Source organism: Streptomyces sp. NPDC004435, assembly GCF_042873895.1.
Classification (GTDB): Bacteria; Actinomycetota; Actinomycetes; order Streptomycetales; family Streptomycetaceae; genus Streptomyces.
The window spans coordinates 1-57,298 of the sequence record NZ_JBIAMB010000023.1; the positions used below are offsets into that span (position 1 = coordinate 1).

The window sequence follows — 57,298 nt, forward strand, 5'->3', positions numbered from 1 at the left end:
TACCGCCCTGGGTTAAGTTCTAGGCCCCCCGGGGGCCCGGGCCCCCCCCCCGGGGGGCGGGCCCCCCCCCCCCCCCCCCCCGGGGCCCGCGGCCCCCCCCCCCGCGCCCCCGCTGCGTTGTCGGTGGCACCCGATAGCCTGCACAAACAGACTTGCGACCGGGCGACGACAGGCCGGTCGACGACAGGGAGGGGCGGCGTGCGCGTACTGGGGGTGGACCCGGGACTCACCCGGTGCGGTGTCGGCGTCGTCGAGGGCGTCGCCGGACGACCGCTCACCATGCTCGGCGTCGGAGTGGTCCGCACCCCCGCCGACGCCGACATCGGCCCCCGGCTCGTCGGCATCGAGCGCGGCATCGAGGAGTGGATCGACCGCTTCCAGCCCGAACTCGTCGCGGTGGAGCGGGTGTTCAGCCAGCACAACGTGCGCACCGTGATGGGCACCGCCCAGGCCAGCGCCGTCGCCATGCTCTGCGCCTCCCGGCGCGGCATCCCCGTCGCCCTGCACACCCCCAGTGAGGTCAAGGCCGCCGTCACCGGCTCCGGCCGCGCTGACAAGGCCCAGGTCGCCGCCATGGTCACCCGGCTGCTCCGGCTCGCCGCCCCGCCCAAGCCGGCCGACGCCGCCGACGCCCTCGCCCTCGCCATCTGCCACATCTGGCGCGCCCCCGCCCAGAACCGCCTCCAGCAGGCCGTCGCCCTGCACGCCTCGAAAGGCCGCACGTCATGATCGCCTTCGTCAGCGGCCCGGTGGCCGCCCTCGCCCCCACCACCGCCGTCGTCGAGGTCGGCGGCGTCGGCATGGCCGTCCAGTGCACCCCGAACACCCTCGCCACCCTCCGCGTCGGCGAGCAGGCCAGGCTCGCCACCTCCCTCGTCGTCCGCGAGGACTCGCTCACGCTGTACGGCTTCGCCGACGACGACGAGCGCCAGGTTTTCGAGCTGCTCCAGACCGCCAGCGGCGTCGGACCCCGCCTCGCCCAGGCCATGCTCGGCGTGCACAGCCCCGACGCGCTCCGCCTCGCCGTCTCCACCGGCGACGAGAAGGCGCTCACCGCCGTCCCCGGCATCGGCAAGAAGGGCGCCCAGAAGCTCCTCCTGGAGCTGAAGGACAAGCTCGGCCAGCCCCTCGGCAGCAGCGGACTCGTCGGTCAGCAGCGCGCCGTCGCCGCCGGCCCCGCCCCCTGGACCGAGCAGCTGGCAGCCGCCCTCGTCGGCCTCGGCTACGCGAGCCGCGAGGCCGAGGAGGCCGTCGCCGCCGTCACCCCGCAGGCCGAGGCGGCACTCGCCGAGACCGGCTCCGCGCCCGTGCCCCAGCTGCTGCGCGCCGCCCTGCAGACGCTCAACCGCGCCCGCTGACCGCCCGCAGACCCTCCCGTACGAAGGAAGACACCACCGTGAACTGGGACGACGAGACGGCATCCGCCCCCGAGGAGCGGATCGTCGGCGCCGCCGCCGAAGGCGACGACCAGGCCGTCGAGGCCGCCCTGCGCCCCAAGGACCTCGGCGAGTTCATCGGCCAGGAGAAGGTCCGCCAGCAGCTCGACCTCGTCCTCAAAGCCGCTCGCCAGCGCGGCGCCACCGCCGACCACGTGCTGCTCTCCGGCGCCCCCGGCCTCGGCAAGACCACCCTGTCGATGATCATCGCCGCGGAGATGAACGCGCCGATCAGGATCACCTCCGGCCCCGCCATCCAGCACGCCGGCGACCTCGCCGCGATCCTCTCCTCCCTCCAGGAGGGCGAGATCCTCTTCCTCGACGAGATCCACCGCATGTCCCGGCCCGCCGAGGAGATGCTCTACATGGCGATGGAGGACTTCCGCGTCGACGTCATCGTCGGCAAGGGCCCCGGCGCCACCGCCATCCCGCTCGACCTCCCGCCCTTCACCCTGGTCGGCGCCACCACCCGGGCCGGACTGCTGCCGCCCCCGCTCCGCGACCGCTTCGGCTTCACCGCCCACATGGAGTTCTACGAGCCGCACGAGCTGGAGCGGGTCGTGACCCGCTCCGCCGGACTCCTCGACGTGACGATCGACCCCGCGGGCGCGGCCGAGATCGCCGGCCGCTCGCGCGGCACCCCCCGGATCGCCAACCGGCTGCTGCGCCGGGTCCGCGACTACGCCCAGGTGAGGGCCGACGGAGTGATCACCCGCGAGATCGCCGGCGCCGCCCTCGGCGTGTACGAGGTGGACAGCCGCGGCCTCGACCGCCTCGACCGGGCCGTTCTGGAGGCCCTGCTCAAGCTCTTCGGCGGCGGCCCCGTCGGCCTCTCGACCCTCGCCGTAGCCGTGGGGGAGGAGCGCGAGACCGTCGAGGAGGTCGCCGAGCCCTTCCTCGTACGGGAGGGACTCCTGGCCCGCACTCCCCGTGGCCGCGTCGCCACGCCCGCCGCGTGGAACCACCTCGGACTGGTCCCGCCGCAGGCGACGGGGGCGGCCGGGGCCGGAAACGGAGGCGGACCGGGACAACAGGGGCTGTTCGGCACCTGAGGCCGCTGTGACGGGTGGGTGACGGCGCGGAGTCTCGCGCGAGCAGGAACCACGGTGCCATGCTGGGCGTTGTTCCATCGATGCGGACTCGCCTAGACTCCGCCGATGCCGCCCTTTCTGGTCGGCGTACCCACCCCCGAAGATCAGGCCGCGGGTTCTCCGTGACCGTGCGAAGGATTTCCGTCCCGTGAATAACATCGGCATGCTCCTCCCGTTCATCGTGCTCATCGGGGCGATGTTCCTGATGACCCGTTCCGCCAAGAAGAAGCAGCAGCAGGCGGCGGAGATGCGCAACCAGATGCAGCCCGGCACCGGCGTACGCACGATCGGGGGAATGTACGCCACCGTCAAGGAGATCCAGGACGAGACCGTCCTGCTGGAGGTCGCGCCCGGCGTCCACGCCGTGTTCGCGAAGAACTCGATCGGTGCCGTCCTCGACGACGCCGAGTACAACCGGATCGTCCACGGCGACACCGAGGAGGACGCCCCGGCCGACTCCGACGCCGTCGTCCCGGACGACGCCTCCTCCCTGACCGACGCGGCCGACCAGGCCGACGAGGCCCCCAAGGCCGATCTGACGAAGAAGTCGGACACGGCCGAGGCCGGCGTCGAGAAGGACGGCAAGGCCGACGGCGACACCGGCGCGAAGTAAGTCGCACCCGGCACCGCGGCCCTCGCGAACCGGCGGGGTCGCGGCCGGGAACGGTTCGTCGTCTGCGGGGGAAGGTCCCCACACACACTTCGTGGCCTCCGTGCGCCCACCCGGCGCCCGGACGGTTTGGACAGGGAGAAACGACAGGTGGCAGCACCGAAGAAGGGCCGAGGGCCGGCGGGGGGACAGAGCCGGCCTGGGCGCGCCCTGGCATTCATTCTGATCGCCATGGTCGCGCTCACCGGCGGCATGTTCTGGTCGGGACACACCACCCCGCGCCTGGGCATCGACCTCGCCGGCGGCACGTCGATCACGCTCAAGGCCAAGGCGGAGCCCGGCCAGGAGTCCGCGGTCAACGAGACCAACATGAACACGGCGGTCGGCATCATCGAGCGCCGTGTCAACGGTCTCGGCGTCTCCGAGGCCGAGGTCCAGACGCAGGGCCGCGAGAACATCATCGTGAACATCCCCAAGGGGACGAACGAGAAGCAGGCCCGTGAGCAGGTCGGCACCACCGCCCAGCTCTACTTCCGGCCCGTGATCACCGTCGCGCCCGCCGCACCCGAGGCCGCGCCCTCCGCGAACCCCTCGGGCACGGCCACGCCGAAGCCCTCCGCGTCCTCCTCCGTCGGCGAGAAGAAGTCGGCCACGCCGACCGCCTCCGCCTCGACGCAGGGCCGCGCGCTCTCCGAGGCCCTCAAGGCCCCCAACGCCACCGGGACGCCCACCCCGACCGGCAGCGCCTCCGAAACGCCGAAGGCCACCGGCACCCCGAAGCCGACGCCGACGCCCTCCGCCGACGCCGCCACCGCCGCGCTCCAGCAGAAGTTCACCACCCTGAACTGCCTGGACCCGAAGCAGCGCACCGCCGCCGCCGCGGGCACCAAGCCCGGCGACACCATCGTCGCCTGCGGGAAGAACGCGATCGGCCAGTGGGAGAAGTACCTCCTCGGCCCCGCCGAGGTCGAGGGCCGTGACGTCGACGACGCCAAGGCCGCCATCGACCAGCAGTCCGGCCAGTGGATCGTCGACATGGCGTTCACCGACGCCGGCTCCAAGAAGTTCCAGTCGATCACCAGCAAGCTCTCGCAGCAGACCGAGCCGCAGAACCAGTTCGCGATCGTCCTCGACGGCGAGGTCGTCTCGGCGCCCCGCGTCCAGACCACGCTGAGCGCCAACGCGCAGATCTCCGGCAGCTTCAACCAGCAGTCCGCCCAGGACCTCGGCAACATCCTCGCCTACGGTGCCCTGCCGCTCTCCTTCGACACCCAGAGCGTCGACACCGTCACCGCCGCCCTCGGCGGCGAGCAGCTGGAGGCCGGCCTCATCGCCGGCGCCATCGGCCTCGCGCTGGTCATCCTCTACCTGGTGATCTACTACCGCGGCCTGTCGTTCATCGCGATCCTCAGCCTCGGCGTCTCCGCCCTGCTCACCTACGTGATCATGGCCCTGCTCGGCCCGGCCATCGGCTTCGCGCTGAACCTGCCGGCCGTCTGCGGCGCCATCGTCGCCATCGGCATCACCGCCGACTCCTTCATCGTCTACTTCGAGCGCATCCGGGACGAGCTCCGCGAGGGCCGCACCCTCCGCCCGGCCGTCGAGCGCGCCTGGCCGCGCGCCCGCCGCACCATCATGGTCTCCGACTTCGTGTCGTTCCTGGCCGCGGCCGTGCTCTTCATCGTCACCGTCGGCAAGGTCCAGGGCTTCGCGTTCACGCTCGGCCTGACCACCCTGCTCGACATCGTCGTGGTGTTCCTCTTCACCAAGCCGCTGATGACGCTGCTCGCCCGCACCAAGTTCTTCGGCGACGGCCACCCGCTCTCCGGCCTGGACCCGAAGCGCCTGGGCGCCAAGCCGCCGCTGCGCAGCGCCCGCCGTACCGCCACCGCTCCCGGCTCCGCCGGCACCGTCGAACCGAAGGAGGCGTGAGATGTCGAAGCTCGGCGATCTCGGCGCCCGGCTCCACCGCGGTGAGGTCGGCTACGACTTCATCAAGAACCGCAAGATCTGGTACGGCCTCTCCGTCCTGATCACCATCACCGCCATCGTCGCCCTGGCCGTCCGCGGCCTCAACATGGGCATCGAGTTCCAGGGCGGCGCGGTCTTCACCACCCCGAAGACGGACGTCACCGTCAGCCAGGCGCAGGAGTACGCCGAGGAGGCCTCCGGCCACGACGCGATCGTCCAGCAGCTGGGCAACGGCTCCCTGCGCATCCAGGTCGGCGGTCTCGACACCGAGCAGTCCGACCAGGTCCGCACCGAGCTGGCCAAGGACCTGAACGTCGCCGAGGACAAGATCGCCGCCGAGCTGGTCGGCCCCAGCTGGGGCGAGCAGATCGCCACCAAGGCGTGGACCGGTCTCGGCGTCTTCATGATCCTCGTGGTGATCTATCTGGCGATCGCCTTCGAGTGGAGAATGGCCGTCGCGGCGCTGATCGCGCTGATCCACGACCTCACGATCACCGTGGGCATCTACTCGCTCGTCGGCTTCGAGGTCACGGTCGGCACGGTGATCGGTCTGCTGACCATTCTCGGATATTCGTTGTACGACACAGTCGTCGTCTTCGACTCCCTCAAGGAGCAGACGAAGGACATCACGAAGCAGACCCGCTTCACCTACAGCGAGATGGCCAACCGCTCGATCAACGGCACCCTGGTCCGCTCCATCAACACCACGGTCGTGGCGCTGCTGCCCGTCGCGGGCCTGCTCTTCATCGGCGGCGGCGTCCTCGGCGCCGGCATGCTCAACGACATCTCGCTGTCGCTCTTCGTGGGTCTGGCCGCCGGTGCCTACTCCTCGATCTTCATCGCCACCCCGCTCGTCGCCGACCTCAAGGAGCGCGAGCCGGCCATCAAGGCGCTGAAGAAGCGGGTCCTGGCCAAGCGCGCCTCCGCCGCCGCCCGCGGCGAGGACGGCCCGGACGACGACGGCACGGAGGCCGGCGAGGCCGCGGTCGTCGGCCCGCGCGCCGCGGCCCGCCGGGGCCGCGCCCAGGAGCGCCGCGGATGACCGCCGAGGCCCGGGGCGTGACCGACCTGCTGCTCAGCCGGATCCGTGACGTCCCCGACTACCCGAAGCCGGGCGTGCTGTTCAAGGACATCACCCCGCTGCTCGCGGACCCGGAGGCGTTCACGGCCCTCACCGACGAGCTCGCCGCCCTCTGCTCCGCGCAGGGCGCGACGAAGATCGTCGGCCTGGAGGCCCGGGGCTTCATCCTCGCGGCGCCGGTCGCCGTCCGCGCGGGCCTCGGCTTCGTCCCGGTCCGCAAGGCCGGCAAGCTGCCCGGGGCCACGCTCCGGCAGGCGTACGAGCTGGAGTACGGCACCGCAGAGATCGAGGTGCACGCCGAGGACCTCGCCGCGGGCGACCGCGTCATGGTCATCGACGACGTCCTCGCCACCGGCGGCACCGCCGAGGCCTCGCTGGAGCTGATCCGCCGCGCGGGCGCCGAGGTCGCGGGCGTCGCGGTCCTCATGGAGCTCGGCTTCCTCCCGGGCCGCGCCCGGCTGGAGCCCGCCCTCGGCGGCGCTCCGCTCACCGCGCTGATCACCGTCTGAGGCGGTCCGGAAGGAATCCATCGGATTCCAGTCAGGGGCGCCCCGGGAATTCCCGGGGCGCCCCTGGCGTTTGCCCCGGTACGTCCCCACCGGGGACACGTTGCCCCCACCGACGGCGGCCCCTCCGCCCCCGTCCGTCCCCCGGGCGCGTGAGCACGGGGCGTCATGGCTCGATACGATGGCCTTTCCGGGCCTGACCGGGGGACCCGGACCTCCCCCAGACTCCGTCCGGGGGGACCCCAGAGGAGCGCTCTTTGCCAGACGAGGCCCAGTCACTCTCCGCCGCGCAGCCCGACCCCAAGGCCGACAAGGCCGCGCAGGGGACCGGCGCGCCCCAGAACAAGCCCGCGGAGAACAGGCCGAAGCCTGCTGCGCCCGCTCCCGCACCGGCCCCCGCGCCCTCCCGTTCCGGAGGCTCCTCCAACCGGGTGCGCGCCCGCCTGGCCCGGCTCGGTGTGCAGCGCTCGTCGCCGTACAACCCGGTCCTCGAACCCCTGCTCCGGATCGTCCGCTCCAACGACCCCAAGATCGAAACGGCCACTTTGCGCCAGATCGAGCGGGCCTACCAGGTCGCGGAGCGCTGGCACCGCGGCCAGAAGCGCAAGAGCGGCGACCCGTACATCACCCACCCGCTCGCCGTCACCACCATCCTCGCCGAGCTGGGCATGGACCCGGCGACCCTGATGGCCGGGCTCCTCCACGACACCGTCGAGGACACCGAGTACGGCCTGGAGGACCTGCGCCGCGACTTCGGCGACCAGGTCACGCTCCTCGTCGACGGCGTCACCAAGCTCGACAAGGTCCGCTTCGGCGAGGCCGCGCAGGCCGAGACCGTCCGCAAGATGGTCGTCGCCATGGCCAAGGACCCCCGGGTCCTTGTCATCAAACTCGCCGACCGCCTGCACAACATGCGCACCATGCGCTACCTCAAGCGGGAGAAGCAGGAGAAGAAGGCCCGCGAGACGCTGGAGATCTACGCCCCGCTGGCGCACCGGCTGGGCATGAACACCATCAAGTGGGAGCTGGAGGACCTCGCCTTCGCGATCCTCTACCCCAAGATGTACGACGAGATCGTCCGGCTCGTCGCCGAGCGCGCCCCCAAGCGGGACGAGTACCTCGCCATAGTGACCGACGAGGTCCAGACCGACCTGCGCGCCGCCCGCATCAAGGCGACCGTCACCGGCCGCCCCAAGCACTACTACAGCGTCTACCAGAAGATGATCGTCCGCGGCCGGGACTTCGCGGAGATCTACGACCTGGTCGGCATCCGCGTCCTCGTGGACACCGTCCGCGACTGCTACGCGGCCCTCGGCACCGTCCACGCGCGATGGAACCCGGTCCCCGGCCGGTTCAAGGACTACATCGCGATGCCGAAGTTCAACATGTACCAGTCGCTCCACACGACGGTCATCGGCCCCAACGGCAAGCCGGTCGAGCTGCAGATCCGCACCTTCGACATGCACCGCCGCGCCGAGTACGGCATCGCCGCGCACTGGAAGTACAAGCAGGAGGCCGTCGCCGGCGCCTCCAAGGTGCGCACCGACGTGCCCAAGAACACCGGCAAGGACGACCACCTCAACGACATGGCGTGGCTCCGCCAGCTGCTCGACTGGCAGAAGGAGACCGAGGACCCGGGCGAGTTCCTGGACTCCCTCCGCTTCGACCTCTCCCGCAACGAGGTCTTCGTCTTCACGCCCAAGGGCGACGTCATCGCGCTCCCCGCCGGCGCCACCCCGGTCGACTTCTCCTACGCCGTCCACACCGAGGTCGGCCACCGCACCATAGGAGCCAGGGTGAACGGGCGGCTCGTGCCGCTCGAATCCACCCTCGACAACGGCGACCTGGTGGAGGTCTTCACCTCCAAGGCGGCCGGCGCCGGACCCTCCCGCGACTGGCTGGGCTTCGTCAAGTCCCCGCGCGCCCGCAACAAGATCCGCGCCTGGTTCTCCAAGGAGCGCCGCGACGAGGCCATCGAGCAGGGCAAGGACGCCATCGCGCGGGCCATGCGCAAGCAGAACCTGCCGATCCAGCGGATCCTCACCGGCGACTCCCTCGTCACCCTCGCCCACGAGATGCGGTACAACGACATCTCCTCGCTGTACGCGGCGATCGGCGAGGGCCATGTCACCGCCCAGTCCATCGTGCAGAAGCTGGTGCAGGCGCTCGGCGGCGAGGAGGCGGCCACCGAGGACATCGAGGAGGCGGCCCCGCCGACCCGTGGCCGCTCCAAGCGCCGCTCCAACGCCGACCCCGGTGTCGTCGTCAAGGGCGTCGACGACGTCTGGGTCAAGCTCGCCCGCTGCTGCACCCCGGTCCCCGGCGACCCGATCATCGGCTTCGTCACCCGCGGCAGCGGCGTCTCCGTCCACCGCAGCGACTGCGTCAACGTCGACTCGCTGTCCCGGGAGCCCGAGCGGATCCTGGAGGTCGAGTGGGCCCCCACCCAGTCCTCGGTCTTCCTGGTCGCCATCCAGGTCGAGGCCCTGGACCGCTCCCGGCTCCTCTCGGACGTCACCCGGGTGCTCTCGGACCAGCACGTCAACATCCTCTCGGCGGCCGTCCAGACCTCCCGGGACCGGGTGGCCACCTCCCGCTTCACCTTCGAGATGGGCGACCCCAAGCACCTGGGGCACGTCCTGAAGGCCGTCCGGGGCGTCGAGGGCGTGTACGACGTCTACCGCGTGACCAGCGCGCGCCGGCCGTAGCCGTACGCACGAGGAAGGGCCCCCGGCGCGTGCCGGGGGCCCTTCCTCGTACCGCGGGTTCGGCGGACAGCATCCGCCGAACCCCGCTGTGGCGGGATCAGCCGCCGAACTCCTGGAGACCCTTCAGCGCCTGGTCGAGCAGGGCCTGGCGGCCCTCCAGCTCCCGGGCGAGCTTGTCGGCCTTGGCGTCGTTGCCCGCCGCCCGGGCCGCGTCGATCTGCTTGCGCAGCTTCTCCACGGCGTCCTGGAGCTGACCGGTCAGACCCGCGGCACGCGCGCGTGCCTCCGGGTTGGTCCGGCGCCACTCGGCCTCCTCGGCCTCCTGGATGGCCCGCTCCACCGTCTGCATCCGGCCCTCCACCTTCGGGCGGGCGTCGCGCGGCACGTGGCCGATGGCCTCCCAGCGCTCGTTGAGCGTACGGAAGGCGGCACGGGCGGCCTTCAGGTCCGTCACCGGGAGCAGCTTCTCGGCCTCGCCGGCGAGCTCCTCCTTCAGCTTGAGGTTCTCGGTCTGCTCGGCGTCCCGCTCGGCGAAGACCTCGGAGCGGGCGGCGAAGAAGACGTCCTGAGCGCCGCGGAAGCGGTTCCACAGGTCGTCCTCGTGCTCGCGCTGCGCCCGGCCGGCGGCCTTCCAGTCGGCCATCAGCTCGCGGTAGCGGGCCGCGGTCGCGCCCCAGTCGCTGGAGTTCTGCAGCGCCTCTGCCTCGGCGACCAGACGCTCCTTCGCCTTGCGGGCGTCCTCGCGCTGCGCGTCGAGCTGGGCGAAGTGACCCTTGCGGCGCTTGGAGAAGGCCGAGCGGGCGTGCGAGAAGCGGTGCCACAGCTCGTCGTCGGACTTGCGGTCGAGCCGGGGCAGACCCTTCCAGATGTCCACCAGGGCCCGCAGCCGCTCGCCGGCCGCCCGCCACTGCTCGCTCTGCGCCAGCTCCTCGGCCTCGGTGACCAGCGCCTCCTTGGCGGAACGCGCCTCGTCGGCCTGCTTCGCCTTCTGCGCCTTGCGCTCCTCGCGACGCGACTCCACCGACTCCGCGAGCTTGTCCAGACGGGCCGACAGCGCGGCCAGGTCGCCGACGACGTGGTGCTCGTCGACCTGGTGCCGGATGTGATCGATCGCCGTCTGGGCGTCCTTCGCCGAGAGGTCGGTGGTCTTCACCCGCTTCTCGAGGAGGCCGATCTCGACAACCAGGCCCTCGTACTTGCGCTCGAAGTAGGCCAGCGCCTCCTCGGGAGTGCCCGCCTGCCAGGATCCGACGACCTCCTCACCCTCGGCCGTCCGCACGTACACGGTGCCCGTCTCGTCGACGCGGCCCCACGGGTCGCTGCTCACAGCGCCTCCTCACCATGATGCCCATGTCGGGTGGTGACCCCGGGCATCGTCCACAGTTCCTGGGCGGGCCTCGCCCGCCTTCCGCCGCGCGGCCGACGGATCGGACCGCGCTGCACAACGCCAATCTAGGCGAACGGCGGCCCGGCTGTCCGCACTCAGCGCGACCGAAATTCCACGGTCACGTGCGTGCGGACCTCCGGGCCGCCGTCCCGCGGAGCGCCCCGCCTCACTTCGCGGAGACGGTCGCCTTCTCGATGGTCACCGGCTTCTTGGGGGCGCCGTCGCCCCCGCCGCCCTCGACCCCGGCCGCGCCGACCTTCTGCACCGTCTTGAGACCGGCGGCGTCGATCGTGCCGAAGGGCGTGTACTGCGGCGGCAGCGGCGAGTCCTTGTAGACGAGGAAGAACTGCGAGCCGCCGGTGCTCGGCTGCCCGGTGTTGGCCATGGCGACCGTGCCCGCCTTGTACACGACCTTGCCGTCGGCGCCCGGCTTGCCCAGGGCGTCGAGGTTCTCGTCCGGGATGTTGTAGCCGGGGCCGCCCATGCCGGTGCCCTCGGGGTCGCCGCACTGGAGCACGAAGATCCCGGAGGTGGTGAGCCGGTGGCACTTCGAACCGTCGAAGTACTTCTTGTCGGCGAGGTGCTTGAAGGAGTTCACCGTCCGCGGGGTCTTCGCCGCGTCCATCTCGACGGTGACGTCGCCCTCGTTCGTCTTCAGGGCGAAGGCGTACGTGCCCTTGGCCTCGATGCCCATCTTCGGCTCGCCGGGCAGCGTCTCCGCCTCGGTGTTCTTGGAGTCGTTCCCCAGGAACTGCACCGAGGCGTACACCGCCCCGCCGGCGGCGAGCACCACCGCGAGGGAGGCGGCGATCACGGTGTTGCGGCGCTTGGTCTTGCGCTGCGCCTCCGCCCGTCGCTGCTGCTGGCGCGCGTACTTGTCCCTGGCGAGCTGCCGCCGCCGCTGATCGCTGGTGACCACCGGGTCCGCTCCCTCTCGTTCGTGTGTTCCTGTCCTGGCCGGATGTGCCCGTACCGTATACGGGTTGGCTGTGGAATACGCACCGCCGGTAGGCTCTGATCTGCTGCATTCCGCAAGGCCGCAGCCCACTGCCGGACGACACTGAAGGACGATCGTGCTGATTGCCGGGTTCCCCGCCGGGGCCTGGGGCACCAACTGCTACCTGGTCGCCCCCGCCGCAGGCGAGGAGTGCGTCATCATCGACCCGGGCCACCAGGCCGCCCAGGGAGTCGAGGAGACGCTGAAGAAGCATCGGCTCAAGCCCGTCGCGGTGGTCCTCACCCATGGCCACATCGACCACGTCGCCTCCGTCGTCCCGGTCTGCGGCGCCCACGACGTACCCGCGTGGATCCACCCCGCCGACCGGTACATGATGAGCGACCCGGAGAAGGCCCTCGGCCGCTCCATCGGGATGCCGCTCATGGGCGAGCTGACCGTGGGCGAGCCCGACGACGTGCACGAACTCACCGACGGCGTCGCGCTGAGCCTCGCCGGCATGGAGTTCTCCGTCGCGCACGCGCCCGGGCATACCAAGGGGTCGGTGACCTTCCGGACGCCGGAGACCACGGAGGTCCCCTCCGTGTTCTTCTCCGGCGACCTGCTCTTCGCCGGCTCCATCGGACGCACCGACCTGCCCGGCGGTGACATGGCCGAGATGCTCGACTCGCTGACCCGCGTGGTCCTGCCGCTCGACAACTCGACCGTCGTCCTGTCCGGCCACGGTCCCCAGACGACCATCGGCCAGGAGCGCGCCACCAACCCGTATCTGCGGCAGGTGGCCTCCGGCCTCGGGAGTGACCAGGCTCCCCGACGAGGAATGTGACGAGACTCTCGTGAGCACCTTTCAGGCCCCCAAGGGCACGTACGACCTGATCCCGCCCCGCTCCGCCGTCTTCCTGGCGGTCCGGGACGCCATCTCCACCCAGGCGAGGAACGCCGGCTACGGCTACGTCGAGACCCCCGGCTTCGAGGACGTGAACCTCTTCGCCCGCGGCGTCGGCGAGTCCACCGACATCGTCACCAAGGAGATGTACACCCTCACCACGAAGGGCGGCGACCAGCTCGCCCTCCGCCCCGAGGGCACCGCCTCCGTGCTCCGCGCCGCCCTCCAGGCCAACCTGCACAAGCAGGGCAACCTGCCGGTCAAGCTCTGGTACTCCGGCTCGTACTACCGTTACGAGCGCGCCCAGGCGGGCCGCTACCGCCACTTCTCCCAGGTCGGCGCCGAGGCGATCGGCGCCGAGGACCCGGCGCTCGACGCCGAGCTGATCATCCTGGCCGACCAGGCCTACCGCTCCCTCGGCCTGCGCCAGTACCGCATCCTGCTGAACTCGCTCGGCGACAAGGAGTGCCGCCCCGTCTACCGCGAGGCGCTGCAGTCCTTCCTGCGCGGCCTCGACCTCGACGAGGAGACCCTGCGCCGCGCCGAGATCAACCCGCTGCGGGTCCTCGACGACAAGCGGGCCGACGTGCAGAAGCAGCTCGTCGACGCGCCGCTGCTCCGCGACCACCTGTGCGACGCCTGCAAGGCGTACCACGAGCAGGTCCGCGAGCTGATCACCGCCGCCGGCGTGGTCTTCGAGGACGACCTCAAGCTGGTCCGCGGCCTCGACTACTACACCCGGACCACCTTCGAGTTCGTCCACGACGGCCTCGGCGCCCAGTCCGCGGTGGGCGGCGGCGGCCGCTACGACGGCCTCTCCGAGATGATCGGCGGCCCCGCGCTGCCGTCCGTCGGCTGGGCCCTCGGCGTCGACCGCACCGTCCTGGCCCTGGAGGCCGAGGGCGTGACCCTCGACCTGCCCGCCCCCACCAGCGTCTTCGCCGTGGCCATCGGCGAGGAGGCGCGCCGCCTCCTCTTCGGCAAGGTCACCGAGCTGCGCCGGGCCGGGATCGCCGCCGACTTCTCCTTCGGCGGCAAGGGCCTCAAGGGCTCGATGAAGGACGCCAACCGCTCCGGCGCCCGCCTCGCCCTGGTCGCGGGGGAGCGGGACCTCGCCGAGGGCGTCGTCCAGCTCAAGGACATGCAGTCCGGGGAGCAGCGCTCGGTCGCCCTGGACGGGGTCCTGGACGCCGTCCGCGGTCTGCTCGGCTGACACCCGGCTCCCGAAGGGCCCGGTCCGCACCCGCGGCCGGGCCCTTCCTTATGCTCCGCGAACGGCCGACGGCGTACGCCTTGTTGCAGAATGGCCGGGGCCACCGGGCCACGAGCGAGGGAAGAGGACAGGCAGGCATGACGAACGCCGGTACGCAGACGACGGAGCGGACGGGGACCGTCGGCGCGGGCAGGGGCCTCGCCTGGCTCCTGGTGATCACCGGAGCGGCCGGGCTGCTCGCCGCCTGGGTCATCACCCTCGACAAGTTCAAGCTCCTGGAGGACCCGAACTTCGTCCCCGGGTGCAGCCTCAACCCGATCGTCTCCTGCGGCAACATCATGAAGAGCGAGCAGGCGTCGGTCTTCGGCTTCCCCAACCCCATGCTCGGCCTGGTCACCTACGGCATGGTGATCGCCATCGGCGCCGGCCTCCTCGCCGGCGCCCGCTACCGCCGCTGGTTCTGGCTCGGCCTCAACGCCGGCACGCTCTTCGGCGTCGGCTTCTGCACCTGGCTCATGCAGCAGTCCCTGTACGAGATCAACTCGCTCTGCCTGTGGTGCTGCCTCGCCTGGGCCGCCACCATCGTCATGTTCTGGTACGTGACCTCGCACAACGTCCGCTCCGGAGCGATCCCCGCCCCGGCCGGCCTGCGGACCTTCTTCGCCGAGTTCACCTGGGTCCTGCCCGTCCTGCACCTCGGGATCATCGGCATGCTGATCCTCACCCGGTGGTGGGACTTCTGGACGAGCTGACCGCTCCCGCCCGGCTTGTCGGTGGCGTGACCTAGGCTTCATGGACGTGGAGCCCGACCTTTTCACCGCAGCCGCCGAAGAACGCCAGGAGAAGGACCCGTCCAGCAGCCCGCTGGCGGTCCGGATGCGCCCCCGCACCCTCGACGAGGTGGTGGGCCAGAGCCATCTGCTCAAGCCCGGGTCACCGCTGCGACGGCTCGTCGGCGAGGGGAACGGCCCGGCGGGCGCCTCCTCGGTGATCCTCTGGGGCCCGCCCGGCATCGGCAAGACCACCCTCGCGTACGTGGTCTCCAAGGCCACCGACAAGCGCTTCGTCGAGCTTTCCGCGATCACCGCCGGCGTCAAGGAGGTCCGGGCCGTCATCGAGGGCGCCCGCCGCGCCTCCGGCGGCTACGGCAAGGAGACCGTCCTCTTCCTCGACGAGATCCACCGCTTCTCCAAGGCCCAGCAGGACTCCCTGCTGCCCGCCGTCGAGAACCGCTGGGTCACCCTCATCGCCGCCACCACCGAGAACCCCTACTTCTCGGTGATCTCCCCGCTCCTCTCCCGCTCCCTGCTCCTCACCCTGGAGCCGCTCACCGACGCGGACCTCAGCGGCCTCATGGACCGGGCCGTCACCGAGGAGCGCGGCCTCGGCGGCGCCGTCGAGCTCGGCGACGACGCCCGCGCCCATCTGCTCCGGATCGCCGGCGGCGACGCCCGGCGCGCCCTGACCGCCCTGGAGGCCGCCGCGGGCGGCGCCCTCGCCAAGAGCGAGCGGGAGATCACCCTCCAGACCGTCGAGGAGGCCGTCGACCGGGCGGCCGTGACGTACGACCGGGACGGCGACCAGCACTACGACGTCGCCAGCGCGCTCATCAAGTCCATCCGCGGCTCCGACGTCGACGCGGCCCTGCACTACCTCGCCCGCATGATCGAGGCCGGGGAGGACCCCCGCTTCATCGCCCGCCGGCTGATGATCTCCGCCAGCGAGGACATCGGCCTCGCCGACCCGCAGGCCCTGCCGCTCGCCGTCGCCGCCGCCCAGGCCGTCGCCATGATCGGCTTCCCCGAGGCCGCCCTCACCCTCAGCCACGCCACCATCGCCCTCGCCCTGGCCCCCAAGTCCAACACGGCGACCCTCGCGATCTCCGCCGCCCGCGAGGACGTGCGCAACGGCCTCGCGGGCCCCGTCCCGGCCCACCTCCGCGACGGCCACTACAAGGGCGCCGCCAAGCTGGGCCACGCCCAGGGGTACGTCTACCCGCACGACGTGCCCGGCGGGATCGCCGCCCAGCAGTACGCCCCCGACGCCCTCCACGGCAGGCGCTACTACGAGCCCACCCGCTATGGCGCCGAGGCCCGCTACGCGGACGTGGTCGAGCGGGTCCGCGAGCGGCTGAAGGGCGACGGAGGCTGACGGGCGGAGCGGCCGGCCGCCCCCTACCCTCGGACCATGATCCGGTTCCGTACGGCGGGCCTCCTCGCGCTCGGGACGCTCGCCCTCACCGGCTGCGCCGGCGGCGGGCCCGCGCCGGCCCCGTCCGCCCCGGCGCGCCCGGCCGTCGCACCGCTGCTCTCCGCCGGCTTCCCGCCCGCCGCCGACCGGGCCCGGGCCCAGCTCGCCGGGCTGAAGGTGGCCTGGGGCGAGCACTGGCGGACGTACGACCGGAAGAAGTTCGGCGACGGGTGGTCCGACGCGACCGACGCGCCCGGCGGACGCAACGGCTGCGACACCCGCGACGACGTCCTCCGCCGCGACCTCCGAGAGCTCCGCGTCGGCGACCGCAACCCCTGCGTCGTCCTGTCCGGAGTGCTCCACGACCCGTACACCGGGAAGAGACTGCCCTACAGCTACCGCAAGGCATCCCGGATCCAGACCGACCACGTCGTCGCCCTCGGCGCCGCCTGGCGGGCCGGAGCCTGGGCCTGGACGCCAGGCCGCCGGCTCGCCTACGCCAACGACCTCGACGTGCTGCTCGCCACCGACAAGGACGCCAACTTCGAGAAGAGCAGCAGGACGCCCGACACGTGGCTGCCGCCCCGCGCCGCCTACCGGTGCGAGTACGGCCGCCGCTGGACCGGCATCAAGGCCAAGTACGCCCTCACCGTCTCCCCGCCGGAGAAGAAGGCACTGGAGAAGCTGCTCGCCGGCTGCCGCTGAGCCCGGGCGGCCACCCCGGGCCGCGGCGCTCCGGGGAGCCGGTACACTGGTCGGGATCGCTGCGTCCCGTGTCCGGCCCAGGCCGGCGCCACCAGAGCGGGACAGTCAGCAGGAGACCCGGCCCCCGGGCAGGGTTTCCAGGAGCGTCGCGCACCTCGAAGGTGTCGCGTGCCACCCACCACCCCCCGGGTACCCGGGACCGGCGGTGGGTCGTTCGCGTGCTGCACGTACGTGCCCAGACCGGGAAGCGGCTGCCCGAGGGTCCCTCGCGGACCCGCAGGGTTTTCCCGGCTGCGGATTGCGACCTCCCTAACCACTGGTGAAGCCGTATTCGTTCAGACAGAGAGGTTGGTTCATGCCGAACCAGGCCCGCCCCAAGGTCAAGAAGTCCCGTGCGCTCGGTATCGCGCTGACGCCGAAGGCCGTCAAGTACTTCGAGGCCCGTCCCTACCCGCCGGGCGAGCACGGCCGTGGCCGCAAGCAGAACTCGGACTACAAGGTCCGTCTGCTCGAGAAGCAGCGTCTGCGTGCCCAGTACGACATCAGCGAGCGCCAGATGGCGCGCGCCTACGACCGCGCCAAGAAGGCCGAGGGCAAGACGGGCGAGGCGCTGGTCGTCGAGCTCGAGCGCCGTCTCGACGCCCTGGTCCTGCGTTCGGGCATCGCCCGCACCATCTACCAGGCCCGTCAGATGGTCGTCCACGGCCACATCCAGGTCAACGGTGGCAAGGTCGACAAGCCGTCCTTCCGCGTCCGTCCCGACGACGTCGTGATGGTCCGCGAGAAGTCCCGCGCGAAGACCCTGTTCCAGGTCGCCCGCGAGGGTGGCTTCGCCCCCGACGGCGAGACCCCGCGCTACCTCCAGGTCAACCTGAAGGCCCTGGCCTTCCGCCTGGACCGCGAGCCGAACCGCAAGGAGATCCCGGTCATCTGCGACGAGCAGCTGGTCGTCGAGTACTACGCCCGCTGATCCAGCGGTCGAAGGGGGCACCTCCCGGCGGCAGCGCCGGAGGATCACCCCGCAGTGCTCAGCCCGCCGCTTCCCCACCCTTTCCGGTGGGGGAGCCGGCGGGCTTCCGCGTTCCCGGCACCACCGGCCGGCACGCCGTGCGGAACGGCCTCGGCGCCACCGCGCCCGGCAGCCCGGCCGTGACCACCCCCGACCGGTCGGCCACCGCCCGCTCCACCGCCTCGTCCAGCGACAGCCCGCGCCCGAGCCGGAACAACTCCTCGTACCGCTCGGCGCCCAGCTCCTCCACCGCCCGCCCCGCGCACAGCGCCCGCGGCCCGTCGAACGAGCCCGACCCGAAGAGCCGCACCCCCACCGTGTCCCAGACCGGCAGCGCCGCGCCCTGGAGCACCGCCGCCTCCACCGGGTCGCCCTCGCTCACCGTCACCAGCGCCAGCAGTTCCACGGCCAGCACCACCCCCACCCGGTCACGGAAGAGGTGGTTGATCGTCAGACACTCCACCAGCAGTTCCCGCGCCTCCGGCAGAGCCCCACGCGTCCACGCCGAGAACGCCAGCACGTACAGCGCGTACGCCCGTGACCAGCGCTCCCCGCGCTCCTCGCAGACCTCCCGCACCTCCCGGCAGATCGCCGTCGCACCCTCCAGATCGCCCCGGAAGGCCCGCGCCATCGCCAGCTCCACCCGGCCCATCAGCACATTGCTGTTCAGCTCGCCCAGCTCCGCGTACGCGTCGAGCGCCCGGCCCAGCAGGTCCTCGGCGCGCGGGAAGTCGTCGGAGAGCAGCGCCAGACAGCCCAGCCGGTGCGTCGCGTACGCCACCGCCAGCCGGTTCCGCGACGCCCGCGCCCGCTCCCGGCAGGAGTGCAGCGCGGCGACCGCGGCGGTCGGGTCGCCCTGGAGGACCGCCACGTAACCGAGCACCCACAGCGCCTTCAGCCGGGCCTCCTCGTGCTCCGACTCCAGGGCCAGCGCCCGGTCCAGCCAGTGCCGCCCCTCCGACAGCCGCCCGCACCCCACCCACGCGAACCAGAGCGTGCCCGCCAGGTGCTGGGCGAGGTGGGCGTCCTCCGGCAGCTCCAGGCACACGTCGAGCGCCGCCCGCAGGTTCGGCAGCGCCGCGGCCGTCCGGGCCGCCACCTCCTCCTGCCGGGGGCTGAACCACTCCAGCTCGCACCAGGTCGCCAGGCCCATGTACCAGTCCCGGTGCCGCCGCCGCATCCGCTCGGTGTCGCCCAGCGCCGCCAGCCACTCCGCCCCGTACGCCGCCACCGTGTCCAGCATCCGGTAGCCCGGGCCCGCCGCCGTGTCCTCCCGGGCCACCAGCGACTGGGCGAGCAGACCGCCCAGCACGTCGAGGATCTCCTCCTGCGGCAGGTCCGGGCCCCCGCACACGTACTCCACGGCCTCCAGGTCGAACGGACCGGCGAAGACCGAGAGCCGAGCCCAGAGCAGCCGCTCCTCCGGGGTGCACAGCTCGTGGCTCCAGCCGATCGCGGTGCGCAGGGTCCGGTGGCGGGGGAGGACCCCGCGCCCGCCGTCGCCGAGCAGCCGGAAGCGGTCGTCCAGCCGGACGAGGAGCTGCTCCACGGAGAGCAGCGGCAGCCGGCCCGCCGCCAGTTCGAGGGCGAGCGGGATCCCGTCGAGCCGCCGGCACAGCTCCCGCAGCGCGGCCTCGTCCGTGACGGCGGGCGCGCCGGCCCGGGCCGCCCGCTCGGCGAGGAGCGCCATCGCGTCCGGCTCGTCCATCGGCGCCAGGGTCAGCACCGCCTCGCCCGGCACCCGCAGCGGGCGGCGGCCGGTGGCGAGCACGGTCAACCCGGGTGCCGCCGCGAGCAGGTCGCGGACGAGCGGGGCGCAGAACTCGACCAGGTGCTCGAAGCCGTCCAGGACGAGGAGCAGCCGGCGGTCGGCGAGGTGCTCGACCAGCACCTCGCGCGGTCCGCGGAGGGTGTGGTCGGTCAGGCCGAGCGCCTCCACGAGGGTGTGCTCGACCAGTTCCGGGTCGCGCAGGGGTGCGCACTCCGCGAGCCGCACCTCTTCGCCGTAGCGTTTCTGCACGGCGGCGGCGGCCCGCAGGGCCAGTCGGGTCTTGCCGACCCCGCCCACACCGAGAACCGTGACGAGGCGTGACTCGGACAGGAGCGCGGCCAGGTCGGCCAGCTCGTCGGTCCGTCCGACGAACCGGTTGAGCTCCGCCGGGAGAGTACTGCGTCGCATGGGACACGGAGCGTACTCATCCGCGCGCACTCCGTACAATCCGATCGCGTAACTCCCGTCCCACGGGCGGTAATGCGGTACGGCGTGACAGCCCGGGCGCGATAGGCTCGGGGGACGACTTTTCGCATGACCGAACGACCGATGACGACAGCAGAGAGCGGTGCGCAGTGACCGGTGGAGAGGTTGCCGGGATCCTGGTGGCCGTGTTCTGGGCGATCCTCGTCTCCTTCCTCGCCGTGGTGCTGGCGAGGCTGGCGCAGACGCTCCGGGCGACCACCAGACTCGTGGCGGACGTGACCGAGCAGGCCGTTCCCCTGCTCGCCGACGCGTCGGCGACCGTCCGCTCGGCGCAGAACCAGCTCGACCGGGTCGACGCCATCGCCTCCGACGTCCAGGAGGTCACCGCCAACGCGTCCGCGCTCTCGACCACCGTCGCCTCCACCTTCGGAGGCCCGCTCGTCAAGGTCGCCGCGTTCGGCTACGGGGTCCGCAGGGCGCTCGGCCGGAGCCGGGAGCGCGAGGAGGCGCCGCCCGCCACCGGGCGCCGCACCGTGATCGTCGGCCGCACCGTGCCCCTCGCACGGCGCCGGAAGCAGAAGGGCTGAGTGCCGCGATGTTCCGCCGCACGTTCTGGTTCACGGCCGGCGCAGCCGCCGGCGTCTGGGCCACCACCAAGGTCAACCGCAAGATCCAGCAGCTGACCCCCGAGAGCCTCGCGGCGCAGGCCGCGAACAAGGCGGTCGAGGCGGGGCACCGGCTCAAGGACTTCGCCCTCGACGTGAGGGCGGGCATGGTCCAGCGGGAGGCCGAACTGGGCGAGGTGCTCGGCCTCGACGCACCGCCGCCCGCGGACCCGGAACTCCCGGAGCCCCGCCGCCGTGCCGCGCTCGGCCGGACCCCGCACAAGACCACGACCACGCATTCGTCGCGCACGATCTCGTACAACCGGAATGAGGACCACTGATGGAGTCGGCTGAAATCCGCCGCCGCTGGCTGAGCTTCTTCGAGGAGCGCGGGCACACCGTCGTCCCTTCGGCGTCGCTCATCGCGGACGACCCGACTCTGCTGCTCGTCCCCGCCGGCATGGTGCCCTTCAAGCCCTACTTCCTGGGCGAGGTGAAGCCGCCGTTCACCCGCGCCTCCAGCGTGCAGAAGTGCGTGCGCACGCCGGACATCGAGGAGGTCGGCAAGACCACCCGCCACGGCACGTTCTTCCAGATGTGCGGCAACTTCTCCTTCGGCGACTACTTCAAGGAAGGCGCCATCAAGCTCGCCTGGGAGCTGCTGACCTCCCCGGTGGAGCACGGCGGCTACGGGCTGGAGCCGGAGAAGCTCTGGATCACCGTCTACCTGGAGGACGACGAGGCCGAGCGCATCTGGCGCGACGTCGTCGGCGTCCCCGCCGAGCGGATCCAGCGCCTCGGCAAGAAGGACAACTACTGGTCCATGGGCGTCCCCGGCCCGTGCGGCCCGTGCTCCGAGATCAACTACGACCGCGGCCCCGAGTTCGGCGTCGAGGGCGGCCCGGCCGTCAACGACGAGCGGTACGTGGAGATCTGGAACCTGGTCTTCATGCAGTACGAGCGCGGTGAGGGCTCCGGCAAGGAGGACTTCCCGATCCTCGGCGAGCTGCCGTCGAAGAACATCGACACGGGCCTCGGCCTGGAGCGCCTGGCGATGATCCTCCAGGGCGTCCAGAACATGTACGAGACGGACACCCTCAAGGTCGTCATCGACAAGGCCACCGAGCTCACCGGCGTCGACTACGGCAAGGCCCACGACAGCGACGTCTCGCTGCGCGTGGTCGCCGACCACATGCGCACCTCGGTCATGCTCATCGGTGACGGCGTCACCCCGGGCAACGAGGGCCGCGGCTACGTGCTCCGCCGCATCATGCGCCGCGCCGTCCGCAACATGCGCCTGCTCGGCGCCACCGGCCCGGTCGTCGGCGCCCTCGTCGACACGGTCATCACGACCATGGGCGAGCAGTACCCGGAGCTGGAGACCGACCGCAAGCGGATCGAGACGGTCGCCCTCGCCGAGGAGGCCGCGTTCCTCAAGGCCCTCAAGGGCGGCACCAACATCCTCGACACCGCCGTCACCGAGACCAAGGCCGCCGGCGGCAAGGTCCTCGCCGGCGAGAAGGCCTTCCTGCTCCACGACACCTGGGGCTTCCCGATCGACCTCACCCTGGAGATGGCCGCCGAGCAGGGCCTCTCCGTGGACGAGGACGGCTTCCGCCGCCTGATGAAGGAGCAGCGGGACCGCGCCAAGGCCGACGCCAAGGCCAAGAAGACCGGCCACGCCGACATGAGCGCGTACCGGGAGATCGCCGACGGCAACGGCGCGACCTCGTTCACCGGCTACACCAGCACCGAGGGCGAGACCACGGTCGTCGGCCTCCTCGTCAACGGCGTCTCCTCGCCCGCCGCCTCCGAGGGCGACGAGGTCGAGGTCGTCCTCGACCGGACCCCCTTCTACGCCGAGGGCGGTGGCCAGATCGCCGACCAGGGCCGGATCAAGCTGCACACCGGCGCGGTCATCGACATCCGCGACGTCCAGCAGCCGGTCCCGGGCGTCTCGGTGCACAAGGGTTCCGTGCAGGTCGGCGAGGTGACCGTGGGCGCCACCGCCTACGCCACCATCGACGTGCGCCGCCGCCAGGCCATCGCCCGTGCCCACTCGGCCACCCACCTGACCCACCAGGCGCTGCGCGACGCCCTCGGCCCGACGGCCGCCCAGGCCGGTTCGGAGAACCAGCCCGGCCGCTTCCGCTTCGACTTCGGTTCGCCGAACGCGGTCCCCGGCACGGTCCTCACGGACGTCGAGCAGAAGATCAACGAGGTCCTCTCGCGCGAGCTGGAGGTCCACGCCGAGGTCATGCCGATCGACGAGGCCAAGCGGCAGGGCGCCATCGCCGAGTTCGGCGAGAAGTACGGCGAGCAGGTCCGCGTCGTCACCATCGGCGACTTCTCCAAGGAGCTGTGCGGCGGTACGCACGTCAAGAACACCGCCGCCCTCGGCCTGGTGAAGCTCCTCGGCGAGTCCTCCATCGGCTCCGGCGTGCGCCGCATCGAGGCCCTGGTCGGCGTCGACGCGTACAACTTCCTCGCCAAGGAGCACACGGTCGTCGCCCAGCTCCAGGAGCTGGTCAAGGGTCGCGCGGAGGAGCTGCCGGAGAAGATCTCCGCCATGCTCGGCAAGCTGAAGGACGCCGAGAAGGAGATCGAGAAGTTCCGCGCGGAGAAGGTCCTCCAGGCCGCCGCCGGCCTGGTCGACTCCGCCAAGGACATCCGCGGCCTCGCCCTGGTCACCGGTCAGGTCCCGGACGGCACCGGCGCCGACGACCTGCGCCGGCTCGTCCTCGACGTGCGCGGCCGGATCCCCTCCGACCGTCCGGCCGTCGTGGCCCTGTTCACCACGGCCAACGGCAAGCCGCTGACGGTCATCGCCACCAACGAGGCCGCCCGCGAGCGCGGTCTCAAGGCCGGCGAGCTGGTCCGTACGGCCGCCAAGACCCTCGGCGGCGGTGGCGGCGGCAAGCCGGACGTCGCCCAGGGAGGCGGTCAGAACCCGGAGGCCGTCGGCGAGGCCATCGCCGCCGTCGAGCGACTCGTGGTGGAGACGGCGTGACGATGCGCCGCGGCCGCCGTATCGCGGTCGACGTCGGGGACGCCCGGATCGGGGTCGCCTCGTGCGACCCCGACGGGGTCCTCGCCACGCCGGTGGAGACCGTGCCGGGACGTGACGTCCCGGCCGCCCACCGGCGGCTCCGCCGGATCGTCGAGGAGTACGAGCCGATCGAGGTCGTCGTGGGCCTGCCCCGCTCGCTCAGCGGGCGGGAGGGCCCGGCCGCGACCAAGGTCCGTGCCTTCGCGGGGGAGCTGGCCAAGGGCATCGCCCCGGTGCCGGTCCGCCTGGTCGACGAGCGGATGACGACGGTGACGGCGACCCAGGGCCTGCGGGCCTCCGGGGTGAAGGCCAAGAAGGGCCGCTCGGTCATCGACCAGGCCGCCGCTGTGATCATCCTTCAGAACGCTCTTGAGTCCGAACGGGTATCAGGTAATCCGCCCGGTGAGGGCGTCGAAGTGGTCATCTGATCGCGATACGGTAACGTTCCGCGCGATGCGGCGGTGTTCGAACAGCTGCCGCACTACGTAGAGGCGGATCGTCCGGAAGCCTCGCGGCTGTTTGGGGATCGATGACTGAGTATGGCCGGGGCCAGGGCCCCGAACCGTGGCACCCCGCGGACCCGCTCTACGGGGACCAGGGGTGGGAAGGTCAGCAGCAGTACCACCAGCAGCCTCAGCAGCCGCAGCAGGCGATGCCCTACGACCAGGGCGGTCAGCCCTACCAGGACCCGTACGCCCAGCAGGGCTACGGGGTCGACCCGTACCAGCAGCAGGCCGCGTACCAGCAGCAGTACCAGCAGCAGGGGTACGTCGACCCGCACGCGCAGATGTACGGCCAACAGGGCCAGGCCCCCGCACAGGCGTACGGTCAGACCGGCTGGGACCAGGGGTACGACACGCCCGGCCAGCCCGGACAGACGTACGACGGCGCCTGGGAGACGGGCCAGGCCGCGATGGCCTACAACACGCCGCCCGCCGATCCGTACGGCGGGCAGCCCGATCTCTACGGCACCCCCGAGGCCTACCCGCCGCCCCAGCCGCCCGGCCGCAGGCAGCAGCCGCCGGAGCCGGTCGTCGACTGGCAGCCGGAACCCGAGCCCGAGCCCGAGCGTGAGTCCGCCGCCCGGCAGGAGCCGGAGGAGTCGCACCCCTTCTTCACCGGCGACGACGACGAGGACGACGAGCCGTCCCCGCGCCGCGGCAGGGGCCGGGGCGGCGACGACCGCGACCGCGAGCGCCGCGGCAAGGAGAAGAAACGCAAGGGCAAGAACGGCATGGCCTGCCTGCTCGTCGCCGCGGTCCTCGTCGGCGGCGTCGGCGGCATCGGCTACTTCGGCTACCAGTTCTGGCAGGGCCAGTTCGGCGAGGCGCCCGACTTCGCGGGCAGCGGTTCCGGCGAGGTCCAGGTCGAGATCCCCAAGGGCGCGTACGGCAACGAGATCGGCAACATCCTCAAGCAGGCCGGCGTCGTGAAGAGCGTCGACGCCTTCGTCGCGGCGCAGAACCAGAACGCCAAGGGCAACTCGATCCAGGCCGGCGCCTACACCCTGAAGAAGGAGATGTCGGCGGAGAGCGCGGTCGCGCTCATGCTGGACCCGGCCAGCCAGGCCAACCTGATCATCCCCGAGGGCAAGCGCAACGCCTGGGTGTACGAGCAGATCGACACCCGCCTCGACCTCGAACCGGGCACCACGAAGGAGCTCGCCTTCGACAAGGCCGACTCCCTCGGCCTGCCCGACTGGGCCAAGGGCCACGACAAGCTCAAGGACCCGCTGGAAGGCTTCCTCTTCCCCGCCAGCTACCCGCTGGCGAAGGGCTCGAAGCCGGAGGCCGCTCTCAAGAAGATGGTGAGCCGCGCCAACCAGGAGTACATGAAGCTGGACCTGGCGGAGAAGGCGAAGGCGCAGGGCCTGAAGGGGCCCTGGGAGCTCCTGACCGTCGCCAGCCTCGTGCAGGTCGAGGGCAAGTACAAGCACGACTTCGACAAGGTGGCCCGGGTGGTCTACAACCGCCTGAAGCCGGACAACTCGGAGACGGCCGGGCGCCTGGAGTTCGACTCCACGGTGAACTACCTCCGGGGGAAGAGCACCCTGGACGTCGGCACCGTCGAGGAGATGCGGAAGATCAAGGACCCGTACAACACCTACGCGTACGACGTGAAGGGCCTCGTCCCCGGGCCCATCAGCAACCCCGGCATCGAGGCGCTGAACTCGGCCATCGCCCCGGCCGACGGGCCCTGGTACTACTTCGTGTCGATCAACGAGAACAAGACGGTCTTCTCCGAGACCCTGAAGGAACACAACCAGAACGTGGCGGAGTACCAGAACGAACGGGAGAAGTCCGGACAGTGAGCACACAGCACCGCGCCGCCGTCCTCGGCTCGCCGATCGCCCACTCGCTCTCCCCGGTCCTGCACCGCGCCGCGTACGCGGAGCTCGGGCTCGACGACTGGTCCTACGACCGCTTCGAGATCGACGAGGCCGCGTTGCCGGGCTTCGTCGGGGAGCTCGACGGCTCGTGGGCCGGTCTGTCCCTGACCATGCCGCTCAAGCGGGCGGTCATCCCGCTGCTCGACGAGGTCAGCGGGACGGCCGCGGCCGTGGAGGCGGTCAACACCGTGGTCCTCCGCGAGGACGGCAGCCGGTTCGGCGACAACACCGACATCCCCGGCATGATCGCCGCCCTGAGCGAGCGCGGCATCGAGAAGGTGGAGTCCGCGGCGATCCTCGGCGCCGGCGCCACCGCCTCCTCCGCGCTCGCCGCGCTGGCCCGGATCTGCGCCGGCCCGGTCACGGCGTACGTCCGCAGCGAGGCCCGGGCGCGGGAGATGCGCGGCTGGGGCGACCGCCTCGGCGTGGACGTCCGCACCGCCGACTGGGACGACGCGGCGGAGGCGTTCGCCGCCCCGCTGGTGATCGCCACCACCCCCGCCGGCACGACCGACACGCTGGCCGCGGCCGTCCCCGACCGCCCCGGCACCCTCTTCGACGTCCTCTACGACCCCTGGCCCACCGCCCTTGCCGCCGCCTGGTCCGACCACGGCGGCAAGGTGCTCGGCGGCCTGGACCTCCTGGTCCACCAGGCGGTCCTCCAGGTCGAACAGATGACGGGCGTCCCGCGCGCCCCCCTGGCCGCGATGCGCGCCGCCGGCGAGGCGGCCCTCGCCGCGCACTGACCCCGCCACGACCCTCCCCACCGCGCGCCCGGCCGTCCGGAACGGCGGGGCGCGCGTCCCGATAGCTGGACCGGAGGCCGGGCCCGCGCCCCGGACGTGGGAGGATCAGGGGTGGCGGGTCAGGGCCGCGCGCCCGGCCCTGCCGTCGCAGTGCCCAGGCGCGAGCATGAGGAGCATCGTTGAGCAGGTTGCGTTGGCTGACCGCTGGGGAGTCCCACGGACCCGCGCTGGTCGCGACGCTGGAGGGCCTTCCCGCCGGCGTCCCGGTCACCACTGAGCTGGTGGCGGACCACCTCGCGCGGCGGCGCCTCGGCTATGGGCGCGGCGCCCGGATGAAGTTCGAGCAGGACGAGATCACCTTCCTGGGCGGTGTCCGGCACGGGCTCTCCCTCGGGTCGCCGATCGCGGTGATGGTCGGCAACACCGAGTGGCCCAAGTGGGAGAAGGTCATGTCGGCCGACCCCGTGGACCCGTCCGAGCTCAAGGAGACCGGCCGCAACGCGCCCCTGACCCGGCCCCGGCCCGGTCACGCCGACCTGGCCGGCATGCAGAAGTACGGCTTCGACGAGGCCCGGCCGGTCCTGGAGCGCGCCAGCGCCCGCGAGACCGCCGCCCGCGTCGCCCTCGGCGCCGTCGCCCGCTCCTTCCTCAAGGAGGCCGCGGGCATCGAGATCGTCAGCCACGTGATCGAGCTGGCCGCCGCCAAGGCGCCGTACGGCGTCTACCCGACCCCCGCCGATGTCGAGAAGCTCGACGCGGACCCGGTCCGCTGCCTCGACGCCGACGCGTCGAAGGCGATGGTCGCCGAGATCGACCAGGCCCACAAGGACGGCGACACCCTCGGCGGCGTCGTCGAGGTCCTCGCGTACGGCGTGCCCGTCGGCCTCGGCTCGCACGTCCACTGGGACCGCCGGCTCGACGCGCGGCTCGCCGGCGCGCTCATGGGCATCCAGGCCATCAAGGGCGTCGAGGTCGGCGACGGCTTCGACCTCGCCCGGGTGCCCGGCTCGCAGGCCCACGACGAGATCGTGAAGACCGACGACGGCATCCGCCGCAGCTCCGGCCGCTCCGGCGGCACCGAGGGCGGGCTCACCACCGGCGAGCTGCTGCGCGTCCGCGCCGCGATGAAGCCGATCGCGACCGTCCCGCGCGCCCTCGCCACCGTCGACGTCGCGACCGGCGAGGTCGCCGCCGCCCACCACCAGCGCTCCGACGTCTGCGCCGTCCCGGCCGCCGGCATCGTGGCCGAGGCCATGGTCGCCCTCGTCCTCGCCGACGCCGTCGTCGAGAAGTTCGGCGGCGACTCGGTCCCCGAGACCCGCCGCAACGTGCGCTCCTACCTCGACAACCTGCACATCCGGTGACCGGCGGCCCGCTGGTCGTCCTCGTCGGTCCGATGGGTTCCGGCAAGTCCACGGTGGGCGCGCTCCTGGCCGAACGGCTCGGCGCGCCCTACCGGGACACCGACACCGACATCGTCGCCGCCGAGGGCCGCGAGATCTCCGACATCTTCGTCGAGGACGGCGAGGAGCGCTTCCGCGCCCTGGAGAAGGCCGCCGTCGCGCGGGCCGTCGCCGACCACCGGGGCGTCCTCGCCCTCGGCGGCGGCGCGATCCTCGACGCCGACACCCGCGCCCTGCTGGCCGGGCAGCCCGTGGCGTACCTCTCGATGGACGTCGAGGAGGCCGTACGACGGGTCGGGCTCGGCGCGGCCCGGCCGCTGCTCGCGGTCAACCCGCGGCGCCAGTGGCGCGAGCTGATGGACGCCCGCCGCACGCTGTACGAAGAAGTCGCGAGCGTCGTGGTCGCCACCGACGCCCGCACCCCCGAAGAGGTCGCCGAGGCGGTCCTCGACGCACTGGAGCTGAAGGACGCATGACCACGGACCAGGAAGTGACCCGCATCCACGTCGGCGGAAGCGCGGGCACGGATCCGTACGAGGTGCTGGTCGGCCGGCAGTTGCTCGGCGAACTCCCCTCCCTCATCGGGGACAAGGCCAAGCGGGTCGCCGTCATCCACCCCGAGGCGCTCGCCGGGACCGGCGAGGCGCTCCGCGAGGACCTCGCCGAGCAGGGGTACGAGGCCGTCGCCATCCAGGTGCCGAACGCCGAGGAGGCGAAGACCGCCGAGGTCGCCGCGTACTGCTGGAAGGCGCTCGGCCAGACCGGCTTCACCCGCACCGACGTCATCGTCGGCGTGGGCGGCGGCGCGACCACCGACCTGGCCGGCTTCGTCGCCGCGACCTGGCTGCGGGGCGTGCGCTGGATCGCCGTCCCCACCACCGTCCTCGGCATGGTCGACGCGGCCGTCGGCGGCAAGACCGGCATCAACACCGCCGAGGGCAAGAACCTCGTCGGCGCCTTCCACCCGCCGGCCGGTGTCCTGTGCGACCTCGCCGCGCTGGAGTCGCTGCCCGTCCACGATTTCGTCAGCGGGCTGGCCGAGATCATCAAGGCCGGCTTCATCGCCGACCCGGTGATCCTCGACCTCATCGAGGAGGACCCGCAGGCCGCCCGTACGCCCGCGGGACCGCACACCGCCGAGCTGATCGTCCGGTCGATCCAGGTGAAGGCCGACGTCGTCTCCGGCGACCTCAAGGAGTCCGGCCGCCGCGAGATCCTCAACTACGGGCACACCCTCGCGCACGCCATCGAGAAGAACGAGCGGTACAAGTGGCGCCACGGCGCCGCCGTCTCCGTCGGCATGGTCTTCGCCGCTGAGCTGGGCCGCCTCGCCGGCCGCCTCGACGACGCCACCGCCGACCGGCACCGCGCGATCCTGGAGTCCGTCGGCCTGCCGCTCACCTACCGCGGCGACCAGTGGCCCAAGCTCCTGGAGACGATGAAGGTGGACAAGAAGTCCCGCGGCGACCTGCTGCGCTTCATCGTCCTCGACGGGCTCGCCAAGCCGTCCGTCCTGGAGGGCCCGGACCCGGCCGTCCTCGTCGCCGCCTACGGGGAGCTCTCCGCATGAGCGAGGCCCGCCGCGTCCTGGTGCTGAACGGACCGAACCTCGGCCGGCTGGGCTCGCGCGAGCCCGACATCTACGGCGCCACCTCCTACAAGGGGCTCGTCGAGTCCTGCCGGGAGCTGGGCGCCACGCTCGGCTTCGACGTCGAGGTCAGGGAGACCAACGACGAGGGCGAGATGATCCGCTGGCTGCACGAGGCCGCCGACGGGCGCGTGCCCGTCGTCCTCAACCCCGGCGCCTTCACGCACTACTCGTACGGGATGCGGGACGCGGCCGCGCAGCGCACCGCCCCGCTGATCGAGGTGCACATCTCGAACCCGTACACCCGCGAGGAGTTCCGGCACACCTCCGTGGTGGCCGCCGTGGCGAGCGGCACGGTCGCCGGTTTCGGCATCGGCTCGTACCGGCTCGCCCTGCGCGCCCTCGCCGAGGAGCTCGACCCCCAGGTCTGAGCGGTACGCGGAATCCCGGGGCGGCCGTCGTGAGACGACCGCCCCTCCGCGCACGCCCGTCCGGGACGGCCGGGCACTTTCGTCGGGGTCCCGCCCGTTCCCCGAGCGGGGGGACGGGGCGGTAACGTTTTGGCATCCCCGGGCGACCGGAACGGGCCACGGAAGTCGCGGCACCGACCGGCCGCCCACACCGACGCACCAGGCCGACGAGACGGAGTGGCACCGGATGCAGCACGCAGTGGGGGGACCGCTGCCCTCGCCCGAGCGGCCGGGCCGGACGCCCGGTCCGATCCCGGCCGGCGGCCACGGTCCCGTACCCCCGCCCCCGCAGGCCGCCCCTTACCCGGGGCCGCCGTCCGGCGCGCCCGGCGGGCGGCTCGGCGTGCACCCGGCCGTGCAGCCGGGCCCGCCCCCGCCGCCCGCCCAGGGACCCGGCGGCGCGGGCTGGGGCACCGCCGGGGCCGTACCGCCGTCCGCCACCGCCGGATCCGTGCCACCGCCCGGCCCCGCGGGCCTGTCCCCGCACGTCACCGGGGGAGTGCCGCTGGCGCCCCCGATGCCGCTGTACGAGCAGGGGCCCGGCACCGGGACCGCGACCCTCGCCGTCCTGCTGATCGGGCCGGCCGGCGCGGGCAAGACCACGGTCGCCCGGCACTGGGCGCGCCGGCGGCCCGTCCCCACCGCCCACATCAGCCTCGACGACGTGCGGGAGTGGGTGTGCTCCGGCTTCGCCGACCCCCAGTCGGGGTGGAACGACCACTCCGAGGCGCAGTACCGGCTCGCCCGCCGCACCTGCGGCTTCGCCGCCCGCAACTTCCTCGCCAACGGCATCTCCTGCATCCTCGACGACGCCGTCTTCCCCGACCGCCCCGTCGTCGGCCTCGGCGGCTGGAAGCGGCACGTCGGCCCCGGACTGCTGCCGGTGGTCCTCCTGCCCGGCCTGGACGTCGTCCTGGAGCGCAACGCCCAGCGCTCCGGCAACCGGCGCCTCTCCGACGAGGAGGTCGCGGCGATCCACGGCCGGATGGCCGGCTGGTACGGCTCCGGGCTGCCGATCATCGACAACTCCGCGCTCGACGTGGAGGGCACCGCCCGGCTCCTCGACGAGGCGCTGGCCCGGGCGATAGCCGCGCCGCCCGCCGGCTGACCGGTTCCCCGGTCGGACGCCGCCGACAGGCCGGGGCGGGGCCGCGCTCGTAGGCTCGGATACATGTCACAGGTGTATGCGGACCGCCGGGTCAGGCTGCGCGACCGGGTCGCGGCAGCGGGCAGCGCGGCGGCCCTGGTCTCCCGTCCCGCCAACGTCCGCTATCTCGCCGGCGGCGCCCCGCCCGGAGCCGTCCTGATGGTCGGCCCCGAGCCGGGCGCCGACGTGCTCCTCCGGCCCACCGCGAGCGAGGGCGAGCCCCTCGACGGGCGGCTGGACGAGCACCTCAGGCAGCAGCAGCTCCCGCTCGGCGGCGGTGATCCGGCGGTGGCCGCCGCCGAACTCGCGCGCCGGTCCGGAGCCGACGGCCTCGCCGTCGAGGAGCACCACCTGACGGTGGCCCGCCACCGGAGCCTCGGCGCCGCCGCCCCCGGGCTCCGCCTCGCCGACCTCGCCTGCGCCGTCGAGCAGCTGCGGGTGGTCAAGGACGAGGACGAGATCGGCTGTCTGCGGATCGCCGCCGAGATCGCCGACCAGGCGCTCGGCGAGCTCCTGGAGTCCATCCTGGTCGGCAGGACCGAGCGCCACCTCGCCCTCGAACTGGAGCGGCGGCTCGTCGACCACGGCGCCGACGGGGCCGCCTTCCCCACCTCGGTCGCCACCGGACCCCACTCCGGCCGGCGCGGCCACCGCCCCACCGACCGCCGGGTCGAGGAGGGCGATTTCCTTTCGGTCTGCCTCGGCGCGGACTACCGCGGCTACCGCTGCGAGATCGGCCGGACCTTCGTCATCGGCACCGCCCCGGCCGACTGGCAGATCGAGCTGTACGAGCTCGTCTTCGCCGCTCAGCGGGCCGGCCGGGAGTCCCTCGTGCCGGGCGCCGAGTACCGTGACGTGGACCGCGCGGCCCGCCAGATCCTCGACTCCGGGGGGCACGCGGCGACCGCCGTACCCCTCACCGGACACGGGGTCGGGCTCGAAATCGACGAGGACCCGCAGCTGTCCCCCTCGGCCATGGGTAAACTGGACGCTTGTGTGCCGGTCACCGTCGAACCGGGGGTCCACCTCCCGGGCCGGGGCGGGGTCCGGATCGATGACACGCTCGTCGTGCGCCAGGAGGCGGACGGCGGACCCGAGCTACTCACCATCACGACCAAGGAGCTGCTCGCGCTGTAGAGCGCGTACGCCTCCTCGGTCCCACGTCAGTCCAGGAGATTCCGCAACCGTGGCTTCCACGAACGACCTCAAGAACGGCATGGTGCTCAAGCTCGACGGGGGCCAGCTCTGGTCCGTCGTCGAGTTCCAGCACGTCAAGCCCGGCAAGGGCCCGGCCTTCGTGCGCACCAAGCTCAAGAACGTGCTGTCCGGCAAGGTCGTCGACAAGACCTTCAACGCCGGCGTGAAGGTGGAGACCGCGAACGTCGACAAGCGCGACATGCAGTTCTCCTACATGGACGGCGACTACTTCGTCTTCATGGACCTGGACACCTACGACCAGCTCCACATCGACCGCAAGGTCGTCGGCGACGCCGCCAACTTCCTCATCGAGGGCTTCACCGCGCTCGTCGCGCAGAACGAGGGCTCCGTGCTCTACGTCGAGCTGCCGGCCGCCGTCGAGCTGGTCATCGCCGAGACCGAGCCGGGCGTCCAGGGCGACCGCTCCACCGGTGGCACCAAGCCCGCCAAGCTGGAGACCGGCCACGAGATCCAGGTCCCGCTCTTCATCACCACCGGTGAGAAGGTCAAGGTCGACACCCGCACCAGCGACTACCTCGGCCGGGTGAACAGCTAACCGTGGCCGCCCGGAGCAAGGCCCGCAGGCGGGCCTTCCAGATCCTGTTCGAGGCCGACCAGCGCGGCACTTCGGTGCAGGAGGTCCTCGCGGACCAGATCCGGCTCCACCGTGCCGACGAGCGCCAGCCCGCGGTCGGTGACTTCACCATGCAGCTGGTCGAGGGGTACGCGCAGTACATCGCCCGGATCGACGAGCTCATCGCCACCTACGCGGTGGACTGGGACCTCGACCGGATGCCGGCCGCCGACCGCAGCATCGTGCGCCTCGGCGCGTACGAGCTGATCTGGGAGGACGGCACCCCGGACGCGGTGGCGATCGACGAGGCGGTGCAGCTCGCCAAGGAGTTCTCCACGGACGACTCCCCGTCCTTCGTCAACGGCCTCCTGGGGCGCTTCAAGGACCTGAAGCCCCGGCTGCGCCGGGACGTGGACGCCTAGTCCCGAACGGCCCGTCGAAGGGGCCCGCGGCACCTCGGTGCCGCGGGCCCCTTCGCATGCCCGGGGTCCTCGTTCCTCGCGTTAGCCCGAAAGGGTGAGGGGTGGGGACGCGAAAGCGCCGGGCCCGTGGCGTCGGATGACGTTCCACGGGCCCGGCGGCACGTTTCTGCAAGGGGGTGGGTGCTCGGGAGGAGCTGTCAGTTCTCCTCGTGGGCGACGGCGCGGCGCGCGTCGGCGTCGAGCACGCCCCAGCTGATCAGCTGCTCGGTCAGGACCGAGGGGGACTGGTCGTAGATGACGGCCAGGGTGCGCAGGTCGTCCTGGCGGATCGACAGCACCTTGCCGTTGTAGTCGCCGCGCTGCGACTGGATCGTCGCGGCGTAGCGCTGGAGCGGGCCGGCCTTCTCCTGCGGGACGTGGGCGAGGCGCTCCAGGTCCAGGACCAGCTTCGGCGGCGGCTCGGCGGCCCCGCCGGGGGTGGTGCCGGGCAGCAGCTCCTGCACCGGCACGCCGTAGAAGTCCGCCAGCTCGGCCAGGCGCTGCACGGTCACGGCGCGGTCGCCGCGCTCGTACGAGCCGACCACGACGGCCTTCCAGCGGCCCTGGGACTTCTCCTCCACGCCGTGGAGGGACAGGCCCTGCTGGGTGCGGATGGCGCGGAGTTTGGCCCCGAGCTGCTTTGCGTATTCGCTGGACATAACGCTCCCGGACGCTGTGACGACATGCGGCTGCGCCGCGCGGCTGGTAACTCACTGTGAGGTTACGCAGCGTTACTCTTTCCCGTCAAGCCGAAAGGGCCTCGCCACCCCCTCCCGGGGGACGGTCCGCCGCAGGTCGGAGCGGGGGAGGGGGGTGCGGGGAAAGCCCGTGCGGGCCGCCCTGCTAAAGTGGACGCCGTACATCCGACGTCCTTTAAGAGCCGTCCCGTGAGGCGGAGAAGGAGGTCCTTTTTCCATGGACACGCAAGCGCACACCGATGAGGCGCGGCCCGTTCTCGAGGCCCCCGACATCGCCCGGGTCCTGACCCGGATCGCCCACGAGATCGTCGAGCGCGCCAAGGGCGCCGACGACGTGGTCCTCCTCGGCATCCCCACCCGTGGCGTCTTCCTCGCCCGGCGGCTCGCCGAGAAGCTCGAATCGATCACCGGCACCGAGGTCCCGGTCGGTTCGCTCGACATCACCATGTACCGCGACGACCTGCGGATGAAGCCGGCGCGCGCCATCGGCCGCACCGACATCCCCGCGGAAGGCGTCGACGGCCGCCTCGTCGTCCTCGTCGACGACGTCCTCTTCTCCGGCCGCACCATCCGCGCCGCCCTCGACGCCCTCGGCGACATCGGCCGCCCCCGCGCGGTCCAGCTCGCCGTCCTCGTCGACCGGGGCCACCGGGAGCTGCCGATCCGCGCCGACTACGTCGGCAAGAACCTCCCCACGTCGCTGCGGGAGACCGTCAAGGTCCAGCTCGCCGAGGAGGACGGTCGCGACACCGTGCTGCTCGGCGGCAAGTCCGCCTAGCCGGACCGGCCACCCCGCGGGACCACGGCACCCCCGTGTGCCCCCGCATGCCCTCACGCCTCCCCACCCCGGAGAGAAACCCCGATGATGCGTCACCTCATCTCGGCCGCCGACCTCACCCGCGACGACGCCGTCCTGATCCTCGACACCGCCGAGGAGATGGCCCGGGTCGCCGACCGGCCCATCAAGAAGCTTCCGACCCTCCGCGGCCGGACCATCTGCAACCTCTTCTTCGAGGACTCCACCCGGACCCGGATCTCCTTCGAGGCCGCCGAGAAGCGCCTCTCCGCCGACGTCATCAACTTCGCGGCCAAGGGCTCCAGCGTCTCCAAGGGCGAGTCCCTGAAGGACACCGCGCAGACCCTGGAGGCGATGGGCGTCGACGCCGTCGTCATCCGGCACGGCGCCTCCGGAGCCCCCTACCGCCTGGCCACCTCCGGCTGGATCGACGCCCCCGTCATCAACGCGGGCGACGGCACCCACCAGCACCCCACCCAGGCCCTCCTGGACGCCTTCACCATGCGCCGCCGCCTCGTCGGCCGCGACGCCGGTCTCGGCAGGGACCTGGACGGCAAGCGGATCACCCTCGTCGGCGACGTCCTGCACAGCCGGGTCGCCCGCTCCAACGTCGACCTGCTGCACACCCTCGGCGCCGAGGTCACCCTGGTGGCCCCGCCCACCCTCGTCCCCGTCGGCGTCGAGACCTGGCCCTGCGAGGTCTCGTACGACCTCGACAGGGTGCTGCCGAAGTCCGACGCGGTCATGATGCTGCGTGTGCAGCGTGAGCGGATGAACGCCGCCTTCTTCCCGACCGAGCGCGAGTACTCGCGCCGCTACGGGCTCGACGGCGAGCGGATGGCGAAGATGCCCGAGCACGCCATCGTCATGCACCCCGGCCCCATGGTCCGCGGCATGGAGATCACCGCCGAGGTCGCCGACTCCGACCGCTGCACGGTCGTCGAGCAGGTCGCCAACGGCGTCTCCGTCCGGATGGCCGTCCTCTACCTGCTGCTGGGCGGCTCCGAGCCGGCCGCGGCCCCCGTCACCACCGCCCGTACCGAGGAGAGCAAGTAAAGATGAGCAAGATCCTTATCCGTGGTGCGAAGGTGCTGGGCGGCGAGCCGCAGGACGTCCTGATCGACGGCGAGACCATCGCCGAGGTCGGGATTGGCCTGTCCGCCGAGGGCGCGACCGTGATCGAGGCCGACGGCCGGATCCTCCTCCCGGGCCTCGTCGACCTCCACACCCACCTGCGCGAGCCCGGCCGCGAGGACTCCGAGACCGTCCTCACCGGCACCCGCGCCGCCGCCTCCGGCGGCTACACCGCCGTCTTCGCCATGGCCAACACCCACCCCGTCGCCGACACCGCCGGCGTCGTCGAGCAGGTCTACCGGCTCGGCAAGGAGGCCGGCTACTGCGACGTGCAGCCCATCGGCGCCGTCACCGTCGGCCTGGAGGGCAAGAAGCTCGCCGAGCTCGGCGCCATGCACGACTCCGCCGCCGGCGTCACCGTCTTCTCCGACGACGGCAAGTGCGTCGACGACGCCGTGATCATGCGCCGCGCCCTGGAGTACGTGAAGGCCTTCGGCGGCGTCGTCGCCCAGCACGCCCAGGAGCCCCGCCTCACCGAGGGCGCCCAGATGAACGAGGGCATCGTCTCCGCCGAGCTCGGCCTGGGCGGCTGGCCGGCCGTCGCCGAGGAGTCGATCATCGCCCGCGACGTCCTCCTCGCCGAGCACGTCGGCTCCCGCGTCCACATCTGCCACCTCTCCACCGCCGGCTCCGTCGAGATCGTCCGCTGGGCCAAGTCCCGCGGCATCGACGTCACCGCCGAGGTCACCCCGCACCACCTCCTCCTCACGGACGAGCTGGTCCGCACGTACAACCCGGTCTACAAGGTCAACCCGCCGCTGCGCACCGAGCGCGACGTGATGGCGCTGCGCGAGGCCCTGGCCGACGGCACGATCGACATCGTCGCCACCGACCACGCCCCGCACCCGCACGAGGACAAGGACTGCGAGTGGGCCGCCGCCGCCATGGGCATGGTCGGCCTGGAGACCGCGCTCTCCGTCGTCCAGCAGACGATGGTGGAGACCGGCCTCCTCGACTGGGCCGGCGTCGCCGACCGGATGTCCGCCGCCCCGGCCCGCATCGGCCGGGCCACCGGCCATGGACGACCCGTCTCGGCTGGTGAGCCCGCCAACCTGGTCCTCGTCGATCCGGCTTACCGTGGGACCGTGGACCCCGCGGACTTCGCCTCCCGCAGCCGCAACACCCCCTACGAGGGCCGCGAGCTGCCGGGTCGCGTCACCCACACCTTCCTGCGGGGCCGGGCAACGGTCATGGACGGGAAGTTGGCGTGACACACCACATCGCAAGCGCGGCCCTCGCCGCGGAGCAGAAGTCGGCAGAGGTGACCGACTGGGCAGGCCGGATCGGCTGGGTCGTCGGACTCCTGCTCTTCGTCGTCCTCGTCTACTGGCTCATGCGCCAGGGCTGGAAGTGGCGCGGCAGCCTCCAGTCGGACCTCCCGCCGCTCCCCGAGCTGCCGGACGCGCCCGGCGAGGCGAAGCTGACGGCGGCAGGCCGCTACCACGGCTCCACCACCGCCGGACAGTGGCTCGACCGGATCGTCGCCCACGGCCTCGGCACCCGCAGCCGCGCCGAGCTGACGCTCACCGACGCCGGGATCTCGGTCGTCCGCCCCGGGGCGAACGACTTCCTGATCCCCGCCGCCGCCCTGCGCGAGGCCCGCCTCGACAAGGGCATCGCCGGCAAGGTCCTCGCCGAGGGCGGGCTCCTGATCGTCACCTGGGAGCACGGCTCCACCCTCCTCGACTCCGGCTTCCGCTCCGACCGCGCCGCCGGACACACCGCCTGGGTCGAGGCCATCAACTCCATGATCGACACCCCGATGATCGACACGACGGAAGGCATCGCACGATGACGACCTCCACAAGGGGAGCCCAGGCTCCCGCCGTACTCGTCCTGGAGGACGGCCGCACCTTCCGCGGCCGCGCCTACGGGGCCGTGGGGGAGACCTTCGGCGAGGCCGTGTTCTCCACCGGCATGACCGGCTACCAGGAGACCCTCACCGACCCGTCGTACGACCGCCAGATCGTCGTCGCCACCGCCCCCCAGATCGGCAACACCGGCTGGAACGACGAGGACGACGAGTCCGGCCGCATCTGGGTCTCCGGCTACGTGGTCCGCGACCCCGCCCGCATCCCGTCGAACTGGCGCGCCAAGCGCAGCCTCGACGACGAGCTGGTCGCCCAGGGCGTCGTCGGCATCTCCGGCATCGACACCCGCGCCCTCACCCGCCACCTCCGCGAGCGCGGCTCCATGCGCGCCGGCGTCTTCTCCGGCGAGTCCCTGGCCCCCGAGGCCGAGCTGCTCGCCCGCGTGCAGGCCCAGCCGCAGATGAAGGGCGCCAGCCTCTACGAGGAGGTCGCCACCAAGGAGCCGTACGTCGTCCCCGCGATCGGCGAGAAGCGCTTCACCGTCGCCGCGATCGACCTCGGCATCAAGGGCATGACCCCGCACCGGATGGCCCAGCGCGGCATCGAGGTCCACGTGCTGCCCGCCACCGCCACCGTCGAGGACGTGTACGCGGTGGCCCCGGACGGCGTCTTCTTCTCCAACGGCCCGGGCGACCCGGCCACCGCCGACGGCCCGGTCGCGCTCATGACCGCCGTCCTGGAGCGCAGGACCCCGCTCTTCGGCATCTGCTTCGGCAACCAGATCCTCGGCCGCGCGCTCGGCTTCGGCACCTACAAGCTGAAGTACGGCCACCGGGGCATCAACCAGCCCGTCCAGGACCGGACGACCGGCAAGGTCGAGGTCACCGCGCACAACCACGGCTTCGCCGTCGACGCGCCCCTCGACAAGGTCTCCGAGACCCCCTTCGGCCGCGCCGAGGTCTCCCACGTCTGCCTGAACGACAACGTGGTGGAGGGCCTCCAGCTGCTCGACCAGCCCGGCTTCTCCGTCCAGTACCACCCCGAGGCGGCCGCGGGCCCGCACGACGCCGCGTACCTCTTCGACCGCTTCGTGACCCTCATGGAGGCCGAGCGTGCCTAAGCGCACCGACATCCAGTCCGTCCTGGTCATCGGCTCCGGCCCGATCGTCATCGGCCAGGCCGCCGAGTTCGACTACTCCGGTACCCAGGCCTGCCGGGTCCTCAAGGCCGAGGGCCTGCGGGTCATCCTGGTCAACTCCAACCCGGCCACGATCATGACCGACCCGGAGATCGCCGACGCCACCTACGTCGAGCCGATCACCCCCGAGTTCGTCGAGAAGATCATCGCCAAGGAGCGCCCCGACGCCCTCCTGCCCACCCTCGGCGGCCAGACCGCGCTCAACACCGCGATCTCCATGCACGAGCAGGGCGTCCTGGAGAAGTACGGCGTGGAGCTCATCGGCGCCAACGTCGAGGCCATCCACAAGGGCGAGGACCGCGACCTCTTCAAGGGCGTCGTCGAGGCCGTCAAGGCCAAGATCGGCCACGGCGAGTCCGCCCGCTCGGTCATCTGCCACACCATGGAGGACGTCCTCGCCGGCGTCGGGACGCTCGGCGGCTACCCCGTCGTCGTCCGCCCCTCCTTCACCATGGGCGGCGCCGGCTCCGGCTTCGCCCACGACGAGGAGGAGCTGCGCCGCATCGCCGGCCAGGGCCTCACGCTCTCCCCGACCACCGAGGTGCTCCTGGAGGAGTCCATCCTCGGCTGGAAGGAGTACGAGCTGGAGCTGATGCGCGACAAGCACGACAACGTCGTGGTCGTCTGCTCCATCGAGAACTTCGACCCGATGGGCGTCCACACCGGCGACTCCATCACCGTCGCCCCGGCGATGACGCTCACCGACCGCGAGTACCAGATCCTCCGCGACGTCGGCATCGCGATCATCCGCGAGGTCGGCGTCGACACCGGCGGCTGCAACATCCAGTTCGCCGTCAACCCCGACGACGGCCGCGTCATCGTCATCGAGATGAACCCGCGCGTCTCCCGCTCCTCGGCGCTCGCCTCCAAGGCCACCGGCTTCCCGATCGCCAAGATCGCGGCCCGGCTCGCCGTCGGCTACACGCTCGACGAGATCCCGAACGACATCACCGAGAAGACCCCGGCGTCCTTCGAGCCCACGCTCGACTACGTCGTGGTCAAGGCGCCCCGCTTCGCCTTCGAGAAGTTCCCCTCCGCCGACTCCACGCTGACCACGACCATGAAGTCGGTCGGCGAGGCCATGGCCATCGGCCGGAACTTCCCCGAGGCCCTCCAGAAGGCCCTGCGCTCCCTGGAGAAGAAGGGCAGCCAGTTCGCCTTCACCGGCGAGCCCGGCGACAAGGCCGAACTGCTCCGCGAGGCGGTCCGCCCCACCGACGGCCGGATCAACACCGTCATGCAGGCGATCCGCGCCGGCGCCACCCCGGAGGAGGTCTTCGCGTACACGAAGATCGACCCGTGGTTCGTCGACCAGCTCTTCCTGATCAAGGAGATCGCCGACGAGCTCGCCGCCGTCGAGAAGCTGGAGCCGGAGCTCCTGGCCGAGGCCAAGCGCCACGGCTTCTCCGACGCCCAGATCGCCGAGATCCGCGGCCTGCGCGAGGACGTCGTCCGCGAGGTCCGGCACGCCCTCGGCGTCCGCCCGGTCTACAAGACGGTCGACACCTGCGCCGCCGAGTTCGCCGCCAAGACCCCGTACTTCTACTCGTCCTACGACGAGGAGTCCGAGGTCGCGCCCCGCGACAAGCCCGCCGTGATCATCCTCGGCTCCGGCCCGAACCGCATCGGCCAGGGCATCGAGTTCGACTACTCCTGCGTCCACGCCTCCTTCGCCCTCAGCGACGCCGGCTTCGAGACCGTGATGGTCAACTGCAACCCGGAGACCGTCTCCACCGACTACGACACCTCCGACCGGCTCTACTTCGAGCCGCTCACCCTGGAGGATGTCCTGGAGATCGTCCACGCCGAGTCCCTCGCGGGCCCGATCGCCGGTGTGGTCGTCCAGCTCGGCGGCCAGACCCCGCTCGGCCTCTCCCAGGCCCTCAAGGACAACGGCGTGCCGGTCGTCGGCACCTCCCCGGAGGCCATCCACGCCGCCGAGGACCGCGGCGCCTTCGGCCGCGTCCTGGAGGAGGCCGGCCTGCCGGCCCCCAAGCACGGCACCGCCACCACCTTCGCCGGCGCCAAGGAGATCGCCGACGAGATCGGCTACCCGGTCCTCGTCCGCCCCTCGTACGTCCTCGGCGGCCGCGGCATGGAGATCGTCTACGACGAGGCGCGCCTGGAGGCGTACATCGCCGAGTCCACCGAGATCAGCCCCACCCGGCCGGTCCTGGTCGACCGCTTCCTCGACGACGCCATCGAGATCGACGTCGATGCCCTCTACGACGGCGAGGAGCTCTACCTCGGCGGTGTCATGGAGCACATCGAGGAGGCCGGCATCCACTCCGGCGACTCGGCCTGCGCCCTGCCCCCGATCACCCTCGGCGGCTTCGACATCAAGCGGCTGCGCGCCTCCACCGAGGCCATCGCCAAGGGCGTCGGCGTCCGCGGCCTGATCAACATCCAGTTCGCCATGGCCGGTGACATCCTCTACGTCCTGGAGGCCAACCCGCGCGCCTCCCGGACCGTGCCCTTCACCTCCAAGGCCACCGCCGTCCCGCTCGCCAAGGCCGCCGCCCGCATCTCGCTGGGCGCGACCATCGCCGAGCTGCGCGCCGAGGGCCTGCTGCCGAAGACCGGCGACGGCGGCACCCTGCCGCTCGACGCGCCGATCTCCGTCAAGGAGGCCGTGATGCCGTGGTCGCGCTTCCGCGACGTGCACGGCCGCGGCGTGGACACCGTCCTCGGCCCGGAGATGCGCTCCACCGGCGAGGTCATGGGCATCGACGCCGTCTTCGGCACCGCCTACGCCAAGTCGCAGGCCGGCGCCTACGGCCCGCTGCCCACCAAGGGCCGCGCCTTCATCTCCGTCGCCAACCGCGACAAGCGCTCGATGATCTTCCCGGCCCGCGAGCTGGTCGCCCACGGCTTCGAGCTCATGGCCACCTCCGGCACCGCCGAGGTCCTCAAGCGCAACGGCATCAACGCCACCGTCGTGCGCAAGCTCAGCGAGGGCGAGGGCCCGGACGGCGAGAAGACGATCGTCCAGCTCATCCACGACGGCCAGGTCGACCTGATCGTCAACACCCCGTACGGCACCGGCGGCCGCCTCGACGGCTACGAGATCCGTACGGCGGCGGTGGCCCGCGGCGTCCCGTGCCTCACCACGGTCCAGGCGCTCGCCGCGGCCGTGCAGGGCATCGACGCCCTCAACCACGGCGGCGTCGGCGTCCGTTCCCTCCAGGAACACGCCGAACACCTGACCGCGGCCCGCGACTAGCAGCCACCGAGGGGGACACCGGAAACGGTGTCCCCCTCTTCATGAGGACACCACCATGTACAAGCTCTTCTTCCAGCTCGTCTTCAAGCGCATGGACCCGGAGAAGGCCCACTACCTCGCCTTCCGCTGGATCCGGCTGGCCGCCCGCACCCCGGTCCTGCGGACCTTCGTCGCCGCCGCCCTCGCCCCCCGGTACAAGGAGCTGCGCACCGAGGCCCTGGGCCTCCGCATGCACGGCCCCTTCGGCCTCGCGGCCGGCTTCGACAAGAACGCCGTCGCCATCGACGGCATGGCCATGCTCGGCTTCGACCACGTCGAGATCGGCACGGTCACCGGCGAGGCCCAGCCCGGCAACCCCAGGAAGCGGCTCTTCCGCCTCGTCCCGGACCGGGCCTTGATCAACCGCATGGGCTTCAACAACGAGGGCTCCGCCGCCGTCGCCGCCCGCCTCCACGCGCGCGCGGCGGTCTTCCGGACCGTCGTCGGCGTCAACATCGGCAAGACCAAGGTGGTCGAGGAGGCCGACGCGGCCGCCGACTACGTGAAGTCCACCGAGCGGCTCGCCGCCCACGCCGACTACCTCGTGGTCAACGTCTCCTCGCCGAACACCCCCGGCCTGCGCAACCTCCAGGCCACCGAGTCGCTGCGCCCGCTGCTCACCGCCGTCCGCGAGGCCGCCGACCGCACGGTCACCGACCGCCGGGTCCCGCTCCTGGTGAAGATCGCCCCCGACCTCGCCGACGAGGACGTGGACGCCGTCGCCGACCTCGCCGTCGAACTCGGCCTGGACGGCATCATCGCCACCAACACCACCATCGCCCGCGAGGGCCTCGGCCTCTCCTCCGCCCCGGCCCTCGTCCAGGAGACCGGCGGCCTCTCCGGCGCCCCGCTCAAGGAGCGCTCCCTGGAGGTCCTGCGCCGCCTGTACGCGCGCGTGGGCGACCGGATCGTCCTGGTGGGCGTCGGCGGCATCGAGAACGCCGAGGACGCCTGGCAGCGCATCCTGGCCGGTGCCACCCTGATCCAGGGCTACAGCGCCTTCATCTACGAGGGGCCGTTCTACGCCCGGGCGATCCACAAGGGCCTCGCAGCCCGCCTCGCGGCCTCCCCGTACGCCACCCTCGCCGAAGCCGTCGGCGCCGACCACCGAAAGGCCACCACCTCGTGACCCTCCCCTTCGGCACCCGTCTGCGCGCCGCCATGGACGAGCGCGGCCCCCTCTGCGTCGGCGTCGACCCGCACGCCTCGCTGCTGGACTCCTGGGGCCTCGCCGACGACATCGCGGGCCTGGAGCGCTTCACGTACACCGTGGTCGAGGCGCTGGCGGACACCGTCGCCGTCTTCAAGCCGCAGGCCGCCTTCTTCGAGCGCTTCGGCTCGCGCGGCGTCGCCGTCCTGGAGCGCGCCACCGCCGACCTGCGCGCGGCCGGCGGCCTGGTCGTCATGGACGCCAAGCGCGGCGACATCGGCTCCACGATGGGCGCCTACGCGGAGGCGTTCCTCCGCAAGGACTCCCCGCTCTTCTCCGACGCGCTCACGGTCTCCCCGTACCTCGGCTACGGCTCCCTGAAGCCGGCCGTCGACCTGGCCCGGGAGTCCGGCGCCGGGCTCTTCGTGCTCGCCCTCACCTCCAACCCGGAGGGCGGCGAGGTCCAGCGGGCCGTCCGTGAGGACGGGCGCACCATCGGCGCGACCATGCTCGCCCACCTCGCCGAGGAGAACGCGGGGGAGACCCCCATGGGCTCCTTCGGCGCGGTCGTCGGCGCCACCCTCGGCGACCTCTCCTCCTTCGACCTCGACATCAACGGCCCGCTCCTGGCCCCCGGCATCGGCGCCCAGGGGGCGACCCCGGCCGACCTCCCGGTGGTCTTCGGGGACGCGGTCCGCAACGTCGTCCCGAACGTGAGCCGGGGCGTGCTCCGCGCCGGACCCGACGCGTCCGCCCTGCGGGACGCGGCGACGCGCTACGCGGACGAGATCCGGGCGGCCGTCGCCGGGTGACACGCTCCCACCGCCGTCCTGGCATCCCCGCAGGTGGGAGCGGACGGCACCCTCGGACGGCCCAGCGTCGTGGCACTTGACGAAATCTTGGCAGAAATCCGGGTCGTTATGCCGGAAAAGTCCTGGTCGGCAGAGGCTGACCAGGACTTTTCCGCTGTTCTCGCTGACTGGAGCGGCCGCGGCCGCTAGTCTCCGGGGCAGGGCAGACGTCCAACGGTCACGTCGTTGGACGTTGCTCCACTGGTGTGGGTCGACCAGGTCCCTCACCGGTCCGTATCCGACAGATCGACATCCGAGGTGACGTAGGCGTGGCTCTTCCGCCCCTTACCCCTGAACAGCGCGCAGCCGCGCTCGAAAAGGCCGCCGCGGCTCGCCGGGAGCGGGCCGAGGTCAAGAATCGACTCAAGCACTCCGGCGCCTCCCTCCACGAGGTCATCAAGCAGGGCCAGGAGAACGACGTCATCGGCAAGATGAAGGTCTCCGCCCTCCTTGAGTCCCTTCCCGGCGTCGGCAAGGTCCGCGCCAAGCAGATCATGGAGCGGCTCGGCATCTCCGAGAGCCGTCGTGTCCGTGGTCTCGGCTCCAACCAGATCGCCTCCCTGGAGCGCGAGTTCGGCGGCGCCGGCGCCTGATCGGGCGCCCGGACCGTCGTCCGGCCCGGTGCCCGATCCGGGACATCCGTCCCGGGCACCCCGGCGATGCTGGAATAATCGCTGCATGGCAGCAGAGGTACGTCCGCGGCTGACCGTGCTCTCCGGCCCCTCAGGGGTCGGCAAGAGCACGGTCGTCGCTCATATGCGCAAGGTCCACCCCGAGGTCTGGCTCTCGGTGTCGGCCACGACACGAAAGCCCCGCCCCGGCGAGAAGCACGGCGTCCAGTACTTCTTCGTCTCGGACGACGAGTTCGACAAGCTGATCGCCAACGGTGAGCTCCTCGAGTGGGCCGAGTTCGCGGGCAACCGCTACGGCACCCCCCGCAGCGCGGTCGTCGACCGCCTGGAGAAGGGCGAGCCCGTCCTCCTGGAGATCGAGCTCCAGGGCGCGCGTCAGGTGAAGGAGTCCATGGCCGACTCCCGGCTCGTCTTCCTGGCCCCGCCGAGCTGGGAGGAGCTGGTCCGCCGGCTCACCGGCCGCGGCACCGAGTCGCCCGAGGTCATCGAGCGGCGTCTCGCCGCCGCCAGGATCGAGCTCGCCGCCGAGTCGGAGTTCGACACCACGCTCGTCAACACCTCCGTCGAGGACGTCGCGCGCGAGCTGCTAACGTTGATGCACGTAGTCTGATCTTTTATCCATCTTCGGAAGGTAGAGCGTGTCCTCTTCCATCACCGCGCCCGAGGGCATCATCAACCCGCCGATCGACGAGCTGCTCGAGGCCACTGACTCGAAGTACAGCCTCGTGATCTACGCGGCCAAGCGCGCGCGTCAGATCAACGCGTACTACTCGCAGCTCGGTGAGGGCCTGCTGGAGTACGTCGGTCCCCTCGTCGACACCCACGTCCACGAGAAGCCGCTCTCGATCGCCCTGCGCGAGATCAACGCGGGTCTGCTGACCTCCGAGGCCGTCGAGGGCCCCGTTCAGTAAGCGTTGCGTTCGTCACTCCAGGCCCGGCGGTTCGTCCGCCGGGCCTGTGGTGTCTCATGGACTCGGATACTGGAGTCGTAACGCAGCCGAGTACGCGTACGAGCGCGGGGAGTGACAGCCGTGACCAAGCCGAAGGTCGTTCTGGGCGTGAGCGGTGGCATCGCCGCCTACAAAGCGTGCGAGCTGCTGCGCCGGCTCACCGAGTCGGGCCACGACGTCCGCGTCGTCCCCACCGACTCCGCGCTCCACTTCGTCGGCGCCGCCACCTGGTCCGCGCTCTCCGGCAACCCGGTCTCCACCGAGGTCTGGGACTCCGTCCACGAGGTGCCGCACGTCCGCATCGGCCAGGCCGCCGCCCTCGTCGTCGTCGCCCCCGCCACCGCCGACATGCTGGCCAAGGCCGCCCACGGCCTCGCCGACGACCTCCTCACCAACACGCTGCTCACCGCGCGCTGTCCGGTCGTCTTCGCCCCCGCCATGCACACCGAGATGTGGGAGCACCCGGCCACCCAGGAGAACGTGGCCACGCTCCGCCGCCGCGGCGCCGTCGTCATCGAACCCGCCGTCGGCCGCCTCACCGGCGTCGACACCGGCAAGGGCCGGCTCCCCGACCCCGGCGAGATCTTCGAGGTCTGCCGGAGGATCCTGGCCCGCGGAGTCACCGCCCCCGACCTCGCCGGACGCCATGTCGTGGTGAGCGCCGGCGGCACCCGCGAGCCCCTCGACCCGGTCCGCTACCTGGGCAACCGCTCCTCCGGCAAGCAGGGGTACGCCCTCGCCAAGGCGGCCGCCGCGCGCGGCGCCCGGGTCACCCTCGTCGAGGCCAACACGGGCATGCCCGACCCGGCCGGAGTCGACGTGGTCCACGCGGGCACCGCCCTCCAGCTGCGCGAGGCCGTCCTCAAGGCCGCCGCCGACGCCGACGCGGTCGTGATGGCCGCCGCCGTCGCCGACTTCCGCCCGGCCTCGTACGCCACCGGCAAGATCAAGAAGACCGACGACGGGGGCGCCCCGACCATCGAGCTGGTCCGCAACCCCGACATCCTCGCCGAGCTCTCCGCCGAGCGCGCCCTGCCCGGCCAGGTCGTCGTCGGCTTCGCCGCCGAGACCGACGACGTCCTGGCCAACGGCCGCGCCAAACTCGCCCGCAAGGGCTGCGACCTCCTCGTCGTCAACGAGGTCGGCGAGCGCAAGACCTTCGGCTCGGAGGAGAACGAGGCCGTGGTCCTCGCCGCCGACGGCACGGAGACCCCGGTCCCGTACGGGCCGAAGGAAGCCCTCGCCGAAACCGTCTGGGACCTCGTCCTGCCCCGGCTGCGCGAGCGCCCCGCCTGAGCGTTCACCCGTCTGCCCCGAGCGGTGTCCGGGCGCCCCGGTACGGCACCGGAGTGCCCGGCGGGGCGCGCGAAACGCCGTGCCGGGAGTGATCTGCGCCCCACCCGGAGCCCCCCTCGGGCCCCGTCGGAGGCCGAATCCGGCCCCCGTGGACCATTCGCCAGGCGAGACACCTGGTCCAAGGTCCGACCTCGCCCGATAGACTGTCCGTGGAACGTCGCGGGGCGCAGCCCCCTGCCGGTCCGCGAAGAGACAGCCAGCAGCCGCTGCAACCCCAGGGAGCGTTGTGTCCCGTCGTCTGTTCACCTCGGAATCCGTCACCGAGGGACACCCCGACAAGATCGCTGACCAGATCAGCGACACCATCCTCGACGCGCTGCTCCGGGAGGACCCCACCTCCCGCGTCGCCGTCGAGACGCTGATCACCACCGGCCTCGTGCACGTCGCCGGCGAGGTGACCACCAAGGCGTGGGCGGACATCCCCACCCTCGTCCGCAACAAGATCCTCGAGATCGGGTACGACTCCTCGAAGAAGGGCTTCGACGGCGCCTCGTGCGGCGTCTCGGTCTCCATCGGGTCGCAGTCCCCGGACATCGCGCAGGGCGTGGACACCGCTTACGAGAAGCGCGTCGAGGGCGACGAGGACGAGCTGGACAAGCAGGGCGCCGGTGACCAGGGCCTGATGTTCGGCTACGCGTCGGACGAGACCCCCGAGCTCATGCCGCTGCCGATCCACCTCGCGCACCGGCTCTCCCGCCGCCTCACCGAGGTCCGCAAGAACGGGACCATCCCGTACCTGCGTCCCGACGGCAAGACGCAGGTCACCATCGAGTACGACGGCGACAAGGCCGTCCGCCTCGACACGGTCGTGGTCTCCTCGCAGCACGCCTCGGACATCGACCTCGACTCGCTGCTCGCGCCCGACATCCGCGAGTTCGTCGTCGAGCACGTCCTGAAGGAGCTCGTCGAGGACGGCATCAAGCTCGACACCGACGGCTACCGCCTCCTGGTCAACCCGACCGGCCGCTTCGAGATCGGCGGCCCGATGGGCGACGCCGGCCTGACCGGTCGCAAGATCATCATCGACACGTACGGCGGCATGGCCCGCCACGGCGGCGGCGCCTTCTCCGGCAAGGACCCGTCGAAGGTGGACCGCTCGGCCGCCTACGCGATGCGCTGGGTCGCCAAGAACGTCGTCGCCGCGGGCCTCGCCTCCCGCTGCGAGGTCCAGGTCGCCTACGCGATCGGCAAGGCCGAGCCCGTCGGTCTCTTCGTCGAGACCTTCGGCACCAACGCCGTCGAGACCGAGAAGATCGAGAACGCCATCGGCGAGGTCTTCGACCTCCGCCCGGCCGCGATCATCCGCGACCTCGACCTGCTCCGCCCGATCTACTCCCAGACCGCCGCCTACGGCCACTTCGGCCGCGAGCTGCCCGACTTCACCTGGGAGCGCACCGACCGCGTCGACGCCCTGAAGAAGGCCGCCGGCCTGTAAGGCCCCGCGCGACGACGGAAGCCCGGCACCCCGTGGGGGTGCCGGGCTTCCGCCGTCCGCACCGCTGTCCGAGCCGTCTGGTAGGTATGAGGCTGTGAGCAGCGAGAAGGAGAATCCCGAGGGGCCCGAGCAGCTCGCGCTCATCCGGGAGACCGTGCGGAAGGCGAAGGTGCCGCGGGCGAAGCCGCGGACGTGGCGGGACGCCGCGCTCGCGAAGGAGCTGCCGGTGGCCCGGGTGGTGGTGAACAAGGGGGCGCTGCATCTCGACCAGTTCTTCGACTACGCCGTGCCCGAGGAGCTCGACGCCGCCGCGCAGCCGGGGGTGCGGGTGCGGGTGCGGTTCGGGGCCGGGGCCGGGCAGGTGCGGGGCGGGCGGCGCGAGGGCGGGCGGCTGATCGACGGGTTCCTCGTCGAGCGGCGGGCCGCGTCCGACTACTCCGGGCCGCTCGCCGCCCTCGCCGACGTGGTGTCGCCGGAGCCGGTGCTCGGGCCCGAGCTGCTGGCGCTCGCGCGGGCCGTCGCCGACCGGTACGCGGGCAGCCTCGCCGACGTGCTCCAGCTCGCCGTGCCGCCGCGCAGCGCCGCCGCCGAGGGGCGACCCTCGCCCGCGCCGCTGCCGCCGCCCGCGCCGCCGGCGCCGGGCACCTGGGGGCGGTACGAGCAGGGGGCCGCGTTCCTGGAGTCGCTGGCCCGCGGCGGGAGTCCGCGGGCCGTCTGGACGGCGCTGCCGGGGCCGTACTGGGCCGAGGAGATCGCCCGCGCCGTCGCCGCCGCCCTCGCCTCCGGGCGCGGCGCCCTCGTGGTCGTCCCCGACGGCCGGGCCGTCGGGCGGGTCGACGCGGCGCTCACCGCCGTCCTCGGGGAGGGGCGGCACGCGGTGCTCACCGCCGAGGCCGGGCCCGAGAAGCGGTACGGGCAGTGGCTCGCCGTCCGGCGCGGCTCCGTACGGGCCGTCGTCGGCACCCGCGCCGCCATGTTCGCCCCGGTCAGGGAGCTCGGCCTCGTCGTCCTCTGGGACGACGGCGACGGCAGCCACAGCGACCCGCACGCCCCCCAGCCGCACGCCCGCGAGGTGCTGCTGCTGCGCGCCGCCCACGACCGGTGCGCCTTTCTGCTCGGCTCCACCGGGTGCACCGTGGAGGCCGCCCAGCTCGTCGAGTCCGGCTGGGCCCGGCCGCTCGCCGCGAACCGTGAACAGGTCCGCAGGGCCGCGCCCCTCGTCCGTACCGTCGGCGACGACCTGCTCGCCCGGGACGGGGCCGCCCGGGCCGCCCGGCTGCCCTCGCTCGCCTGGGAGACCCTCCGGGACGGGCTGCGCAGCGGGCCGGTCCTCATCCAGGTGCCCCGCCGGGGGTACGTGCCCCGGCTCGCCTGCCAGCAGTGCCGGACGCCCGCCCGCTGCCGGCAGTGCGCCGGGCCGCTGGAGGCACCCGACCAGCGGGAGCTGCACTGCGCCTGGTGCGGGCGGGAGGCACCCGCCTGGCACTGCGAGGCGTGCGGCTCCACCCGGCTGCGCGCCCAGGTCGTCGGCGCCCGCAGGACCGCGGAGGAGCTGGGCCGGGCCTTCCCCGCCGTGCCCGTACGGACCTCGGGGCGCGACCACGTCCTGGACCGGGTACCGGACCGGCCCGCCCTCGTCGTCTCCACCCCCGGCGCCGAACCGGTCGCCGACGGCGGCTACGCGGCGGCGCTGCTGCTCGACGGCTGGGCGCTGCTCGGCCGCCCCGACCTGCGGGCCGGCGAGGAGGCGCTGCGGCGCTGGATGGACGCGGCCTCGCTGGTGCGGGGCCAGGCCGAGGGCGGCACCGTGGTGGTGGTCGCCGAGCCGACGCTCCGGCCCGTGCAGGCGCTCGTCCGCTGGGACCCGGTCGGGCACGCGCAGCGGGAGCTGGCCGAGCGCGCCGAGCTGGGCTTCCCGCCGGTCTCCCGGATGGCCGCGGTCAGCGGGCCGCCGGAGTCGGTGGAGACCTTCCTGGCGGCGGCCGCGCTGCCCATGGACGCCGAGGTCCTGGGCCCGGTGCCGCTGCCGGTGGTCCGCCCCGGGTCCGCGCGCCGGCCCGGCGAGCCGCCGCCCGGCGAGCGGTGGGACCGCGCCCTGGTCCGGGTCCCGCCCGGCAGTGGCGCGGCGCTCGCCCAGGCCCTCAAGCACGCCCGGGCGAGCCGCCAGGCCCGGGGCACCGGCGACACCGTCCGGATCCGGGTGGACCCGCCCGACATCGGCTGAGGGCCCGGACACGACGACGGCCGCCGCCCCCTTCGGCCAGGGGGTGGCGGCCGGCCGTCGGCTCCGCGAGGTCAGCCGTTGCGCGGGCTGGGGAAGGCGGGCGAGCGGGGCTCGTCGCGGAGGGTGGCGCTCCCCGAGGTCGGCTGCGGCGGCATGGAGCGGGCGGCCGGCACCGACGGAAGGGGCCGGGCGACACCCGGCTCGGCGCCGTGCTCCGGCTCCACGACGGGCTGCGCGGGTGCCCGGCGGGCGCCGTAGCGCCGGTGGACGGCCTGCTTGGTCACCCCGAGCGCGGAGCCGACGGCGTCCCAGGAGAAGCCGAGGGAGCGGTCGAACTCGACGGCGGCGGTCACCAGGGTCTCGACGCTGTCGCGGAGCTCCTGGGCGAGCCGTACGGTGGGGGCGGGCGCGCGGCCGTAGACGACGAAGCCCGTGGACGGGCCGGAGCGGCGCGGGCGGTAGACATTGCCCAGCTGGGCCGTGAGCGTGCGCAGTGCGTCCACCTGCCGCCGGACCCGCTCGATGTCCCGCACCAACAGGTGCAGACTCGCCCGGGCTTGGGCGTCGTGGGTTGCGTGGTCGGCCATGGATGAGCCTCTCGAACCGGCGATGGAAGGGCGGGCCGCAGGGGGGACGGCGGCCCGATACGGTCAATCTCTCTTGACCAACGCGCCACCGGGACTTGGGTCACGCTGCGGGGGCGTACACGCATATGCGCGGGGCGCTCGCCGTCGCGTACGCCCCCTCCCGGCCGGAGCCGCCCGATCCGGCCCGGCCCGGCGGGAGCGGGGGGACACGACCTAGACTGGTGCGTCGCCCGCAAAGCCCCCGGACAGACAGGCAGTCGCCACCCATGAAGCTCGTCTTCGCAGGCACCCCCGAGGTCGCCGTCCCCGCCCTGGACGCCCTGCTCGCCTCCGGCCGCCACGAGGTCGCCGCCGTGGTCACCCGGCCGGACGCGCCCGCGGGCCGCGGACGGCGCCTGGTGGCCAGCCCGGTCGCGCAGCGGGCCGAGGAGGCGGGGATCGAGATCCTGCGGCCGGCCCACCCGCGTGACGAGGACTTCCTCGCCCGGCTCCGCGAGATCGCCCCGGACTGCTGCCCGGTCGTCGCCTACGGGGCGCTGCTGCCGCAGAAGGCCCTCGACATCCCGGCCCACGGCTGGGTCAACCTGCACTTCTCCCTGCTGCCGGCCTGGCGCGGCGCGGCTCCCGTCCAGCACGCGCTGATGGCGGGCGACGAGGTGACCGGGGCCAGCACCTTCCAGATCGAGAAGGGCCTCGACTCCGGTCCGGTCTACGGCGTGATCACCGAGGAGATCCGCCCCACCGACACCAGCGGCGACCTCCTCACCCGCCTCGCCTTCGCGGGCGCGGGTCTGCTCGCGGCCACCATGGACGGCATCGAGGACGGCGCCCTCAAGGCCGTCCCGCAGTCCGCCGACGGCATCACCCTCGCCCCCAAGATCGAGGTCGAGGACGCCCACGTCGACTTCGCCGCCCCGGCCCTGCGCGTCGACCGGGTCGTCCGCGGCTGCACCCCTGCTCCCGGTGCCTGGACCCTCTTCCGCGGCGAGCGCCTCAAGCTCATCCAGGTCGCCCCGGTCCCCGAGCGCACCGACCTCGCCGCGGGCGAGCTCGCGGCCGGCAAGAACAACGTGCACGCGGGCACCGGCTCGTACGCCGTCGAACTCCTCTGGGTCCAGCCCCAGGGCAAGAAGCCCATGAAGGCGGCGGACTGGGCCCGCGGCGTCCGCATCGCCCCCGGGGAGCGGCTGGGCGCGTGACGCCGTCGGCCTCTCAGCCGTCGGGTACCGCGTCGGCTTCTCAGCCGTCGGGTTCCGCGTCGGCCTCCCCGGAGTCGCCCCACCGGCGCCAGAGCGTCTCGGCCCACCAGGAGGCGTCCGGGCCGGGGCGCGGCACGACCGGGGGCGGGACCGGCGCGGTCTCGACGAGGTGGACGAGGGACCACGCGAGGCCGTAGCAGTCGTCGGGGCCGAAACAGCCGGCGAGCGCCGCGGCCTCCTCGGCCGTGACCGGGCGCGCGATCGCCAGGAGCTGCCGCTCGCGGCGTGCGATCTCCTCCTCGTCCGCCTCCTGGTCGGGCAGGGCGCCCTCGTCGACGAAGGTCCGCACGTCGGTTCTCATCCCCGCATGATCGGCCCGGGCCCGAGCCGGGGGCAACACGCTCCGGACCCCGCACCGGGACCGCCGGACCCCGCCGCACCGCCGGCGACGTAGGCTGGGGAGGTTCGACCCCTTCATTTCGTCACGCGGAGCACCTTTGAGCGAGCAGGCACGTCGCCGTCCCCCCAAGCCCCACCGCCGGCCCAAGAAGGACCCCGTGCGGATGCTCGCCTTCGAGGTGCTGCGGGCGGTCGACGAGCGGGACGCGTACGCCAACCTCGTGCTGCCGCCGCTGCTGCGGAAGGCCCGCGAGAAGGAGGGCTTCGAGGCCCGCGACGCGGCGCTCGCGACCGAGCTGGTCTACGGGACGCTGCGGCGCCAGGGCACGTACGACGCGATCATCGCGGCCTGCGTCGACCGGCCGCTGCGCGAGGTCGACCCGCCGGTCCTCGACGTGCTGTCGCTCGGCGCGCACCAGCTGCTCGGGACGCGGATCCCGCCGCACGCCGCCGTCTCCGCCACCGTCGAGCTGGCCCGCGCCGTGCTGGGCGAGGGGCGCGCCAAGTTCGTCAACGCCGTGCTGCGGAAGATCACGCGCCAGGACCTCGACGCCTGGGTGGCCGAGGTCGCCCCGCCGTACGAGAAGGACGCCGAGGACCACCTCGCCGTCGTCCACTCCCACCCCCGCTGGGTGGTCTCCGCGCTCTGGGACGCCCTCGGCGGCGGCCGCGCCGGCATCGAGGCGCTCCTGGAGGCGGACAACGAGCGGCCCGAGGTCACCCTCGTCGCCCGGCCCGGCCGGGTCGGCGTCGAGGAGCTGGCGGAGGCCGCCGAGACCGAGCCCGGACGCTGGTCCCCGTACGCCCTGCGGCTCACCGAGGGCGGCGAGCCCGGCGCCCTGGAGGCCGTCCGGGACGGCCGCGCCGGCGTCCAGGACGAGGGCAGCCAGCTCGTCGCGATCGCCCTGGCGAACGCGCCGCTGGACGGCCCCGACGCCCGCTGGCTCGACGGCTGCGCGGGCCCCGGCGGCAAGGCCGCGCTCCTCGGCGCGCTGGCCGCCGAGCGCGGCGCCGCCCTGCTCGCCTCCGAGAAGCAGCCGCACCGCGCCCGGCTCGTCGAGCGCGCGCTCGCCGGCAACCCGGGCCCGTACCAGGTCATCGCCGCCGACGGCACCCGCCCGCCGTGGCGCGAGGGCTCCTTCGACCGGGTGCTGGTCGACGTGCCCTGCTCGGGTCTCGGCGCCCTGCGCCGCCGCCCCGAGGCCCGCTGGCGCCGCCGCCCCGAGGACCTCGACGGCTTCGGACCGCTCCAGCGCGGGCTGCTCACCGAGGCGCTGCGGGCGGTCCGGGTCGGCGGGGTCGTCGGCTACGCGACCTGCTCGCCGCACCTCGCCGAGACCCGGGTCGTGGTGGACGACGTCCTGAAGAAGACCGGCGGCGCCGAACTGATCGACGCCCGGCCCCTCTTCCCGGGCGTCGACCGCCTCGGGGACGGCCCCGACGTCCAGCTGTGGCCGCATCTGCACGGTACGGACGCCATGTATCTGGCGCTGATCCGCCGGACCGCCTGACGGTTTCCGCTGGTACGTACCAGTACGTCCGGCGCCGGATCGAACCCGGACCGGTTCGCGGCGAAGAAGTCCCCGAGAACGTGGCAGGCTTGGCACATGGCGCAGATCAATCCCAGCATCCTCTCCGCAGACTTCGCCCGCCTCGCGGACGAGGCCAAGGCCGTCGACGGCGCCGACTGGCTGCACGTCGACGTCATGGACAACCACTTCGTGCCCAATCTGACGCTGGGCGTGCCGATCGTCGAGTCGCTGAGCCGCGCGACCGCCACCCCCCTCGACTGCCACCTGATGATCGAGGACCCGGACCGCTGGGCGCCGCAGTACGTGGAGGCGGGCGCGGGCTCGGTCACCTTCCACGTCGAGGCCGCCGCCGCCCCGGTCCGGCTCGCCCGGGAGATCCGCGCCAAGGGCGCCCGGGCCTCCATGGCGCTCAGGCCGGCCACCCCCATCGAGCCCTTCGAGGACCTGCTCCCCGAGCTCGACATGCTGCTCATCATGACCGTGGAGCCCGGCTTCGGCGGCCAGGCGTTCCTCGACATCATGCTTCCCAAGATCCGCCGCACCCGCGAGCTGATCGCCAAGCACGGTCTGGAGCTGTGGCTCCAGGTCGACGGCGGCGTCTCCGAGGCGACCATCGAGCGCTGCGCCGAGGCGGGCGCCGACGTCTTCGTGGCCGGCTCGGCGGTCTACGGGGCGGCCGACCCGGCCGCCGCGGTGGCCGCGCTGCGGGACAGGGCGGACGCCGCCACGGCCGGTGCCGCGTGGGCATGTGGCCACTGAGCCTCCGGCCGGTGAACGCGGTCCGACGGGCCGCCGACAGGACTGATCAAGGCCCGCCGTTTCTGACAGGATGAACAGCGGGTCCAGAGTGTGAACGAACACGGATCGTGGACAGCGGTGCGTGAACAGCAGTGAGGAGATCGCGGTGGCGGGAATGTCGGCGGGACGATCAGCCCTGCGGATGGGCCCCGCGGAGCTGGTGCAGGCGGCGGCCATGGCGCGCCGCTTCTACCTGGAGGGGAAGTCCAAGATCCAGATCGCCGAGGAGTTCGGCGTGAGCCGCTTCAAGGTGGCCCGGGTCCTGGAGACCGCTCTGGAGCGGGATCTCGTACGCATCGAGATCCGGGTACCGGCCGAGCTGGACGCCGAACGCTCCGACGCGCTGCGCGCCCGCTACGGGCTCCGGCACGCGGTCGTCGTCGAGTCCCCGGCGGAGGACGACGAGTCGCCCGATCCGGAGAACCTCGGCGAGGTCGCGGCCGACCTGCTCGGCGAGCTGGTCACCGAGGGCGACGTCCTCGGCCTGGCCTGGGGCCGGTCGACCATCCACATGGCCGCCGCGCTCGACCGGCTGCCCCCGTGCACGGTCGTCCAGCTCACCGGCGTGTACGACGCCGGGACCGCCGAGCGCGGCTCGGTCGAGGCGGTCCGGCGCGCCGCCCAGGTCTCCGGCGGCGAGGCCCACCCCATCTACGCCCCCATGCTGCTGCCGGACCCGGCCACGGCCGCCGCCCTGCGCAGCCAGACCGGCATCGCCCGGGCCTTCGAGTACTTCGACAAGGTCACCGTCGCCTGCGTCTCCATCGGGTCCTGGGAGCCGGGCATCTCCACCGTCCACGACATGCTCTCCGAGGAGGAGCGCGCCCACTACGCCTCCCTGGGCGTGGCCGCCGAGATGTCCGCGCACCTCTTCGACGCCGAGGGCCGCCGGGTCGGGCGCGACCTGGGCGAGCGGTGCATCACCGTCGAGGCGGACCGGCTGCGCCGGATCCCCGAGGTCGTCGCGATCGCGGGCGGCCAGCGCAAGGCGGCGGCGATCGGCGCGGTGCTCCGCTCCGGCCTCGTCACCAGCCTGGTCACCGACCGCTCGGCCGCCGACCACCTGCTCACCGAGTCCAGCCCCGGCCCGCGCCCGGCCCTCGACCGCAAGGACCCGGACACGGGCACCGACGGACGCTGACGGGCGCCGCGGAGATCCGAGAAGGCACCGGAAGGGCGCCGGCCGTGCACACGGCCGGCGCCCTTCCGTCCGCCCGGGCGCGTCCGGGGGCGGGCCCCGGCGGGCGGTGACAGCATCGGGGCATGATCGCTCGCTGCGTCCGGCTGGGTCTCGCCGTCCTGGCCGGTCTCTCCCTGCTCCTGACCGGCTGCTCCGCCGGGACGGGCACCTCCACCGCCACCGCCGCCCCGTCCCGTACCACCGCGACGGCCGCCCCCGCCCCGTCCGCCGCCACCGCCTCGCGCGCCTCGGGACTGCCCACCGTGCGCGAGGCGGAGCTGCCGCCCGAGGCACGGGAGACCCTCGCGCTGATCCGTGCCGGCGGGCCCTTCCCGTACGCCAGGGACGGCGTCGTCTTCTCCAACTTCGAGCGGATCCTGCCGCTCCGGAAGCGCGGCTACTACCACGAGTACACCGTCCGCACCCCCGGCGAGCGCGACCGCGGGGCCCGCCGCGTCGTCACCGGCGGAGCGGGGGAGAGGTACTACACCGACGACCACTACGAGAGCTTCCGGGAGGTGGTCCCGGATGG

54 protein-coding genes (2 of these 54 running past the window's edge) are annotated in these 57,298 nt (G+C 72.6%); 48 read left to right on the plus strand and 6 right to left on the minus strand.

Annotated features, from left to right (window positions below):
* Positions 1 to 198 precede the first annotated feature (198 nt).
* The 8 genes from ruvC to ACFYT9_RS32340 all read left to right on the plus strand — a co-directional run bounded on the left by ruvC (position 199) and on the right by ACFYT9_RS32340 (position 9,403).
* On the plus strand, positions 199 to 729 hold the full coding sequence (gene ruvC, locus ACFYT9_RS32305; protein ID WP_376602404.1) for a crossover junction endodeoxyribonuclease RuvC: 531 nt from the start codon (positions 199 to 201) through the stop codon (positions 727 to 729).
* Complete coding sequence (ruvA, locus tag ACFYT9_RS32310) at positions 726 to 1,358, plus strand: Holliday junction branch migration protein RuvA (protein ID WP_387277903.1); 633 nt, start codon at positions 726 to 728, stop codon at positions 1,356 to 1,358. The genes ruvC and ruvA overlap by 4 nt, the downstream gene beginning before the upstream one ends.
* Positions 1,359 to 1,396: 38 nt before the next feature.
* The gene (gene ruvB / locus ACFYT9_RS32315) at positions 1,397 to 2,488 is read left to right on the plus strand and encodes a Holliday junction branch migration DNA helicase RuvB (RefSeq protein WP_376602406.1); all 1,092 of its coding nucleotides are present in this window, start codon (positions 1,397 to 1,399) and stop codon (positions 2,486 to 2,488) included.
* 202 nt (positions 2,489 to 2,690) lie between these two features.
* Positions 2,691 to 3,140 (plus strand): preprotein translocase subunit YajC, encoded by a 450-nt coding sequence (gene yajC / locus ACFYT9_RS32320; protein WP_376602411.1) that lies wholly within the window; start codon positions 2,691 to 2,693, stop codon positions 3,138 to 3,140.
* A gap of 147 nt (positions 3,141 to 3,287) precedes the next feature.
* Positions 3,288 to 5,069 carry a protein translocase subunit SecD gene (gene secD / locus ACFYT9_RS32325; protein ID WP_389169330.1) on the plus strand — a complete coding sequence of 594 codons (1,782 nt, stop codon included), beginning with the start codon at positions 3,288 to 3,290 and terminating at the stop codon, positions 5,067 to 5,069.
* A 1-nt stretch (position 5,070) separates the two neighbouring features.
* A complete protein-coding gene (secF, locus tag ACFYT9_RS32330) occupies positions 5,071 to 6,150 on the plus strand; it encodes a protein translocase subunit SecF (RefSeq protein ID WP_376602408.1) in 1,080 nt (359 codons plus the stop codon).
* Positions 6,147 to 6,698, plus strand: coding sequence for an adenine phosphoribosyltransferase (locus ACFYT9_RS32335; protein WP_376602409.1), 552 nt, complete (start codon positions 6,147 to 6,149; stop codon positions 6,696 to 6,698). Before secF ends, ACFYT9_RS32335 begins: the two co-directional genes overlap by 4 nt.
* A gap of 254 nt (positions 6,699 to 6,952) precedes the next feature.
* Positions 6,953 to 9,403 (plus strand): RelA/SpoT family protein, encoded by a 2,451-nt coding sequence (locus ACFYT9_RS32340; RefSeq protein WP_389169333.1) that lies wholly within the window; start codon positions 6,953 to 6,955, stop codon positions 9,401 to 9,403.
* Between the two features lie 97 nt (positions 9,404 to 9,500).
* On the opposite strand, the gene ACFYT9_RS32345 is transcribed toward ACFYT9_RS32340, so the two are convergent.
* Together ACFYT9_RS32345 and ACFYT9_RS32350 are read right to left on the minus strand one after the other, a co-directional pair.
* Positions 9,501 to 10,730, minus strand: coding sequence for a DUF349 domain-containing protein (locus tag ACFYT9_RS32345; RefSeq protein WP_376606174.1), 1,230 nt, complete (start codon positions 10,728 to 10,730; stop codon positions 9,501 to 9,503).
* A gap of 226 nt (positions 10,731 to 10,956) precedes the next feature.
* Entirely contained in the window at positions 10,957 to 11,709 is a 753-nt protein-coding gene (locus ACFYT9_RS32350; RefSeq protein ID WP_387278524.1) for a peptidylprolyl isomerase, read from the minus strand.
* A gap of 154 nt (positions 11,710 to 11,863) precedes the next feature.
* Here ACFYT9_RS32350 and ACFYT9_RS32355 point away from each other — a divergent pair, with 154 nt between their 5' ends.
* The 6 genes from ACFYT9_RS32355 to rpsD all read left to right on the plus strand — a co-directional run bounded on the left by ACFYT9_RS32355 (position 11,864) and on the right by rpsD (position 17,709).
* Complete coding sequence (locus tag ACFYT9_RS32355; protein ID WP_389169335.1) at positions 11,864 to 12,571, plus strand: MBL fold metallo-hydrolase; 708 nt, start codon at positions 11,864 to 11,866, stop codon at positions 12,569 to 12,571.
* Between the two features lie 10 nt (positions 12,572 to 12,581).
* Positions 12,582 to 13,844, plus strand: a complete 1,263-nt coding sequence (gene hisS, locus ACFYT9_RS32360; protein ID WP_387278526.1) for a histidine--tRNA ligase — start codon at positions 12,582 to 12,584, stop codon at positions 13,842 to 13,844.
* A gap of 137 nt (positions 13,845 to 13,981) precedes the next feature.
* Complete coding sequence (locus ACFYT9_RS32365; protein ID WP_389169337.1) at positions 13,982 to 14,596, plus strand: vitamin K epoxide reductase family protein; 615 nt, start codon at positions 13,982 to 13,984, stop codon at positions 14,594 to 14,596.
* A 46-nt stretch (positions 14,597 to 14,642) separates the two neighbouring features.
* Complete coding sequence (locus ACFYT9_RS32370) at positions 14,643 to 15,995, plus strand: replication-associated recombination protein A (RefSeq protein WP_376597572.1); 1,353 nt, start codon at positions 14,643 to 14,645, stop codon at positions 15,993 to 15,995.
* Between the two features lie 36 nt (positions 15,996 to 16,031).
* Positions 16,032 to 16,739: an HNH endonuclease family protein gene (locus tag ACFYT9_RS32375; protein WP_389169339.1), complete on the plus strand. Its 708-nt coding sequence runs from the start codon at positions 16,032 to 16,034 to the stop codon at positions 16,737 to 16,739.
* A 355-nt stretch (positions 16,740 to 17,094) separates the two neighbouring features.
* A complete protein-coding gene (gene rpsD, locus ACFYT9_RS32380; protein WP_043228069.1) occupies positions 17,095 to 17,709 on the plus strand; it encodes a 30S ribosomal protein S4 in 615 nt (204 codons plus the stop codon).
* 58 nt (positions 17,710 to 17,767) lie between these two features.
* On the opposite strand, the gene ACFYT9_RS32385 is transcribed toward rpsD, so the two are convergent.
* Positions 17,768 to 19,927, minus strand: coding sequence for an ATP-binding protein (locus tag ACFYT9_RS32385; RefSeq protein ID WP_389169341.1), 2,160 nt, complete (start codon positions 19,925 to 19,927; stop codon positions 17,768 to 17,770).
* Between the two features lie 167 nt (positions 19,928 to 20,094).
* Between ACFYT9_RS32385 and ACFYT9_RS32390 the strand changes: the two genes are divergently transcribed.
* The 14 genes from ACFYT9_RS32390 (at position 20,095) to nusB (ending at position 33,535) form a co-directional block, all read left to right on the plus strand.
* Positions 20,095 to 20,532 carry a DUF948 domain-containing protein gene (locus ACFYT9_RS32390; RefSeq protein WP_387278533.1) on the plus strand — a complete coding sequence of 146 codons (438 nt, stop codon included), beginning with the start codon at positions 20,095 to 20,097 and terminating at the stop codon, positions 20,530 to 20,532.
* An 8-nt stretch (positions 20,533 to 20,540) separates the two neighbouring features.
* Positions 20,541 to 20,891 (plus strand): DUF6167 family protein, encoded by a 351-nt coding sequence (locus tag ACFYT9_RS32395; protein WP_376597548.1) that lies wholly within the window; start codon positions 20,541 to 20,543, stop codon positions 20,889 to 20,891.
* Entirely contained in the window at positions 20,891 to 23,560 is a 2,670-nt protein-coding gene (alaS, locus tag ACFYT9_RS32400; RefSeq protein ID WP_389169343.1) for an alanine--tRNA ligase, read from the plus strand. Before ACFYT9_RS32395 ends, alaS begins: the two co-directional genes overlap by 1 nt.
* A 2-nt stretch (positions 23,561 to 23,562) precedes the next feature.
* On the plus strand, positions 23,563 to 24,027 hold the full coding sequence (ruvX, locus tag ACFYT9_RS32405) for a Holliday junction resolvase RuvX (protein ID WP_389169495.1): 465 nt from the start codon (positions 23,563 to 23,565) through the stop codon (positions 24,025 to 24,027).
* A 101-nt stretch (positions 24,028 to 24,128) separates the two neighbouring features.
* On the plus strand, positions 24,129 to 25,910 hold the full coding sequence (gene mltG, locus ACFYT9_RS32410; RefSeq protein ID WP_389169345.1) for an endolytic transglycosylase MltG: 1,782 nt from the start codon (positions 24,129 to 24,131) through the stop codon (positions 25,908 to 25,910).
* Positions 25,907 to 26,734, plus strand: a complete 828-nt coding sequence (locus ACFYT9_RS32415) for a shikimate dehydrogenase (protein ID WP_389169347.1) — start codon at positions 25,907 to 25,909, stop codon at positions 26,732 to 26,734. The genes mltG and ACFYT9_RS32415 overlap by 4 nt, the downstream gene beginning before the upstream one ends.
* Positions 26,735 to 26,913: 179 nt before the next feature.
* On the plus strand, positions 26,914 to 28,098 hold the full coding sequence (gene aroC / locus ACFYT9_RS32420) for a chorismate synthase (RefSeq protein ID WP_389169349.1): 1,185 nt from the start codon (positions 26,914 to 26,916) through the stop codon (positions 28,096 to 28,098).
* Complete coding sequence (locus tag ACFYT9_RS32425) at positions 28,095 to 28,613, plus strand: shikimate kinase (RefSeq protein WP_376597560.1); 519 nt, start codon at positions 28,095 to 28,097, stop codon at positions 28,611 to 28,613. The genes aroC and ACFYT9_RS32425 overlap by 4 nt, the downstream gene beginning before the upstream one ends.
* Positions 28,610 to 29,707 carry a 3-dehydroquinate synthase gene (gene aroB, locus ACFYT9_RS32430; protein ID WP_376597562.1) on the plus strand — a complete coding sequence of 366 codons (1,098 nt, stop codon included), beginning with the start codon at positions 28,610 to 28,612 and terminating at the stop codon, positions 29,705 to 29,707. Before ACFYT9_RS32425 ends, aroB begins: the two co-directional genes overlap by 4 nt.
* The gene (gene aroQ, locus ACFYT9_RS32435) at positions 29,704 to 30,156 is read left to right on the plus strand and encodes a type II 3-dehydroquinate dehydratase (RefSeq protein WP_387278546.1); all 453 of its coding nucleotides are present in this window, start codon (positions 29,704 to 29,706) and stop codon (positions 30,154 to 30,156) included. The genes aroB and aroQ overlap by 4 nt, the downstream gene beginning before the upstream one ends.
* A gap of 226 nt (positions 30,157 to 30,382) precedes the next feature.
* Positions 30,383 to 31,303 (plus strand): AAA family ATPase, encoded by a 921-nt coding sequence (locus ACFYT9_RS32440; protein ID WP_389169352.1) that lies wholly within the window; start codon positions 30,383 to 30,385, stop codon positions 31,301 to 31,303.
* Positions 31,304 to 31,366: 63 nt separating this feature from the next.
* Positions 31,367 to 32,479: a M24 family metallopeptidase gene (locus ACFYT9_RS32445; RefSeq protein WP_387278550.1), complete on the plus strand. Its 1,113-nt coding sequence runs from the start codon at positions 31,367 to 31,369 to the stop codon at positions 32,477 to 32,479.
* 49 nt (positions 32,480 to 32,528) lie between these two features.
* Entirely contained in the window at positions 32,529 to 33,095 is a 567-nt protein-coding gene (efp, locus tag ACFYT9_RS32450; protein ID WP_189849825.1) for an elongation factor P, read from the plus strand.
* Between the two features lie 2 nt (positions 33,096 to 33,097).
* Complete coding sequence (gene nusB / locus ACFYT9_RS32455; RefSeq protein ID WP_376597570.1) at positions 33,098 to 33,535, plus strand: transcription antitermination factor NusB; 438 nt, start codon at positions 33,098 to 33,100, stop codon at positions 33,533 to 33,535.
* Between the two features lie 197 nt (positions 33,536 to 33,732).
* On the opposite strand, the gene bldD is transcribed toward nusB, so the two are convergent.
* The gene (gene bldD, locus ACFYT9_RS32460) at positions 33,733 to 34,233 is read right to left on the minus strand and encodes a transcriptional regulator BldD (protein WP_015032294.1); all 501 of its coding nucleotides are present in this window, start codon (positions 34,231 to 34,233) and stop codon (positions 33,733 to 33,735) included.
* Between the two features lie 256 nt (positions 34,234 to 34,489).
* Here bldD and pyrR point away from each other — a divergent pair, with 256 nt between their 5' ends.
* The 14 genes from pyrR (at position 34,490) to ACFYT9_RS32530 (ending at position 51,071) form a co-directional block, all read left to right on the plus strand.
* Positions 34,490 to 35,050 (plus strand): bifunctional pyr operon transcriptional regulator/uracil phosphoribosyltransferase PyrR, encoded by a 561-nt coding sequence (gene pyrR / locus ACFYT9_RS32465; protein WP_387277851.1) that lies wholly within the window; start codon positions 34,490 to 34,492, stop codon positions 35,048 to 35,050.
* Between the two features lie 84 nt (positions 35,051 to 35,134).
* Positions 35,135 to 36,124: an aspartate carbamoyltransferase catalytic subunit gene (locus ACFYT9_RS32470; protein ID WP_389169355.1), complete on the plus strand. Its 990-nt coding sequence runs from the start codon at positions 35,135 to 35,137 to the stop codon at positions 36,122 to 36,124.
* A gap of 2 nt (positions 36,125 to 36,126) precedes the next feature.
* Positions 36,127 to 37,413: a dihydroorotase gene (locus ACFYT9_RS32475; protein WP_376599887.1), complete on the plus strand. Its 1,287-nt coding sequence runs from the start codon at positions 36,127 to 36,129 to the stop codon at positions 37,411 to 37,413.
* Positions 37,410 to 37,997 (plus strand): hypothetical protein, encoded by a 588-nt coding sequence (locus ACFYT9_RS32480; RefSeq protein ID WP_376599889.1) that lies wholly within the window; start codon positions 37,410 to 37,412, stop codon positions 37,995 to 37,997. Before ACFYT9_RS32475 ends, ACFYT9_RS32480 begins: the two co-directional genes overlap by 4 nt.
* A complete protein-coding gene (gene carA, locus ACFYT9_RS32485; protein ID WP_376599890.1) occupies positions 37,994 to 39,133 on the plus strand; it encodes a glutamine-hydrolyzing carbamoyl-phosphate synthase small subunit in 1,140 nt (379 codons plus the stop codon). Before ACFYT9_RS32480 ends, carA begins: the two co-directional genes overlap by 4 nt.
* A complete protein-coding gene (gene carB, locus ACFYT9_RS32490) occupies positions 39,126 to 42,434 on the plus strand; it encodes a carbamoyl-phosphate synthase large subunit (protein ID WP_387277844.1) in 3,309 nt (1,102 codons plus the stop codon). Before carA ends, carB begins: the two co-directional genes overlap by 8 nt.
* 55 nt (positions 42,435 to 42,489) lie before the next feature.
* On the plus strand, positions 42,490 to 43,602 hold the full coding sequence (locus ACFYT9_RS32495) for a quinone-dependent dihydroorotate dehydrogenase (protein ID WP_389169358.1): 1,113 nt from the start codon (positions 42,490 to 42,492) through the stop codon (positions 43,600 to 43,602).
* On the plus strand, positions 43,599 to 44,435 hold the full coding sequence (gene pyrF, locus ACFYT9_RS32500; RefSeq protein ID WP_389169360.1) for an orotidine-5'-phosphate decarboxylase: 837 nt from the start codon (positions 43,599 to 43,601) through the stop codon (positions 44,433 to 44,435). Before ACFYT9_RS32495 ends, pyrF begins: the two co-directional genes overlap by 4 nt.
* A 308-nt stretch (positions 44,436 to 44,743) precedes the next feature.
* Complete coding sequence (locus tag ACFYT9_RS32505) at positions 44,744 to 45,067, plus strand: integration host factor (protein WP_030493613.1); 324 nt, start codon at positions 44,744 to 44,746, stop codon at positions 45,065 to 45,067.
* Positions 45,068 to 45,152: 85 nt separating this feature from the next.
* On the plus strand, positions 45,153 to 45,716 hold the full coding sequence (gene gmk, locus ACFYT9_RS32510; RefSeq protein ID WP_376599896.1) for a guanylate kinase: 564 nt from the start codon (positions 45,153 to 45,155) through the stop codon (positions 45,714 to 45,716).
* A 28-nt stretch (positions 45,717 to 45,744) separates the two neighbouring features.
* Positions 45,745 to 46,017: a DNA-directed RNA polymerase subunit omega gene (rpoZ, locus tag ACFYT9_RS32515; protein WP_030493615.1), complete on the plus strand. Its 273-nt coding sequence runs from the start codon at positions 45,745 to 45,747 to the stop codon at positions 46,015 to 46,017.
* 120 nt (positions 46,018 to 46,137) lie between these two features.
* Positions 46,138 to 47,352 carry a bifunctional phosphopantothenoylcysteine decarboxylase/phosphopantothenate--cysteine ligase CoaBC gene (gene coaBC, locus ACFYT9_RS32520; RefSeq protein WP_376599898.1) on the plus strand — a complete coding sequence of 405 codons (1,215 nt, stop codon included), beginning with the start codon at positions 46,138 to 46,140 and terminating at the stop codon, positions 47,350 to 47,352.
* A 286-nt stretch (positions 47,353 to 47,638) separates the two neighbouring features.
* On the plus strand, positions 47,639 to 48,847 hold the full coding sequence (gene metK / locus ACFYT9_RS32525; RefSeq protein WP_382838968.1) for a methionine adenosyltransferase: 1,209 nt from the start codon (positions 47,639 to 47,641) through the stop codon (positions 48,845 to 48,847).
* A 94-nt stretch (positions 48,848 to 48,941) separates the two neighbouring features.
* Entirely contained in the window at positions 48,942 to 51,071 is a 2,130-nt protein-coding gene (locus tag ACFYT9_RS32530) for a primosomal protein N' (RefSeq protein ID WP_389169363.1), read from the plus strand.
* Positions 51,072 to 51,142: 71 nt separating this feature from the next.
* Here the strand turns inward: ACFYT9_RS32530 and ACFYT9_RS32535 are convergent, their stop codons facing one another.
* The gene (locus ACFYT9_RS32535; protein ID WP_387277824.1) at positions 51,143 to 51,658 is read right to left on the minus strand and encodes a hypothetical protein; all 516 of its coding nucleotides are present in this window, start codon (positions 51,656 to 51,658) and stop codon (positions 51,143 to 51,145) included.
* A gap of 266 nt (positions 51,659 to 51,924) precedes the next feature.
* Between ACFYT9_RS32535 and fmt the strand changes: the two genes are divergently transcribed.
* A complete protein-coding gene (fmt, locus tag ACFYT9_RS32540) occupies positions 51,925 to 52,857 on the plus strand; it encodes a methionyl-tRNA formyltransferase (protein WP_389169365.1) in 933 nt (310 codons plus the stop codon).
* A gap of 40 nt (positions 52,858 to 52,897) precedes the next feature.
* Here the strand turns inward: fmt and ACFYT9_RS32545 are convergent, their stop codons facing one another.
* On the minus strand, positions 52,898 to 53,218 hold the full coding sequence (locus ACFYT9_RS32545; RefSeq protein WP_389169367.1) for a hypothetical protein: 321 nt from the start codon (positions 53,216 to 53,218) through the stop codon (positions 52,898 to 52,900).
* A gap of 136 nt (positions 53,219 to 53,354) precedes the next feature.
* Between ACFYT9_RS32545 and ACFYT9_RS32550 the strand changes: the two genes are divergently transcribed.
* A complete protein-coding gene (locus ACFYT9_RS32550) occupies positions 53,355 to 54,767 on the plus strand; it encodes an RsmB/NOP family class I SAM-dependent RNA methyltransferase (RefSeq protein ID WP_389169369.1) in 1,413 nt (470 codons plus the stop codon).
* Between the two features lie 96 nt (positions 54,768 to 54,863).
* Entirely contained in the window at positions 54,864 to 55,547 is a 684-nt protein-coding gene (rpe, locus tag ACFYT9_RS32555; protein ID WP_376604047.1) for a ribulose-phosphate 3-epimerase, read from the plus strand.
* 121 nt (positions 55,548 to 55,668) lie between these two features.
* Positions 55,669 to 56,727 (plus strand): sugar-binding transcriptional regulator, encoded by a 1,059-nt coding sequence (locus ACFYT9_RS32560; RefSeq protein WP_387277815.1) that lies wholly within the window; start codon positions 55,669 to 55,671, stop codon positions 56,725 to 56,727.
* A 122-nt stretch (positions 56,728 to 56,849) separates the two neighbouring features.
* A protein-coding gene (locus ACFYT9_RS32565; protein WP_389169371.1) for a ribonuclease domain-containing protein crosses the window boundary here: on the plus strand, positions 56,850 to 57,298 show its 5' portion. 10 nt of this gene lie beyond the right edge of the window; 449 of the gene's 459 nt are visible here — the first part of the coding sequence; its start codon is at positions 56,850 to 56,852; its stop codon lies off the right edge, out of view.
* On the plus strand, positions 57,295 to 57,298 hold the beginning of the coding sequence (locus tag ACFYT9_RS32570) for a barstar family protein (protein WP_376605778.1). It continues 365 nt past the right edge of the window; 4 of the gene's 369 nt are visible here — the first part of the coding sequence; the start codon lies at positions 57,295 to 57,297; its stop codon lies off the right edge, out of view. Before ACFYT9_RS32565 ends, ACFYT9_RS32570 begins: the two co-directional genes overlap by 14 nt.

Excerpts from the sequence above, each read along its gene's own strand:
- fmt (WP_389169365.1), top strand. The coding sequence starts at position 51,925 with ATGAAGCTCGTCTTCGCAGGCACCCCCGAGGTCGCCGTCCCCGCCCTG.
- ACFYT9_RS32375 (WP_389169339.1), top strand. The coding sequence starts at position 16,032 with ATGATCCGGTTCCGTACGGCGGGCCTCCTCGCGCTCGGGACGCTCGCC.
- ruvX (WP_389169495.1), top strand. The coding sequence starts at position 23,563 with ATGCGCCGCGGCCGCCGTATCGCGGTCGACGTCGGGGACGCCCGGATC.
- ACFYT9_RS32365 (WP_389169337.1), top strand. The coding sequence starts at position 13,982 with ATGACGAACGCCGGTACGCAGACGACGGAGCGGACGGGGACCGTCGGC.
- ACFYT9_RS32440 (WP_389169352.1), top strand. The coding sequence starts at position 30,383 with ATGCAGCACGCAGTGGGGGGACCGCTGCCCTCGCCCGAGCGGCCGGGC.
- gmk (WP_376599896.1), top strand. The coding sequence starts at position 45,153 with ATGGCAGCAGAGGTACGTCCGCGGCTGACCGTGCTCTCCGGCCCCTCA.
- mltG (WP_389169345.1), top strand. The coding sequence starts at position 24,129 with ATGACTGAGTATGGCCGGGGCCAGGGCCCCGAACCGTGGCACCCCGCG.
- bldD (WP_015032294.1), bottom strand. The coding sequence starts at position 34,233 with ATGTCCAGCGAATACGCAAAGCAGCTCGGGGCCAAACTCCGCGCCATC.
- ACFYT9_RS32495 (WP_389169358.1), top strand. The coding sequence starts at position 42,490 with ATGTACAAGCTCTTCTTCCAGCTCGTCTTCAAGCGCATGGACCCGGAG.
- ACFYT9_RS32475 (WP_376599887.1), top strand. The coding sequence starts at position 36,127 with ATGAGCAAGATCCTTATCCGTGGTGCGAAGGTGCTGGGCGGCGAGCCG.
- ACFYT9_RS32545 (WP_389169367.1), bottom strand. The coding sequence starts at position 53,218 with ATGAGAACCGACGTGCGGACCTTCGTCGACGAGGGCGCCCTGCCCGAC.
- ACFYT9_RS32470 (WP_389169355.1), top strand. The coding sequence starts at position 35,135 with ATGATGCGTCACCTCATCTCGGCCGCCGACCTCACCCGCGACGACGCC.
- ACFYT9_RS32335 (WP_376602409.1), top strand. The coding sequence starts at position 6,147 with ATGACCGCCGAGGCCCGGGGCGTGACCGACCTGCTGCTCAGCCGGATC.
- yajC (WP_376602411.1), top strand. The coding sequence starts at position 2,691 with ATGCTCCTCCCGTTCATCGTGCTCATCGGGGCGATGTTCCTGATGACC.
- ACFYT9_RS32395 (WP_376597548.1), top strand. The coding sequence starts at position 20,541 with ATGTTCCGCCGCACGTTCTGGTTCACGGCCGGCGCAGCCGCCGGCGTC.
- rpsD (WP_043228069.1), top strand. The coding sequence starts at position 17,095 with ATGCCGAACCAGGCCCGCCCCAAGGTCAAGAAGTCCCGTGCGCTCGGT.
- aroQ (WP_387278546.1), top strand. The coding sequence starts at position 29,704 with ATGAGCGAGGCCCGCCGCGTCCTGGTGCTGAACGGACCGAACCTCGGC.
- ACFYT9_RS32445 (WP_387278550.1), top strand. The coding sequence starts at position 31,367 with ATGTCACAGGTGTATGCGGACCGCCGGGTCAGGCTGCGCGACCGGGTC.
- rpe (WP_376604047.1), top strand. The coding sequence starts at position 54,864 with ATGGCGCAGATCAATCCCAGCATCCTCTCCGCAGACTTCGCCCGCCTC.
- aroB (WP_376597562.1), top strand. The coding sequence starts at position 28,610 with ATGACCACGGACCAGGAAGTGACCCGCATCCACGTCGGCGGAAGCGCG.
- ACFYT9_RS32385 (WP_389169341.1), bottom strand. The coding sequence starts at position 19,927 with ATGCGACGCAGTACTCTCCCGGCGGAGCTCAACCGGTTCGTCGGACGG.
- alaS (WP_389169343.1), top strand. The coding sequence starts at position 20,891 with ATGGAGTCGGCTGAAATCCGCCGCCGCTGGCTGAGCTTCTTCGAGGAG.
- ruvA (WP_387277903.1), top strand. The coding sequence starts at position 726 with ATGATCGCCTTCGTCAGCGGCCCGGTGGCCGCCCTCGCCCCCACCACC.
- secF (WP_376602408.1), top strand. The coding sequence starts at position 5,071 with ATGTCGAAGCTCGGCGATCTCGGCGCCCGGCTCCACCGCGGTGAGGTC.
- pyrR (WP_387277851.1), top strand. The coding sequence starts at position 34,490 with ATGGACACGCAAGCGCACACCGATGAGGCGCGGCCCGTTCTCGAGGCC.
- ACFYT9_RS32535 (WP_387277824.1), bottom strand. The coding sequence starts at position 51,658 with ATGGCCGACCACGCAACCCACGACGCCCAAGCCCGGGCGAGTCTGCAC.
- carA (WP_376599890.1), top strand. The coding sequence starts at position 37,994 with ATGACGACCTCCACAAGGGGAGCCCAGGCTCCCGCCGTACTCGTCCTG.